The following is a 57671-nucleotide window of genomic DNA, read 5'->3' on the forward strand; positions in this document are numbered from 1 at the left end:
ATTAACTATTAACTATTAACTATTAACTCTAGTTTGCATTATGGGTATTTATTGTGCAAGTCTCTATTTTTTAATAAATATTTGACTAACCCTTTTACTGTTTTTGTAGTATTAAAATTTCCCCAGTATGATCTTCCATTATAACGGTGAGGCCTAACTTTGCTGTAATATCCAATAATATAGTTAACTACTGAGTTTTCAGCTTCAAAAAATGAGCGATAACCCGTTGTTGGTATTCATTGCTTTTTAAACGTCTAAAAACCCTTTCATTGAGCTATTATCGCAACAGTTTCCACGACGACTCATTTCTCATTTTATCAGTTCTCCATGAGTGTCAAATTAATATTCGCACTTCATTTCATTGCTTTAGTCAGTAATGATATTATTGATATAGTCATAGCAAGATAGGGTTAAAATTAAATACAGATGCTTAATAAACTAACGAGCCTACTCTAGACAATTAGCTTTAATAGATGATTTTTATGTTGCTCGCTTTCTATTTCTTTTTTTAGTAAATCTTCTTGGGGTATTGGATTGGGGCAAATCAGTAAATGCAATATCTTTAACTTCAAGGATGAGTTGTTGTAAGTTTTTTTCAACTCCTTTAATAAAGAATTGGTAGTTGAGTGTTTTATTACTTATTGATTCTAGCTGTGACTCCCATAGTGCTGTCATGTCAGGCTGGGAGATTTGAACGGGTAAAGAGGTAATGAGTTTTTTCCCAATCTCTGTTGCTCTTATATCCTTTCCTTTTCTCACTAAAAATTGACGCTTAAACAGGAGTTCTATAATACCAGCACGTGTTGCCTCCGTACCTAGTCCATCAGTATCTCTTAGTAACTTTTTTATTTCAGCATTCGTCACATAACGAGCTATGCCGGTAAGGGCACCTAATATCGTTGCATCAGTAAAGTATTTAGGTGGGCTAGTATTTTTTTCTACAAGCTCGCCATGTAAACAATGCACGCAATCACCCGCTATAACATTGGGTAACTTAATCGCAGAAAATTCGGAATTATCTTTACTTTTATTAGAGCTAGGAAATAAATCTTTCCAGCCATTTTTAATGATATCTTTTTGCTTACTGATAAATAAACCACCATCAATAATAGTGTCTATTTGCTTGTCCATATATTCAAAATTTGGATAAAATTGTGCAATATACTGCCGAGATATTATTTCATAAATTTTAGCTTCATCATTTGATAGTGCGCCAGTTGGGGTGTTTTTAGCTGTGGGTATAATAGCATGATGAGCACTGACTTTTTTATTGTTCCAAGCTCTACTTCTTATCTTTAAATCTGCATTTTTTAACATATCGGCTAATTTCTCAGATACGTTACTCATAGCGTTGGTTACGGCAGGTACATCATTGAGGTGTTCGGTCGGTAAGTATTGGCAATCAGATCTAGGGTAAGTTATTAATTTGTGCTTTTCATAAAGTTGCTGACAGATATCTAATACTTGCTTTGCACTCATACCAAAAGCTTTAGCGGCTGATATTTGTAAGCCAGATAAACTGAAAGGTAATGGTGCTACTTGCTGTTTTTTATCCTGTGTAACCTTTTCAATTTTTGCCGGTTTGTCATTAATACGATTGACTACATTTTCAGCTAGCTTTTTTGATAATATGCGTTTCTCTTCATCCATGAAAGGCTCACAAGCCTTACTTGGCTTCCACTTACCCTGATACTTTTCACCGTTTTTTGTCGTGATATGAGCAAGTACTTCATAAAAAGGCTTTGAGATGAAATTTTCTATTTCAATATCTCGGTTTACCACTAAACCTAATATCGGAGTCTGTACCCGACCAATTGATAATACGCCTTGATAGCCTGATTTCTGCCCTTGTAAAGTACAAAGACGAGTCATATTTAAGCCATAAAGCCAATCAGCTCTAGCTCTTGATAATGCTGAAACAGCAAGAGGGATATAATTTTTATTAGGTTTTAAGTTATCTACCGCTTTTTTAACCGCATTAAAATTCATATCGGTTATTAGACACCTCAAAGCATTATCTATTTTGGATTTAGATGCTCCGCTAAAGCTAATCGCTTCATCAACTAATATTTGACCTTCACGATCCACATCACCAGAATTTACGATGGTATCAGCTTGTTTTATTAGCCTTTTTATAACGGTCAGTTGTTTTCGAGTTTTTGGTTTTGGTTTTAACTTCCATTGCTCAGGAATTATGGGTAAATGTTCAACTACCCATTTTTTATATTTAATATCGTAATCTTCAGGTGGAGCTTGTTCTAATAAATGTCCTATGCACCAGGTAACGACATCGCCATTACCTGCTTCTATATAACCATCATTTTTTTTATGAGGTTTAGGTAGTACGTCTACAATTGCTCTTGCTAAGCTAGGTTTTTCTGCAATAAATAATTTCATAAATATTAAGCCTGGTCTAACAGTGGGTTGTGATTGTCAAACAGAGTCAAGAACAAGCTCTTTTTTTGTATGTATTTGTCAATAATAGTGAGGCTTTTTTTCAACGTTTTTAGCTTGGTAACTGCGTCAAGCTTATATCGTGATAATATGACCTTGTTTATTGAATTATATAATAAAAATATAGTGTCAAACTTATGGTTATTGATTGTTACATCATTGCCGTGCGCTATATAGCCTTGTTGACTTTTATGGGGATTGGGTAAAACTGCCGCAATGGCACGTCCTAAACTTGGCTTTTCGACAATATATAGTTTCAATAGAATTTCCAAGGGTTCAATACAGACCATTAGAATAAGCTTAGCACAATAACTGTTTTTATATACAGTGTTTATTCTCGGTTATAGTCAAATTGTTTCATCCGTAACCATATTTAGTTAGGAAGCGACCCACTCATTCACTATGTGGTGAGTAGGTCATTATCACAGCGGTAGGATAAAAGTGGTTTTACTTGTCTTTAGGTAAATATTTAAAGCCGTGGATCATTGAAGAAACAATAGAATGTTTTTCACGTCGTTCAGCAAAAAATACGGCTAAAATATGTAGTGGGATCAACAGCAACAAAAAGTAAAAGCTATAAACGTGAGCAGTTATAAAAGGCTTTCTTACATTGCGCATTTCTTTATAAGCATCTGCATCAACATTTTCTTTACTGTAGGGCTTAATCAAGGCTACTTGGCTTTTATCTTGAGCTATGCTGCTAGCAAAGTATTGCCCAAAAGGAGGATAATAAATGTCAGTACCCGCAATCACTAAACCTGAAATCATTTGAATAGAAAGACTTAACATTAAAGCGCCAACCATAAGTTTCCCCAGTGGACTATGACCTTTAAATGTCTTATTTTTATCTTTTTTGAAATCGGCTAGTTCTTGTTTAAAGACTTTATTAAAAGGCAGTGTTTGTCCCCAACGTTCATATCCTTTACCAATAAAACCAAGAATAATTCTAAAAATTAAATTTGCAGCAAAAACATAGCCCACACATACATGTATTGTTTTAAGCAGTATTTTACCTTCTGTTGAGAGACCTAGATCTTTACCAAAATAAATAACGCTACCAATAACAATAAGCAAAAGTACTGACAAGACATTCAACCAATGAAATAAACGAATGTTTCTACTCCAAACAAAAGTTTTTACTATAGTGGAAGTGATATTTACTGGGTTATATTGCATGATGATGACTCTTTTTATTTGTTAACATTTTGCCTGTTATTTTAATAATAACCGAAATATTTATCCGCTTCTAACACTAAGTGATCGTTATTTGGATTAATGGTTACAAGATATCTTAAAGTAGCTGTGTGTCTTTACAATTAAGCGGCGTTATTTTAGTTTACTGACGATTACCTAGCAGATAATTTAATTTAATTTTCCGCAAGTGTCAGCGTTTTTCAAGATAAGTTCCTGTAAACTAGCCAAACAGCCGTAAAATAATTCTGTGTATTATAGTGTGTATTATGGGCACCCATTTAACATTTATTTGTTGAAGATAATGCAGCGAATAAATAACCAAGGAAATTTAGCATGAAGAAAATTGTCTTATATAGTATGAGTAACTGCCCTCATTGTGATACGGCGAAAGCGTACTTAGATAAAAATAACATTGCTTATCGCTTATGTAATGTGAAAACAGCCGCGGGACAAAAAGAGTTTCGCAGAGCAAACTTTAGATCCGTACCGGTAATAAAGATTGGTGAAGAATATCTGCAAGGTTTTAAAGTGGCGGCTTTTAAAGCGCTTTACGAGGATTAATATTGGTTAATATATTGGTGATGATACAATTTTATGGCTTTAACTCGTTTTAAAAAAAGGTCTATGTTAAGGTTGAAATACTTACATGAATTAACAAGATCATTAATTACGGATGTGTAATGAAATTTGATTTTTATCGGTTTTTTTCGGTTGTTGTTATTATCTTTTTTTTTTCCTGTAGTCAATCACAGGCAAATAGTAGTGGCCAATTAGCGGTAGAACAAACCGATGAGCTAAATCGCTTATTGAACATGGATGAAGAAATACGCCAACAACCTCTGCAATCTTATCAACAATTATTAAACGCAGAAAAATCTTTTTCAACTATGCCAAAACTACAACAATCTTGGTGGTTGTTACGTAAAGCTCAAGCAGAAAATTTACTCTATTTTTATGAAGACTTTAATAAGACCATCGCACAAGCCGTAGCGCTTATCGACGACAAAACCCCATTAAAAATTCAAAGTCACCTTTATATTTATCAGGGGTTAATTTATCGTCGCCATGCTCAGTATGCAGATTCTGTACTTATTCTTCGAAAGGCTATGTCTATAGCAAAAAAAAATAATTTAACTTACCTTTTTATCCTTGCAAAACAAGAGCTTGCTTTTACAAAAAGTATCACTGAACTCTTCGAACTGTCATTGAATGAAATGCAAGAAGCTTACTTAGATGCTTATTCACTAAAAGAACACTTTCTAATTGCTGTTATCAATGAAACCTACGGTGCTATTTATGGCTATATGGACGATTATGAAAAATCGATAGAATATTACCAAAAAGCATTAAATACTTATGAACGTTTAAATTATCCAGCTCATGTTTCAGAGGCTATTTACGGCATTGCTATAACCTATCGATATTGGCAAAAATATGATTTGGCGATTCGCTACTTTGAGCTTTATCAAGAAAAAATTGCCTATACCCCTAACACTGAAATTTCTTTTTTTTCAGCGTACGGTTTAGGTATGACACTGGCCGAAAAAGGCGATTGTGTTAAAGCTATCGATGTTATTAATCATGCTCTAACGTTAAATGGCTTGATTGATTATAATGCCGAATTATATAAGCAACAGGTTCACTGTTTTATTATCTTGGGTGAGTTAGAACAAGCGCAGGCATCGTTGACTAAAGCTGAAAATATATTCATGTCTTTACCTGAATTAGTCGGCACTAAGTGGCAATTAGAAGTTATAAAGCTTGGCTCAGAGCTTGCTCACGCAAGAAATAATGACAGTGAAGCTTTTCAATTATCTCGACAGTATTATCAAAAATACAATGAGTTATTGGTCAAAAATTCCAGCACACGATTAACTACAGCGCGCGCTGCGATGGAAAATGAGCGAAAATATGTTGAACAAGCACTTACCCTGCAACGAAAAAAGGTCGCCGCTTTAGAAAATGATTCCTATCATCAACAAAAATTACAGAACCTTTATCTACTGATTTTTATGTTATGTGCCGGCGTGGTTGTCATTATCGTGATAACCATTCAGTATAAAAATAATAAGAAAATGTATGCACTGTCAATTAAAGACCCATTATCAAATTTATATAACCGCCGCTATATTTTTGAGTACTTATCGAACTACCTGAACGATGTCTTAGTCGAAAAAACTGAACTTTCGGTAATTTTATTTGATATTGATGACTTTAAAATGGTCAATGATAAGTTTGGTCATCCTGTTGGTGATAAAGTTATTAAAAAAATAGCTGATCTTTGTCATGATGTCTTTCGTAATGGAGATGTCATTGGCCGTGTTGGCGGAGAAGAATTCTTATGTATTTTACCTCGTACCGACGAAAAGCAATGTAAAGTAATTGCTGAACGTTTTTTAAAAAAAATAAGTCAGCAAGTTTTCCAAGTCGAGCCAAGTTTACAGTTAACCGTAAGTATCGGTATAGCAACCTTGTCTCAACTTAGCCCAACGAGTGAAATGTTATACCTACATGCCGATGCTGCCCTTTACCAGGCAAAGCATAACGGTAAAAATAATGTGGTTATATATCAATAGAAAGCCATTATCTCATATGAATAATACAACACCGTTCGCCGTTCAAGCTATTATATTATTACAGAATTATATAAAACAGCTTGGCTTTACTCCTGTAATTCACTTTGAATTAGAAGGTTGTTACCAGCTCGATAGTAAAATAAAAAGGTTTTCACTAGATTATCAAAGAATTAATCGTCAGTTAGCGCATGCAGGAATTGACGGAGAATTAGTGCCAGAGTATTGGTATAGTCAGTGGGAGTATGTTTCTTTGTTTAATGGCCAGTCGCCGTTAAAAGAGGCTAATAATTTAAGCCAAGCGTTACACCTTTTACCTCGTTTTTTTGCCGAACAAGGCATAAGTAAAACATTAATCAAACCGGTTGTTTGGTCTGGTGATAAAGGCAAGTTAGCCAGTGGTAGTGGTGATATTTTCACCACAGAAACACGGGCAGTGCATATCCCTAATGCTGTTCAAATGAATATTAGTGCGCTTGATAGTGAAGGTAAAAACATTATTATTGAACGCGGCTTTGGTGAATATTTACAGCAATGCTTTCTTGATACTAGTTTAAATTGTTGTTTGATTTATTTACCTGAAGAAGAAGCTTTTGAGCGACTAGCATTAAAAACTAAATACGGTTTAGCGGCTGAGTTATGTTCACCCGTTGATATTTCAGGCGGACACCAAGGCAGTATTGCCTTGTATAAAGAAGTGGGTAAACATAATCAAGCGATGGGCGAAGAGCCGGTACTTTATAATCACAAAAATGAAGTACTAGTTAAGCGACAAAATTGGCAAAAAACTGCTCGTATCGAGCACAGAATTGGTGCTTCAAGTATGCAATACAATGCTTATTTTAATATTATTTACTCTTTATTGAACTTAATTGACGCGCTTGAAGTATATAAGGTGGATAACTGTCGCAAATTGCTCCGTAAAGAAGTTCATCATCAAAATTTACCTTTTTCATTGTATGATAATACAGAGCAAGAAAAATTGGGCGCAATATCACTATTTGCAAATGATCACTGGTTAAGCGAAAGTTTAAATAAGCTATCGGGTGAATTTATAAATGGTGAGCAAATATCAGGGCAGTTGCAGTTAGGTGACAAATTAAAGCAAATGATTTTAGCGCCGTATCAACAAAAACTTATTCTCACTCATACATCATAATTAATTTAAAAAATAAAATATGACTCTTATTAATAATCAAAATATTACCCCGCAGCTTAATGGTTTATCTATAGATGATAAACGCGCCGAGCTAAAAAGCTACTTCCATAATACTTGGACGACTTACGAGTCGTTGTTTGCTTTAATCAACAAAGATGAAGCCTATTATTTACGGCCTGAGACTTTACGCCATCCACTTATTTTTTATTTTGGCCATACGGCTACCTTCTTTATTAATAAATTACTTTTGGGTAAGTACATTAATAAGCGTGTTAATACCAAGTTAGAAGCTGTTTGCGCTGTTGGTGTTGATGAAATGAGCTGGGATGATCTCAACAGTGAACATTACGACTGGCCTAATGTTGATGAAGTAAGAGAATACCGTCAACAAGTTTTCACTGTGGTTAATAACCTTATTGATACCATGGAAATTAGCTTACCTATCAAACAAGACTCGTTAGCTTGGGTGATATTGATGGGCTGTGAGCATGAACGCATCCATCTTGAGACTTCATCAGTTATTATGCGCATGTTACCGCTAGATTGCTTAACACAGCCATCTGAAGTAGCGGGACAATGGACAAGTTGTGCTCATTTTTCAACGGCTCCAACGAACGAATTACTACCTGTTACAGAACAATCTATTGTATTAGGGAAAAAGTTAACCGATGAAACTTACGGCTGGGACAACGAATATGGTGAGTTATCTGTTGAGGTTAGTGCCTTTTCAGCGTCAAAATATTTAGTCTCTAATCAAGAGTTTTTAGCTTTTATCGATGCAGGTGGTTACAAAAAACCACATTATTGGAGCGAAGAAGGGCAAAAGTGGCTAAGTTTCACTAAAGCTGAAATGCCGCGTTTTTGGCGAAAAAATAACGATGAATACGTACAGCGTAACTTACTTAATGAAATGCCTTTACCTTTGAATTGGCCTGCAGAAGTGAACTACTTAGAAGCGAAAGCTTTCTGTCATTGGAAAAGTGAACAAACTCAAAAAAATATTGCTATGCCTACTGAAGCACAGTGGCATTGTCTAATCAATAATGCCAGCGATAATGAACAACAAGTATTAGGTAATATAAACTTAGCCCGTTACGCTTCTTCATGCCCGATTGATGAATTTTCAACAGGGGATTTTTATGATGTTATTGGCAATGTATGGCAATGGAATGAGTCAGCAATAGATGGATATGAGGGATTTAAAGTTCATCCACTTTATGATGATTTTTCTACGCCAACCTTTGATGGTAAACATAACTTAATTAAAGGCGGTTCATGGATTTCTACCGGCAACGAAACCATTCCGTCATCTCGTTATGCTTTTCGTCGTCACTTTACTCAGCATGCTGGTTTTCGTTATGTTGAAAATATCGATGGCAAAATACCATTAACGCCGGTTAATCGATATGAAACTGATCGTGAAGTTTGTCAGCAACTCGAAAGTCATTATGGTGATCAACATTTAAGTGTTGAAAACTATTCACAACAAGTTAGCCAATTATTGCTTAATAAAGTACGAGCTCTGGGCATTAATACCGACAAGTTATTGAACTTAGGTTGTAGTGTTGGACGAACCGCTTTTGAGTTGTCAGAGCATTTTCAGCATATTGATGCGGTAGATTTTTCTGCGCGTTATATTCAATTTGGTGTGCAACTTCAACAACAGAAAACACTCCGTTACACCAACGTTATTTCTGGTGACATACAGAGTTTTCACGAGGTGTCTCTTAAGGCCTTAGCGCTAAACAACAACGCTGACCATATTGTTTTTAGTCAGGGTGATGCGAGCAATTTAAAACCCATTTTTAACGGTTATGATGCGATTTTAGTTGAGCATGCGCTAGAAAAGAGTTATCAACCTAAACAGTTGTTAGCCACACTGTCTAAGCGACTTAATAAACAAGGTTTACTTTTTGTATTAACCGACCATCAATACTCAGCGAAACACACTGAAAAAGAAAACTGGTTGGGTGGGCTTAAAGTCAATGGTGAAAATGTTATTGGCTTTGATGGTTTACAGGAAAAACTAGCAGAAGAGTTTACTTTTTTAGACGCACAGCCATTAACGCGTGTGATTAAGCAAAATCAATGCACTTTCACCGTAACCACCACCGAAATGTCGATTTGGCAGCGGAAAATATAGCAAGGATGAAAAATATTTTACCGGCACATATCGCCTTTGGCCAACAGCTTGCAGAAAATCAAAAGGTCACAATTAAGCACAATTTGAGTAACTCTTGCGGACAGTCGTTGTCCGCAGCACAATTGTGTCTACTCGGTGAAACGAGTCTTGATAATCTACTGGGTGACCAAGCGTTATCCTATGCGTCGATAAGTGGCAGCCATTATTTGCGATCACTTATTGCCGGTTTTCATCAAGACTATAATCATCATCAAGTTGAGTTAACTGCTGACAATGTTCTAACTTTTTGTGGCGCTCAAGAGGCGTTGTCAGCTATTTACCAAACAGTACTTAGCGAAAATGAACGAACGCAAGGTAATACAGTTGAGCAACAAGCAGCGATTGAAATTGTTGTTATTACACCTTGCTATCCCTCTCTAGTGACGATGGCAGAGCAGATGGGGATTAAAGTAAGGTGCCTTACGGTTGATTTTCAACAAAACTGGCAAATTAACCAAGCGGCACTTTTAGCCCTAGTAAACGAAAATACCCGACTAATTGTCTTGAATTCTCCCCATAATCCCAGTGGTAGCATAATAGACACTCAATTTTCGGAGCAAATATTAGCCATTGCAAAACAGTTCAATTGTTACCTTTTAGCCGATGATGTCTCTCAAGCAAGTAACTATAATGATCTTAAATTAGCTCATCGCTATTTAGATTATGAGCGCACGATTGTTGTCTCGGTATTATCGAAAAGTTTTGGTTTGGCGGGGCTACGTATTGGTTGGGCAGTGTCTAAGGATAAATCACTGCTAAAAAAATTATTAGCGGTAAAAGCTCAAGGCTCAATTTGTACTTCAATCGTTGATGAAAAGCTGGCAGAGCTTGCTTTAGAAAACCATGTTAAAATCATCAGTAAAAATAATCTTATTATCAAAGATAATATCGCTTTATTTCAGCAGTTTATCGACAAAAACCAGTTGCATTTTAGTTGGTGTCCTCCTCAGGCAGGCTTACTAACATTAGTGAAGTGCCATAGTGATTTACCTATGCTTGAATGGGCTGAGCAACTCGCTGAACAAGCGGGAATATTCGCTTACCCATCATGCCTATTTGGCCTTACTGGGCCATATTTTCGTTTAGGGCTGGGTGCAAAAAACTTTTCAATGATACTGGAATCATTACAAGGGTTTGTTGATAGTCGCTTATCGTTGACTGTGAATTGAAAGTTGGATTGAAAGCTTAATTAATTTATTTTTGCTATGAACCTATTAATTAGTAGCCGCATTCCAATTACTAAGAAAGTTGACGATAACTCGAGAATCAAGCCTAAAAGCCTGCAAAGGCCATAGCGTTTTAACGGCTGATCTAGGTATAAATTAATTTACCATCCTCACCAGCAACTATATCTCTGGTTATTTCTTTTGTCAGCCTTATCAGCGCTTATAAGTAGAAGTAAATCATAAAGAAGTGACATGCTGCGCCACCTAAAACAAATAAATGCCAAATAGCATGGTTGAAATGTATACGCTTTTGCACATAAAAAATAACCCCTAAACAATAAATAATACCGCCAAGAGCAAGTAGTGTTAAGGCTTGATTTGATAATTTGTCATTTAGCTGTTCAATAATGGTTATAGATATTAGTCCCATACCTAAGTAGGTGATCAGCGAGGTTTTTTTATAGCGGTGACCAAATTTCATTTTAAAAAACACCCCTAATATAGCCATACTCCAGATAATTGTCAGCATAATAGTACCGAGTTGGTCGTTTAAGGCAACCATCATTAAAGGGGTGTAAGTTCCTGCGATTAACAAGTAAATAGCACAATGGTCGAGTAATTTAAAAAGCTTTTTTTTGTCAGGATCTTGAAAGGCATGGTAAAAAGTTGAAGCGGTGAATAATAAAACCAAACTGGCACCGTAAACGGCATAACTCACTATTTTTACTAATGAGTTATCAGTAAAAGCTGCAGTGAGTAGCATGTAACAAGCCATAACAGACAATATTGCGCCAAGAGCATGAGTCAAGGTGTTGGCTATTTCTTCATTTTTGCTGTAACTAGCTTGGCTTGTCATTTGTTATCCTGTTATTTTTCATTGTTTCTTTAAATTTAATTTCAGTGTACACGTGTAAGCTGAGATTGAATGATAACAGAAAAAACAATTGAAACAAGAGGTCAGACCAATGAATTTAAGGTATAAAAAAAGAGCTTAGTTAAGCTCTTGATTAGATGAAAAATAGTAAAGTTACTTTCTCAACGAATAATTGGAGAAGGGTAAATTTTAATGAAAAACGCTACAAAGCTAACTCAATCACCATAGCTTTGAGTTCTTCTTTGGAAATTGAATTATTATGATTAACATCAAATTTATTAAAAATACTCTCACACATACGGATGCCTTTATCTTGCAAAAGACAGTCAATTAATTCAACAAATTCACTTCGACTAATCGCACCGTCTTTATCTTCATCAAAAAATTCAAATAGTTCATCAACCCACTGATTAATGTCCATCAGTTATCCTTATTAGTAGTATTGCATCTACTAAATACTTTATCTTTTATTGTGCTATTTGTGAATGATTAATTGCAACATTACGTTAATAAGCGTGATTTATTATCTACTAGCGTAAAGTTTCTCCACAGCACAAGTATCAAAGCTACAATTTCTAGTAAGTAGAGTATATACTTTAACATATTTAATCATGACTAAATAAAATGACTATTATTAGGCAAGAAACAAAAACACGAATGAGCCGCATCGTTAAGCACAATGGTGTTATTTATTTATGTGGGCAAGTTTGTAAAGATGCGAGCCAAGGCATTGAAGAACAAACACGTTCAATGTTAGATAAAGTTGATGAATTACTTGAACAAGCAGGTAGCGACAATAAGCATATTCTATCGGCAACTATTTATATTAAAGATATGAATGATTTTTCAAAAATGAATGAAATTTGGGATAATTGGATCCCTCAGGGATTCGCTCCTGCAAGAGCTTGTGTCAAAGCTTCAATGGCAAGAAACGAATTACTTATTGAAATATCGGTAATAGCGGCCGAAATATAGTTATTTTTTAAACTTGTTCTCTAACATTTTTAATATATTAATCTACACTTCATTAGCTTACCTGTAAACTAATCGATTTTAATAAAATATAAGCATGTAAAAATATAAACATGTAAAAACATAAGCACGTAAAAATACAAACTCTAAGGTGGATAATATGAAAAGTAAAATAGCGGTACTAGCGCTTGCTAGTAGCTTTATTTCCTATGCGGCTCAAGCAGATATCAATTTAAGTGGCTTTGCTTCGATAACAGGTGGTATCACTACATCGAGTGATGAAGAGTTGTATGGTTTTAACGATACATTTGACTTTAAAAATGGTTCTCTACTGGCTATTCAAGCATCAAGTAATATAGGTGAAGGCCTTGATATTACTGCACAAATTGTTTCTCGCGGTGAGAATGATTGGGATACTGAATTTGAGTGGGCCTACGTTAGCTATAACGTAAACGATAAATTTAGGGTTTTGGCTGGGCGTCAACGAGCACCTTTCTTTATGTATTCAGACTTTTTAGATGTTTCGTATGCCTACCCGTGGATAACACCACCAAAAGGTGTTTACGATTTAATTTTTAATACTTTTGACGGTCTTAGCGGCATATACAGCAGTACTCTTGGAGAATTTGATACGACTTACCACTTTATTGCGGGTAATAACTCCGATGAAATCGAAGTCTTTGATGAAAAATCATCACCTAACATGGATAATATCTTAGGTGGCGCAGCTACCTTTAATAGAGATTGGCTAACCTTGAGAGCTGCTTATTTTAATGCTGATGTAACAATACCTTCAACAGGGTTAGATGGACTTGCTAATAATTGGAACGCCTTTGGTTACCCTACATTTGCAGACAATACTAGTATTTTTGAAGACAAAGCAACGTTCACTGAACTTGGCTTTCAAATTGACTATGAAGGCATCTTAGTTGTCGGCGAATATACTACGCTTAAAATAGATAATACGTTATTAGGTGAAGAAGAGTCTTATTATGTGATGCTAGGTAAGCGCTTTGATAATTACTTAGTACACGTTACTTACGGTGTTGATGAAGACACTGCGGCGAACGATTTTACTAGCGTTATACCGTCTGGAACTCCTCTTGATGCTTTAAAAGTACCAACACAAGATGTTATAGCGAGTCAAAAAAATGATTCAAGCTATGTTACTGTTGGTTTACGTTGGGATTTTCATAGCTCTGCATCATTAAAGTTTGAATATACCGGTTTTAATGATGACCTTAATGGTGCTAATGATGCTGGTTTATTCCGCACTTCACTTGTTACTGTTTTTTAGGGGATTGATGATGAAATATATAAAAGTCACTGCGATCTTACTTTCAATAGGCTTTAGTTTAACGGCTTCTGCCGATATTGCTGTTATTGTGAATCCGGCTAATTCTAGTGAGCTTACCGACAGAGACATATCTCGGATTTTTTTAGGTAAAAATAAGAAATTTACTAACGGTGCTTCTGTCATGGCAGCCAATTTAAAAGATGAAAGTCCCGCTCGAGAAGAGTTTGAAAGCAAAGTGTTGCAAAAGACTAGCTACCAAGTTAAATCTTATTGGGCTAAGCTAATTTTCTCTGGTAAGGCGAAACCTTTAGCAGAATTTGATAATGATGCCGATGTGTTAAGTTTTGTTGCTGATAACCCTGATGCTATTGGCTATATCGATGCTGCTAATGTCAGTGATAAAGTTAAAGTGATTAAAACCTTTTAAGTAACTCTGTTATTATAAAACGAGTATCAACAGTGATTTTCAATTGACTGTTGGTACTCGTTTTTTTTTAATTCATTTATTTAATAGGTATTTCTTGTGTCATCTCTTGTTAACTCACTCAAGCAAATCTTTGGTTTTGATGCCTTTCGTGATGGACAGCAGCAAACGATTGAACAGCTCCTCAATAGCCAATCTTCTCTCGCTATATTTCCGACTGGCTCAGGTAAATCATTATGCTATCAATTAGCGGCTATAGAACTACCTCACTTAACTATTGTTGTTTCTCCCTTGCTGGCGCTAATGAAAGATCAATTAGCCTTTTTAGCGACGAAAAATATAGCAGCGGCAAGTATCGATTCAACATTAACCCCACAGCAAAATCAGCAAGTCATGGCGGATACGCGTTCAGGTAAAATAAAAATTCTTATGGTGTCGGTTGAGCGTTTTAAAAACGAGCGTTTTCGCCAATTTATTGAGTCAGTAAATGTATCTATGTTGGTTGTTGATGAGGCACATTGTATTTCTGAATGGGGGCATAACTTTCGACCCGATTATTTAAAACTCCCTAACTATCGCCAAGAACTCAACATTCCGCTGGTGCTTTTGTTGACCGCCACAGCGACCAAAAAAGTCAAGCAAGATATGGCCACTAAATTCGCTATCTTACCAGAGCACATCGTACAAACAGGCTTTTATCGTCAAAATTTAGATTTGTCGGTGTTAGCGGTTTCAACAAAAGATAAAAATCAACAATTGCTAACAAGTATCGCTGATCAAACCGGTTGTGGCATTGTATATGTGACTTTACAGCAAAGTGCTGAGTATGTGGCAAACTTTTTGACGCAACAAGGTTTGAATGCGCAACCTTATCACGCCGGATTTATAAGTGAAAAACGACAGAAAATTCAAGAAGATTTCATGTCGGGAAAAGTACAAATCATCGTGGCTACTATTGCTTTTGGCATGGGCATAGATAAAGCAGATATCCGCTTTGTTATTCATTATGACTTACCCAAGTCAATTGAAAATTACAGCCAGGAAATTGGCCGAGCAGGGCGTGATGGTTTAGCATCAAATTGCATTACCTTGGCAAATTTAGATGGGCTAAATACCGTTGAAAATTTTGTTTTTGGTGATACACCCGAACTGAGTGGTATTGAATGTGTTATAAAAAACATTCAACAAGAATGCCAAAATGATCGCTGGGAATTACAAGGTTTATCGCTGTCAAATGCCAGTAATATCCGCCAATTACCCATGAGAACCTTACTTGTTCAGTTAGAGCTGCAAGGTGTTATTAAACCACTATTTTCATATTTTGCCGATTTTAAATATAAATTCACCACCAATAAAGACGAGGTGTTAAATTTATTTGAAGGTGAGCGCAAAGATTTTCTTGCGACTATTTTTAAATACAGCGGTTTTAAAAAAGTATGGGGAGAGCCAGACTTTGATGCACTATTTCAGCATTATGGCTGTGACCGTGGCCGAGTGATTGTGGCTTTGGAATACCTTCAAGAGAAGCAACTGATCACCTTGGAAACAAAAAAAATCACTGAAGTTTTTAGTGTTAACAAAGCCTTGTTGTCAGCTAATATACTTGCTAAGTCACTACATGATTATTTTGTCGAAAAAGAAGAAAAAGAAATAAAACGTATTGCAACACTGGTGCGCTTCTTTGAATTATCCTCTTGCCTAAGTCGAAATTTATCCTTGTACTTTAATGATAAAAACACCCCTGAAAATTGTGGACATTGTTCAGTATGCCGTGGAAACGTTGCTAAGCTAAGTTACTTACAAGAAAGTATTCTGCCAGATGACACTGCGATAGTTGACATGCTAACGGCGCTTATTGAACATATGTCGACCAAGCACAAAGGTGTTTTATCTTTAGAAACGATGTGCCGATTTTTAACTGGATTAACCGTGCCGCTTTTTAGCCGTAATAAAATAAAACAGTTATCTGGTTTTGGCTGTTGTGAAAATATTCGCTATCAAGAAGTGCGTGAAAAAGTGATCAGTGTGATGAATATTTAGCGGCAAATAATTAATAAAAAAGCGAAATATAAGTACTTATATTTCGCTTTTTATTTTTCAAACTCAGTATATATGAGGATTAGTCGTGGTTGTGACCACAACCCCCTTCACCATGGACATGTCCATGTTTCAATTCATCTTCTGTGGCATCACGGACTTCTAAAATTTCTACATCAAACTTTAAATCAATGCCTGCCAAAGGGTGATTTCCGTCAACAGTTATTTCATCATCAGTGACATCTATAACAATAACTGTTTGCTCACCATCATCAGTCGTTGCACGTAATTGTGAACCAACCGCAAGATCTTCAACACTTTCGAACATACTTTTTGGTACGGTTTGTACAAACTCATCGTGGCGATCGCCATAAGCATTTTCAGCGCTAACTGCGACTTCGAATTTATCATCAACAACATGATCTGTTAAAGCATCTTCTAAGCCCGGAATGAGATAACCTGTACCGTGAATGATAGATAAAGGGCTGTGATCATAAGAGCTGTCGATGAGTGTGTCTTCGCTGTCGGATACGGCATAGTGTAAAACGACAACTTTGTTTTCTGAAATTTTCATGATATGTCCTAAATTTTAAATAAATGTAACTCGCGACTATTCCGCTAAGTTATAAGGCAATTCTACTAAGCTTAATGCTGAGTTTTCGTGGTTTTTAATCCGTAAGTTTGTGGTGCTATCGATATCGCTGGCTAAAACAGCCTGCAGATAATAAATGCCATCATCACTAATATAGCTCGCTAAGATGTCACCAGCTTTACGCCAGTTTGCACCTAACTGTTGCTCAATAATATCACCTGCTTGCAAGGTTATTAACTCATTATTTGCTGATTTACTCTTTAACGAAAATAAAGCGCGTTTGTTTTTTCCTAAATACTGCATTCGAGCAACAGTCTCTTGTCCTAAGTAACAGCCTTTAGTAAAGCTTATGCCGTGAATTGCTTGTAAATTCAACATTTGTGGCACATAAGAAGCAACTGTTTCTGGTGCTAGTAAAGGAAAACCTTCATTAATTTCGATTAAATTCCACAGCGCTTGAGAATAAGTGACTAAGGCAAAGTCATTAATAATTTTTTCAGCAGCCTTCGCCTCATCAATTATAAGATAACGTTTTAATTTTCCCGCGAGGTAGACAATAGTGGTACTACCGACTTGTAAAACCGGTGTTAAACTATTAGGTAATTCAACAAACTGTTGATGGAGTATTTCTGTTGCCTTTTTTCCTGCAACCGCATAAAAAGCTAAATCTGTGGCTTGTTCAATGGTTACTTTGGCAAATACGCCAAATTTCTTCAGTTCGGCTAATGATTGGCTAATACTGGTTTTAGGTTGTAAAAGTAAATGAATATTTTGACGATTTATCAATCTAAACACTGAAAAAACTTTACCTTTAGCGTCGCAATGACCACCCAATAATAAGTTATTATCTGTCAGTATATTTACATCGCAAGTCACTTGTCCTTGTAGGTATTTACTTTGTTCTGCTCCATGTACAGCAATTGCACCATATTCAGCTAAACTAATGATACAAGCATCAGGAAGGTTATCGTAACTAGGTAAAGTATTTTCAACAGAGATTGTCATAATTAAATTGGCATTTTTGTTTTATTGATAGGTTAAATAATGAGGACTTTCTTGTGAAATTCAAGGTGTATATGATATTCGTTAGTTTATTTTTCTAGATCTGATAAACAATATTGTAATGGCAAATGACTTTGTTAGAATAAGCCTAAATTTTATTTTACTGGGTGTTACATGTCTTTAACTGATAATAAACCGCGTTTAAGATGGGCTTGCCGTCGTGGAATGCTCGAATTAGATATACTTTTTATGCCTTTCGTTGAAGAGGCTTATGATTTGCTCTCAGAAAAAGAGAAGCTAGTTTTTGAACGTTTACTGGAAGAGCAAGATCCGGAATTATTTGCTTGGTTTATGGGGCATCAAGTTTGTGAAGACAAAGAACTCAACGCCATGGTGCAACTTATCCTTAAACGAGTTAAAGTTTAATATAGTTGTTGAGCATACGCATAATAAATTTAATTTTATGCGAATGTTCTATACTGAACCTAACAGTTTTACTCTTGATATAATGGGTGAATGCCAGTTTTCGGCTAAAGGTAAAAGACAGTTAAGCGCGTCTAGTCGTATTGGTTTTTGGGGGTGTTGGTTGGTCTTTGAAGATAATTTACCAGCACAAGTTACCTGGCTGAAAAATAATTTTTTAAAAAACTGTCTCGCGCAACTGAATTTACCCAGCTACTTTATTTTAAAAACGAGTTTGTCTGCTAAACATTATTCAAGGTTATGCCGTGTTATCGTCAAGTTAAATAACCCAACTTAGGGTGATTAAACCTTTGATAACTCAGCATAACACTTATTATTAAGGACGTAGAATAGTTGGGGTTGCTACCTGACTTAATTCAGGATAATCAAGCGTGTAGTGCAAACCACGGCTTTCTTTACGTTCCATCGCACATCTAATAATTAATTCAGCTACTTGTACTAAGTTTCTTAATTCTAGTAAATTATTACTGACTCGAAAATTTTGATAGTAATCTTCTATTTCTCTTTGCAACAATTCAACACGGTGCAGCGCTCTTTCTAAACGTTTTGTTGTTCTGACAATACCGACATAGTCCCACATAAATAATCGCAGTTCATGCCAGTTATGTTGTATAACAACTTCTTCATCAGAATTTGTAACGCGACTTTCATCCCAAGCGGGTAACGCAACAATACTCTGTTGACGGTCAATTTTTTGTTCTATGTCTAATGCCGCTGCGCGAGCAAACACTAGGCATTCTAATAACGAATTACTCGCCATACGATTAGCGCCATGTAAACCGGTATAAGCGACTTCGCCAATAGCATACAAGCTCTCGATATCTGTTTTACCTTGCTTATTAATCATGACACCACCACAAGTGTAATGGGCAGCAGGTACAACGGGCATAGGTTGTTTGGTAATATCGATGCCTAAAGATTGAGTTTTTTCATAGATATTAGGGAAGTGTTGCTTAATAAAATCAGCAGGTTTGTGGCTGATATCTAAATACATACAATCAGCGCCGAGGCGTTTCATTTCAAAATCAATAGCGCGGGCAACAATATCTCGAGGTGCAAGTTCGGCGCGTTCATCGAAGCTTGGCATAAATCGACTGCCGTCAGGGCGACGTAAAATAGCCCCTTCGCCGCGTAATGCTTCCGTTAACAAAAAATTTCCTGCATCAGGATGGAATAAACATGTCGGATGAAATTGGTTAAACTCCATATTAGCGACACGGCATCCTGCTCGCCACGCCATTGCTATACCATCACCGCTGGCAACATCAGGATTTGAAGTATATTGGTAGACCTTACTTGCACCACCCGTCGCTAAAATGGTTTTACGGGCAAATATACGTTCAACGCATTCGCTATTTCGGTTCCAGATGTAGGCGCCAATGCAGCGCTTTTGCTGGTTATTGGTATCGTTTGGTTGTTCACAGACTAAATCAACCGCATTGTAGCGTTCAAAGATTCGAATACGGGGATGATTTTTAACTTGGTCGACTAACGTGGTTTGAATGGCTTGACCTGTGGCGTCAGCAGAATGAAGAATTCTGCGATGGCTATGACCACCTTCACGGGTTAGATGGTAACGTAACTCACCTTTTTCATCTTCTTCTTGATCAAAGTCAACACCTTGGCCAATTAGCCATTCCAAACATGCTCGCGCATTTTCAGCGGTAAATTGCACTATTTCTTGGTCACACAAGCCTGCACCAGCAATTAAAGTGTCATTTACATGAGCAGCAACACTGTCATTCTCATCAAAAACAGCAGCGACACCCCCTTGGGCGTAAAAGGTTGAACCTTCATTAACCAAGGATTTGCTGAGTACAACGATATCGGCATTATTTGCTAAATGTAAAGCAAGCGTTAAACCCGCGGCACCGCTACCAATAATTAATACGTCACAGTTGTGTTGTTTGTTCATAAAGTTATGATTTTAATGTATTCTACATATAGCAGGAATCTTAACGGTTATTCACCTGTGGTAACAGATAAAATGGGCTGTATTTAGAAATAAACACGAAATTTGGATAGTTTTATGATTTATTTTAATTTTTTTCGAACTTTTTCAAACTAGTGTAGTCCTACTTGATGTGTTTACCATGAGCCAAATGTTGAACCGGATTTTAGAAGTAAGTAATAATTAGGAGTATTGGCTCAGATGAGCGAAATAAACGTTGACCAAAAATTGGTTGAACGAGTACAACGCGGAGATAAAAATGCTTTTAACCTTCTGGTGACAAAGTATCAGCATAAAGTAGCAAATTTAGTGTCGCGTTATGTAAAAAATCACAGTGATGTACCCGATATAGTTCAAGAAGCATTTATTAAGGCATACAGAGCTTTACCTAATTTTAGAGGGGATAGTGCTTTTTATACTTGGCTTTATCGTATAGCCGTTAATTGCGCAAAGAACCATATGGTGGCGAGTAATCGAAAACCACCGGGCTCTGATATAGAAGTAGAAGATGCTGAAATTTATGATTCAGGTGAAGCTTTGCGAGAAAATGCTTCTCCTGAAAAGTTATTATTAACCAATGAAATCAAAAAAGTTATTTTTGATACCATTGAACAACTACCCAATGATTTGCGAACGGCAATTAACCTTCGAGAGTTAGAAGGGTTAAGTTACGAAGAAATAGCACATATTATGGATTGTCCTGTTGGGACTGTCCGTTCGAGAATATTTAGAGCTCGAGACGCGGTAGATAAAAAAATTAGGCCATTATTACAAAACTAGCTATTAAGAGTAGATTTTTGGTATAGAAGATAAAATTAATTTAATTCACACGAATGTAAGTGTTAATTTTTAAGGTGTATATATGAGTGAAGGTAAGTTTGAAACAGTGTCATCTTGTGTTGATAATTTTCAACATAATGATAAAACGTTTGATGATATTATCAACGATGAACATTTGTCGACTACTTGGGATCGTTATCATTTAATTGGAGATGTTTTACGTAATGACACTCCTGATGTTTTACAACTTGATTTATCTGCTGAAATAGCAAAAGCGATTGCCGCTGAGCCGACCGTTTTGGCACCGAAAACGACTAATGTTTTCATGCTTAAGTTAAAAAATAAAGTGGTCGAGTTTGCTAAACCCTTTGGCCAATTAGCGATTGCTGCTTCAGCCGCAGGTTTAATGGTTTTAGGTGTACAAAGTAATGTTGCACAAAATAATGAAACTATTTTACCTAGCCAAATAGTAAAAACTATTCCTATGGCAGGTTTCGCTGAACCGGTAAGCTTGAACTTTCAAGAACCAGACAGAGCTTCACAAAAGCAAGCTTTTATTGATCAACAACGTCGTTTTCATGCTTTGCTGTCTGATCACCAACAACAAATTAAATTAGGTTCACTGACGGTTGATACCACAAATACAGACAATGAAAGTGAAACAACTAGCATTGACAACAAAAAGGCAAATAAAAGTAATTAATGAAATTCTTAAGTTATGTTTTACTGCTGTTAAGCATCAGCTTTTCCGCGGTTGGTGAAGAAAGTGAGTCAGCAAAAGTTTGGCTCGAACGTTTATCTAGCGCATTAAATAAACTTAATTTTAGTACGTCTTTTGTTGTTGTAAAAAATAATCAAGCTCAGCCATATCACTGGTTTCATGGTGTCGATGAAAGTGGTAAAGAACTTGAGATACTTTCTTTACTCAATGGACCGCGTCGCGATATTTTGCGCAAAGGCAACGTAGTTAGCTATATCGAACCTGAACTGCCTCCTTATTCAGTAACTTCTCAACAAATTAGTGGTCCTATTCCTGCTATTTTAGCGGGAGATATTTCTCGATTAGAAAATATTTATGATTTTATTTCTGTTGGCCGAAGTCGTGTATTAGGCCGACCTGCACAATTGATCAGAATAGAAGCAAAAAATACCCACCGTTATGCCTATTGGCTTTGGTTAGACCAACAATCAAGTATGCTATTAAAGTTGTCTATTGTGACGAAACAAGGCCAACAATTAGAACAGATTCAGTTTACGCATCTTGAAATCACAGAAAAACCTTCAGAAAGTGTCTTACAGTTAAATGAGACTGAACTTCCTGTGCTAGTTGATATTCCTGAAGAATACCAACAGCAAGAACTGCAATGGGATGTTAACTGGTTGCCAGAGGGCTTTACGCAAATTAACGCTAATCGACATAAAATATCACTAACAAAACAACCGGTCGAATTTATGCTGTTGAGTGATGGCTTAGTCGATATTTCAATTTATGTTAATGGTAGTCAAGAAAAACAACGCAATGCGGACTTTGTTATGGATGGAGCTACTTTGGTGTTAAACCAAGTGAGTGATGGTATTGAAGTGAGCATTGTCGGAAAAATACCGTTTAAAACAGCGAAAGCTATTGCCGACGCTATCACGATAAAGCCACCTCAAAAACCATGATTGAAGAAAACGCTACGGTTGTTGCCATAGAATTAACGGCGGATAAAAATGCCGGTCTAACCGCTATGCATAAAGTGACCGTGGAAAGCCAAATCAAATCAAGCTGCAGTGGCTGTAAACAGGTTGATAACTGTGGCAGTGGTCAAGTGGCTAAAGCTTTTCCACAAGCCAAACTTAGCTTAGAATTAGAAACTGAATTAGCGGTAAAAGTTGGTGACACTGTGGTCTTGGGTTTATCAGACAAGCATTTATTATTAACCGCTTGGCAAGTTTATCTATGGCCATTGTTGGGGCTAGTCATCGCGTCAGTATTTGGCCAATGGTTGGTTGAAAATAGCATATTTAGCCACGAGTTATTTGCGATAGCGTTAGGTGTATTGGGCGGATACATAGGTTTTTCGCTCGCGAGGCACCAACAAAAACGTGGTAAATATTGTAATTTGTTAATCCCAAAAATTCTCCGTATACATAACTCGATGATCAATATTGTCGAAATTACCGATTAAAATTTTTGCGACTGACTCTGTGTCCAGTACAAGCCTTTAAAGTAGACGCTTCTGCGTAATAGATATGAGCCATTAAAGAACTATTATGTGCTACTAATGCCTAGTAATTTACCTATTTTAGACTTGCTTAAACCTCTATCTCGAAGTAGAACGGCTATATACACAAGTTAACACAACATAAAGATAGCCCCAGCGCGCTAAATTCGCTAAAATCTCACCCTATTGAATTAACCACAGCATTATTTGAACTTCCATTTATGAAAAATATACGTAACTTTTCAATTATCGCCCATATCGATCATGGTAAATCTACACTTTCTGATCGCTTGATCCAACATTGTGGTGGCTTACAAGAACGTGAAATGGAAGCACAAGTCCTAGATTCTATGGACATTGAGCGCGAGCGCGGCATCACGATCAAAGCGCAAAGTGTTACGCTTGATTACCTAGCCAAAGATGGTGAGACGTATCAGCTTAACTTTATCGATACGCCAGGTCATGTTGATTTTTCTTATGAAGTTTCGCGTTCACTTGCTTCTTGTGAAGGTGCCTTGCTTGTTGTGGATGCCGGACAAGGGGTTGAAGCACAAACCGTTGCTAACTGTTATACCGCCCTTGAAATGGATCTAGAAGTTATCCCAATTTTAAATAAAATTGATTTACCTCAAGCCGATCCGGATCGCGTCAGCGAAGAAATTGAAGATATCATTGGTATTGATGCGACAGGCGCAGTGCAGTGTTCTGCAAAAACTGGCTTAGGTATCGAAGATGTTTTAGAAACTATCGTTGCCAATATCCCGGCACCAACTGGCGATCCTACGGGTAACTTACAAGCCTTGATCATTGATTCTTGGTTTGATAATTACCAAGGCGTTGTTTCATTAGTGCGTGTGATGAATGGCGAAGTGAAAAAAGGCGATAAAATGGTGGTCATGTCGACAGGACAAGTTCACCAAATTGATAAAGTCGGAATATTCACACCAAAACAAAAAGAAACGGGTATTTTAAGAACCGGTGAAGTTGGTTTTATTATTGCTGGTATTAAAGAAATACATGGCGCGCCAGTGGGCGACACTATTACCATTCATAAAAAAGAAGCTGCAAAAGCGCTTGCCGGTTTCAAAAAAGTTCAACCGCAAGTTTATGCTGGGATTTTCCCAATAAGTTCTGATGACTACGAAAATTTCCGTGATGCGTTGAACAAATTAAGCTTAAACGATGCTTCTTTGTTTTTTGAGCCAGAAAACTCATCTGCGCTTGGCTTTGGCTTTCGTATTGGTTTCCTTGGTATGTTGCATATGGAGATTGTTCAAGAGCGTTTAGCACGTGAATATGACCTTGACCTTATTACAACAGCTCCTACGGTTAACTATGAAATTGCTTGTACCAACGGTGACGTTATATCTATTGATAACCCTGGCGATTTACCGGCTATCAACAGTATTGACGAAATTCGTGAACCTATCGTTGAAGCCAATATCTTAGTACCCCAAGAACACTTAGGTAATGTTATTACTTTATGTATTGAAAAACGTGGTGTGCAAAAAGATATTATTTATCACGGAAAACAAGTAGCGGTAAGATATGAGCTACCTATGGCTGAAGTGGTCATGGACTTTTTTGATAAGTTAAAGTCAACGAGTCGTGGTTATGCTTCACTAGATTATAACTTTATCCGCTTCGAAGCTGCCGACATGGTGCGCGTTGATGTGATGATTAATGGCGATCGCGTTGATGCTTTAGCAATGATCACCCACAGAGGTAACTCGGTTGCACGTGGCCGTATGCTCGTCGATAAATTAAAAGAACTTATTCATCGTCAAATGTTTGATATTGCGATTCAAGCGGCGATTGGTAATAACGTTATTGCCCGTACTACCGTTAAACAACTACGAAAAAATGTTACGGCAAAATGTTATGGTGGTGATATTTCTCGTAAGAAAAAACTACTGCAAAAACAAAAAGATGGTAAAAAACGTATGAAGCAAGTTGGTAACGTTGAAGTACCGCAAGAAGCGTTTTTAGCTGTACTTAAATTAGAAAGTTAGTAGGGAAGTTATGGCTGTTTATTTTTCAATATTTCTCGTTATTATTACTAGTATCACTGGCATTGTTTGGTTAGCTGATAAGTTTTATTTAGCGCCGCAACGTAAATTAAAATTAGCTGACGCTCAAGCCCAATGTCAAGAAGTATTGCCAGCTGAGGTTATCGCTAAATTAGCAGAGCCTTCAGCAATTGTTGATACGTCGGTACAAATATTTCCGGTTATCGCTTTTGTTTTGATTTTACGTTCTTTTTTATGGGAACCGTTTCAAATACCTTCGGGCTCTATGATGCCGACATTACTTGATGGAGATTTTATTTTAGTCAATAAATTTGTTTATGGATTACGCGATCCAGTTGCACGTAATAAATTTATTGAGATCGGGCTACCAGAACGTGGCGATGTGGTGGTATTTAAATATCCACAAGACCCAAAGATTGATTATATTAAGCGTGTTATTGGTTTGCCTGGCGATAGAATTATTTATCGTAACAAATCCATATATATCAAGCCTGCTTGTCAAGAAAGTGACGTTAAATGTCCAGACTTTGAGCAAGTAATCAACACCTTTAAAAAAGAAGATGAGTCACCTGACGGTTCATATGGCCTGAGTCGTTACACAGCTGATATGCCAAACAAGACACATGATATTTTAATGGATAATCAAATACTGCCACGCACGCAGCATTTTTATCAACAGAAAAATACCCAACGCGATGAGTTCTTTGTACCTGAAGGTCATTATTATGTGATGGGTGATAACCGTGACAATAGTCTTGATGGACGCTTTTGGGGATTCGTACCCGAAGAAAATCTTGTTGGCGAAGCCGTAGCAATTTGGATGAGTTTTGATTTTGATCGTGACGAAGATAGTTTTTTACCAAAGTGGATACCGACTAATGTCAGGTTTTCACGTTTGGGTGGAATAAACTAATCGTGAAAAGCTCAGCAGTCGCACTAACTAGACTCAGTAAAAAGTTAGGATACACCTTTAATGATAATGACTTATTGCTTCAAGCATTAACACACCGAAGTGCTAAAGGAACTCATAACGAACGTTTAGAGTTTCTTGGCGACTCCATTCTTGGTTTTGTCATTGCTGAAGTACTTTATCAGCAATTTCCTTCTCATGACGAAGGAGATTTAACACGCATGCGTTCGAGCCTTGTGCGAGGTGTTACCTTAGCTGAAATTGGCCGAGGCTTTAATTTAGGCGATTACTTAATTTTAGGCCCAGGTGAATTAAAAAGTGGGGGACATCGTCGAGATTCAATTTTAGAAGATGCCGTTGAAGCGATTATCGGTGCTGTTTATTTAGATTCAGATAACGACACGACTAAAGCATTAGTGCTTAGCTGGTTTGCTGAACGACTAGACATTATTAAACCCGGTAACGAACAAAAAGATCCTAAAACACGTTTACAAGAATATTTACAAGCACGTAAAATTGCTTTACCACTTTATGAAGTCATTCACACCAGTGGTCAGTCTCATAATCAACAGTTTACTGTGCGATGTACAACCAAGGTGATAAACACCGAAGTGGTCACTAAAGGCACTAGCCGTCGTAAAGCCGAACAAGCCGCAGCGCAACAAGTACTCGCGCTCATTTTTGATAAAAAATAACTCAGCGAAATATTATCATGACAAGTGAAAATAAACATTGTGGCTTAATTGCTATTGTCGGTCGTCCTAATGTTGGTAAATCAACATTGCTTAACAGCTTGTTAGGTCAAAAAATTAGTATCACCTCACGCAAGCCACAAACGACACGCCATCGTATTTTAGGAATTTTAACAGAAGAAAATAAACAAGCGGTATTAGTTGATACTCCTGGTTTGCATTCTGATGAGAAACGCGCGATTAATCGCTTAATGAATCGTGCTGCAAGTAGTTCAATAGCAGAAGTTGAATTAGTGGTTTTCTTGGTTGAAGGAACACATTGGACAACTGATGATGAACTTGTGCTTAGCAAGATAAAAAAATCTGGCGCACGTTGTATCTTAGTGATTAATAAAATCGATAATGTCCAAGATAAGGAATCATTATTACCTCACTTGCAGAAATTAGGCGAGAAGCACAACTTTAGTGATATCGTACCTATCTCTGCAGCGAAAGGCGATAACGTTGATACCATTCGTCAACTTTGTCTTAGTTCACTGCCTGAAGGTGATTTCTGGTTCCCAGATGATTATGTTACTGACCGTTCAAGTCGTTTTATGGCTTCTGAAATTATTCGTGAAAAACTTATTCGTTTCACCGGTGATGAATTGCCTTATTCAACAACGGTTGAAGTTGAACAATTTAAAATGGACGAAAAGGGTATCATCCATATTAATGCGCTAATTTTAGTTGAACGAAAAAGTCAAAAGCGTATGGTTATAGGTAATGGTGGAGAGCGACTTAAAACAATTGGTCAAGAAGCTCGTCGTGATATGGAAGCGCTTTTTGAACAGAAAGTGTTTCTTGAAACTTGGGTGAAAGTGAAATCTGGCTGGGCTGATGATGAACGTGCACTGCGTAGTTTAGGCTATGGGGATGAATATTCAGGTTAGACTTCGAACCGTCTACTGGACTAAAAATAATGGAAGAATTTGAGCAAAGTGCTTTTTTATTGCATTCACGACCCTATCGTGAAAATCAAATATTGCTTGAATTCTTAACCGCTCAACAAGGAAAAGTGTCTGCTATTTCTTATTTAGGTAAGTCCTTAAAATCTAATAAAAAAGCTTTATTACAACCTTTCTCTCCACTAAAAATTGTTTTGAAAGGTCAAGGCAGCCTCAAGTATTTACAACGTGTCGAACCCGAAAGAAAATCCTACCAGCTCAGTGGTAATTACCTCTACAGTGGCTTTTACCTTAATGAGTTACAAGTGCGTCTACTGGGTGAACATATCCCTTATGACGAACTTTTTTGTCAATATCAACAAAGCATTGAACAATTATCGGAACAACGTTCAATTGAATTTATATTGAGAAATTTTGAAAATAGATTACTAGAAGAATTAGGGTTAACTATTGATTATTCGCCGATATTTTCAGAAAATAATAATCGTTATCATTATTTCCCTGAACAAGGTTTTGTCCCGATAATAAGCAAGCAGGTACAGACTGGTTATAATGCTGAGCATTTAAAAGCGATAGCCGAAGAAGATTTATCATCTAAAGACGTAATGCAAACGTATAAAGTGCTGATGCGGCAAATTATTAATCATTTACTTGATGGTAAACCACTAAATAGCCGGAAATTATTTACAAAAAATTCATAAATTTAAGAGATATAAAAATGAGCGAACTATTATTAGGCGTTAATGTTGACCATATTGCTACCTTACGAGAAGCAAGGGGCACAAATTATCCTGATCCAGTCTATGCTGCATCAGTAGCAGAGCACGCTGGAGCCGATGGCATTACCGTCCATTTACGTGAAGACCGCCGTCATATTCAAGACCGTGATATCTATGTACTAAAGCAAACATTGCATACCCGAATGAATTTTGAAATGGCGGTTACTGATGAAATGTTGGCCATAGCCTGTGAGGTTAAACCGGTATTTTGTTGTCTAGTCCCTGAAAAACGTGAAGAATTGACGACTGAAGGCGGCTTAGACGTTGTTGGTAATTTTGATAAAATTAGCCGTGCAGTTTCACAACTAACTGCAGCAGGTATAGAAACAAGTTTATTTATTGATGCTGATAAAAGCCAAATTGATGCTGCTATTGCAAGTAAAGCTCCTTATATTGAAATTCATACCGGCCATTACGCTGATGCAAAAAATGAACAAGATCAAAAAATTGAATTGATCCGTTTAATTGAAGGCATTAAATATGCGCATGCCAATGGTTTGAAAGTTAATGCTGGGCACGGCTTAAATTACTTTAATGTTAAACCTATTGCGGCAATTGAAGAGATAATCGAACTCAACATTGGTCATGCTATTATTGCTCGAGCGGTGATTGACGGATTAGACAAGGCTATTCGCGATATGAAACAGCTAATGAGAGAAGCGCGTAGTTAACTTTTAGAGCACAGCGCTTAGACCCTACCCGGCAGAGCTAATAAAGTTCTGCCTTATTTAACGAAGTGAAGCTAAATTAAATGTTAAGACAACATTTATCTAGCGCTTAAAAAAGTGATTCATTATGTCTGTAGTTGGCATCGGTACTGATATTATTGAAATAAGCCGTATAGAAAAAATGGCGATTAAGGTGCGAGACCGATTAGCGCTTCGTGTGTTAACGCCAATAGAATATGAAAAATACCAATCGTTAAAAACCCCTGCATTATATTTAGCCAAGCGCTGGGCAGGAAAAGAAGCCGCATCTAAAGCGCTTGGTACCGGCATAGCCAACGGGGTTTCATTTCAAAATTTTGAAATAAAATCATTAGCTTCTGGTCAGCCACAACTACTACTAAGTGGTCGTGCAGCAGAGCTAGCAACTGAATTAGGGGCTGAAAACTGGCACATTTCGCTCTCTGACGAAGCATTATATGCTACCGCGTTCGTAGTACTTTCTCGCTAGTTAACGCAATAATAAAATCTTTGTTGGTAAAATCTGTTCTATACTTACGTTAGGCACCGCTGTTTATCTGGGCTATATTGATACAATGACGTTAGTATTTATTTAACGGGTGGGTAAGTTATGCAACAACAAAAGCAACCTTTCAATGAGAGAAGGCACGAATCTCCTGAGCATTCAGTTTGGTGGGAGAAGCTGACACTCGCTCAAAAATTTTCAGCAGGTAGTCTTGGTAAGTTTGGCTATGAATTGCTTTTTATACGTAATAATAATGGACGTAGCATTGCTGTATTATCAAATAATAGTGGTACTGTTATCATTACCGAAGATGGTGAAATTGACGGTTCACCCGATATCACTATTCGTTAACGTATCTATTTAAAGGCTCCTTAGTCCGCCAATAGCAATTTATTTTGCTTTTTTTTAACTTGAAAATGACAGCGTTGTCATTGTTGGGTTTCAATGTTAATCTTATTAGTAGACAATTATCTTTTTTCATTTTAATGGAAATTTAATAAGGCGTATTCGACTTTAGTTGAGTAGTCGCACTAATTAACTTCCTATATGATGTTGTCACTGTTTTAAAAATAACCTCAAAATCTATTAGTGCTTAGATGAATATCAATAGCATTTAAGCAATAATCAACTTGATATAATATCAAGTCAGCAATGAAGGACTCAACATGAAAGAATTGAAAAGCTGTTATCCAGTTTTAGAACAAGCTAAAGCACACACTCATATTGATAGTGCAACATACGATGCGATGTACAAGCAATCGATTGAACAACCTGATGTATTTTGGGGTGAGCAAGCTGAAAAATTTCTTGATTGGTATAAACCTTGGGACAGTGTCAGTGATGTTGACTTGAAAACGGCTGATATTAAATGGTTTTCTGGTGGTAAATTAAATGTAAGTTATAACTGTATTGATCGTCACTTAGCTACTAAAGCCAATGATACAGCTATCATTTGGGAAGGCGATGATCCCAGCGACGACAAAAAAATTACTTATCAAGAATTACATGATCATGTTTGTCGTTTAGCGAACTTATTAAAAGCACGTGGTGTTAAAAAAGGTGATCGGGTTTGTATCTATATGCCGATGATCCCTGAAGTGGGTTATGCCATGTTAGCCTGTGCTCGGATTGGCGCGGTACATTCTGTTGTCTTTGGTGGTTTCTCAACTGAAGCTATACGCTCACGAGTTGCTGATGCTGATTGCCAAGTTGTTATCACTTCTGATGAAAGCTTACGTGGCGGTCGTGTTATTCCACTGAAAGTGAATGTTGATGAAGCTGTTGCCGAATGCCCCAATGTACATACGGTTATTGTTGTTGCTCGTACCGGTGGTGATGTCGCATGGAATGACAAAATAGACATCAGTTATGAAGAAGAAGTTGCCAAGCAATCAGCCGTTTGTGAACCAGAGGTCATGGATGCAGAAGATCCATTGTTCATTCTTTATACATCAGGTTCAACAGGCACACCAAAAGGTGTTTTACATACCTGTGGTGGTTATTCGCTCTATGCCGCGATGACTCATAAATATGTTTTTGACTATAAAGATGGCGAAATTTATTGGTGTACAGCAGATGCAGGTTGGATCACTGGTCACTCTTATATTTTCTATGGCCCGTTAGCTAACGGTGCAACTACACTAGTATTTGAAGGGGTACCTACTTACCCCGATGCTGGACGTTTCTGGCAAATATGTGAAAAACATAAAGTTAATATTTTTTATACTGCACCTACTGCGATAAGAGCCTTGATGAGTATTGGCGACGATTTAGTCCATCAATCAGATCTTTCATCGTTGCGTTTACTCGGTACGGTTGGCGAGCCTATTAATCCTGAAGCTTGGCATTGGTATTATGAAGTGGTTGGCAAGTCTAACTGTCCTATTGTTGATACTTGGTGGCAAACAGAAACTGGGGGTATTTTAATTACTTCATTACCCGGTGCTGTTGATATGAAACCAGGTGCAGCAGGTAAACCCTTTTTTGGTGTTCAGCCAGCATTGTTTGATAAAGAAGGTAATACACTTGCAGGTGCTGACCAAGGTTTGTTAATGATAACGGGTAGTTGGCCTGGGCAGTTACGCACAGTTTATGGCGATCATGATCGTTTTTATCAAACCTATTTAAGCCAATATCCTGGTAATTATTTTACTGGAGATGGTGCACGTCGTGATGAAGACGGATTTTATTGGATCACCGGGCGTGTTGATGATGTCCTTAATGTTTCGGGCCATCGTTTAGGTACTGCTGAAATCGAAAGTGCTTTAGTGCTTCATCCTGCTGTAGCTGAAGCTGCTGTTGTTGGTTATCCGCATGAAATTAAAGGCCAAGGTGTTTATGCTTATGTGACTTTAATGGCTAGTGCCAGTGAATCACCAGAGTTACTGAAAGAATTAACTGAGTTTGTTGCTAAAGAGTTAGGCCGTTTTGCAAAACCTGATTATATTCAGTATGCACCTGGCTTGCCAAAAACACGTTCTGGTAAAATAATGCGTCGCATCTTACGTAAAATTGCTGAAAACGATATTGATACCTTAGGGGATACATCGACCTTGGCAGATCCTAGCGTTGTAGAAAACTTAATAAGTAATCGAATTGTTCACGCTAGTTAGTCACTAACAAGCACTTAATTAAAAGCGCCTTAGGGCGCTTTTAATGTTTTTATTGGCGGGAAAGTGGCTTGAATACGTGCACTGATCTCGTCATTAGAACATGCTGCGAAAGGCCATGCTTGATTCACCCTTGGACGCTTCGCTCTGTATTCTAAATAGCCAAAGTTGTGAACAGTTACCTTCTTTACCGTCTCGGTAAATGCTCCTACGTTACTCTACTTCCTATGTCCATTTAGTCACGGCACCACGTTATACCGTTCACCCTCAACATAACCTAGAATAAAAACACTAAAACTACTGTACCTTCAAAAAAAACCCCTGTAAGATATTGTGTACAAACAGAGTAAATAATTCTTTACGATATGGCGATTAGCGGAACTATTATGAAAAACCAACAACATCGATATTATTACTAGCCCTTCTTTTGCTAAGTCACACTTAGTTCTTTTGTTCTATATTTACTTTAATAAACAATATTGCGATAAATGGAAAATACAATGTCTAACTCATTACCGAACGTTCAACCTAGTAAAGGTCCTCACATAAAAACCCTTAACGATATTCATGTCAATTCAGAAGATGTATTAATAACGCCTGATCAATTAAGAGATGAACTCCCCTTGTCAGAAAGTGGACGTAATTTCGTTAAAGCTGCCCGCAAGGTGATCGCTGACATTATTCATAAAAAAGATCATCGCTTACTCGTTATTTCAGGTCCTTGTTCTGTACATGATCTCGAGGCCGCTAAAGAATATGCCCAAAAGTTAAAAGCCTTACATGATAAGCATCAAGACAGCCTTTATATTGTTATGCGTGTTTACTTTGAAAAGCCTCGCACCACCGTTGGATGGAAAGGTTTAATAAACGATCCTCATATGGATGGTACCTTTGATGTTGAAACCGGTTTGCGTAAAGCTCGAGAATTATTGATTTACTTAACTGATTTAGGTTTGCCATTAGCCACCGAAGCGCTTGACCCCATTAGCCCGCAATACTTGGCTGAACTTTTTAGCTGGTCGGCGATTGGCGCCAGAACAACTGAGTCGCAAACACATAGAGAAATGGCGTCAGGTCTTTCTATGCCTATTGGTTTTAAAAATGGCACCAATGGTAGCCTAGATGTAGCTATTAATGCTTTGCAGTCAGCAGCGTCTTCACATCGCTTTATGGGAATAAACCGTCAAGGACAAGTATCATTGATTAAAACTTCTGGAAACCCTGATGGTCATGTTATTTTACGTGGTGGTAAGAAACCTAATTATGATGCTGCTAATGTTGCGTTATGTGAGAAAGAATTGAGTGTACAAGGTTTAGAGCCTGGTATTGTTATCGATTGTTCGCACGGTAATTCAAATAAAGATTACCGTCGCCAGCCATTGGTGGCAGAAAATGTATTTGACCAAATAATTGAAGGTAATAAATCAATTATTGGTATAATGTTAGAAAGTCATATAAATGCAGGTAACCAAAGCACTAATGGCCCGAAAGAGTCATTAAAGTATGGTGTTTCAGTCACTGATGCGTGTATTGATTTTAATGATACGGCACTTTTATTAGCAAATGCGACCGATAAACTTAATGGTGTTTTAAAGAAGCGTTTATCTTAAATCAGTATGAAGGCGAGTACGCGAAACGTAAATGAGTAAATTAATGGATAAGAAAAGTATTGCTCCTCAGTTAACCGCATTGAGAAATGAGATTGATGAGATAGATACTCAATTAGTCGAGCTATTAGCCAAGCGCCGCAGAGTTACCACTAAAGTGGGAGAGCTAAAAAGCCGAGTTGGTATGCCAATTTATGCGCCTGACCGAGAAGCTCAATTACTGACTATGCGACGTCAACAGGCGATGGAGGCAGGCGTGTCTCCAGAATTAATTGAAGATATTTTAAGACGGCTAATGAGTGACTCTTACATCAGTCAAGATGCGAGTGGCTATCAATGTGTCAATACAGAGAGTGGTAAAATAGTTGTTATCGGTGGTAACGGACAGTTAGGTAAAGTGTTTGTTGATTTATTTGAGCGCTCTGGTTATCAGGTAGCCGTTCTTGAACAAGATGACTGGCCAAATAGTGACAATATCCTTGCCCAAGCCGGTGTCGTTATTGTTGCTGTACCTATTCGCTTAACATCAATGATCATTCAAAAGCTTTCTTGTTTACCCAAAACATGCATTTTAGCTGATGTGACTAGCGTAAAAGAAATGCCACTTTATGAAATGATGAAAGTTCATCAAGGACCGGTTGTTGGTTTACACCCAATGTTTGGACCTGATGTGTCAGGGTTAATCAAACAAACAATTATTACTTGCGAAGGGCGTTTACCCGAGCAATATAATTGGTTGCTGAAACAATTTCAGGTTTGGGGAGCAAAGATTTATCCCGTCGATGCGTCGGCGCACGATCAAGCAATGTCTATGGTTCAAGTTATGAGACATTTTTCAACAATTGCTTACGGTTATCACTTAATGACTGAAGGGGCTGACATTTCTCAACTTGTTGAAATGAGTTCGCCTATTTATCGTTTAGAGTTAATTATGGTTGGTCGTTTATTTGCTCAAGATCCTGTGCTTTATACTGATATCATTTTTTCAAATCAAGATAATGTCGCGATGATGAAACGTTTCGCTTATCGGTTTCTAGAGTTGTTAGAAGATGTTGAAATGGGTGATAAAGATGCTTTTGTTACCATGTTTAGCCAAGTCTCCGATTGGTTTGGTGATTATGCTGATATCTTTTTACAAGAAAGCAAAGTCATGTTATTAAAAGCTAACGAATTAAAAAAACATTAAACATTACCGTGCTACTAAAAAATTGCTAAACAGCTAGGTTGCAGTCGCACGGATATAACATAAGCAGAGTCGCAATGATAAAAGTCCTACTCACAGTATTCACTATAGCTTTTTGCCATCTATTGTCATTATCAGTTCACGCGGAGGATAATAATGGCTTTGCCTTAGGTGTGATCAGTGAAGCTAGATTGTTGAGTGACTTTAGTGCTTTTAATAAAAACTTCAATGAGTCTTTAATTACTGAGCAAGAAAAAGAAATTGTTGCGCAGTGGCCTGAATCGTTAAAAATAGACATTTATTTTGCGACTTGGTGTCATGACAGTGAACGTGAAGTGCCTAAACTACTTAAATTACTGCAAGGCAATAAGCAAATTAGTGCGACACTTATTGCACTCGATTACCAAAAAGAAGACCCACAGCAATTAGCCAAAGAAAATAATGTCAAATACACGCCAACTATCGTTGTTTATCGAGATGAAAGTAAAACCGAAGAGCTGGGGCGAATTATTGAAAGGCCCAATACTAGTTTAGTTGCCGATATTAATCAGCTGTTACTTGATTAGCCTTTGAATATTCATAGCCTTTCAGGTCCTGCTATCAGCTTTAACCTGGTCACCTTTACCGAAGCGCTAACGCCTATATTTAACCTTAAGTAAGTCATTGAGCCAATAACCCTAGCGGTGTCACTTTTTTTTTAAAGCTAAAGTATTATCAAATAATTATTAGTGCTCAATGTTAGGCTTTTTATTAAAAACTTCTGGTGCTTGATTAATGACATTATCAATGTGTTCAAAGAATTCAAAAAATTCAGGTTCTAAGTCATCGATAGTGACACCACTTTTCAGTTCTGTTTCTATCTGATGAACAACACGTCCTAGGCTGGGTACACCCGAGTAACAGCAAGCACCGTTAAGCTTATGAATAAGTACTTTTAATTGCTCAACATCTTGCGAGGTCAATGCTTCAGAAATATTCAGTTTTGTTTCAGGCAGGCTTTGCACTAAACCTTTAAACATCTCTTTGGCAAGTTCTTCTTTATTGCCTGCTCGTTTTAATGCTAAAGGCCAGTCAATTACTTGATGGTTTCGTCGGTGCATAATCGTTGCGTTGTTAGTATCAAAAGCTTGTTGATTTAAATCTGTGTTATCGATATTTTTATTTTTCATTGTTTTAATATTTTGTGGCTGTGTTAAATCACAATATTCATAAATACAGTGACGTAACATAGCTTCGTCAATAGGCTTAGTCATATAAGAGTCAAAGCCCAGTTTCAACAGTTTATCTTTTTCTTCTTTAAGGGCATGGGCGGTTACTGCGATCACGGGAGTATTGTCATTAAAAGTGATTGCTTTAATGCTTTTTAGCGCGGAGATGCCATCCATTATCGGCATTTGAATATCCATGAATATCATTGCAAATTTTTCATGTTTACAAATATCTACCGCTTCTTGGCCATTGACGACAGTAGTAACCTCATTGACTTGTTCGAGTAAAAGTTCATTAATAAGCTTTAAATTGGCTTCATTATCGTCAACCGCCAAAATTTTAACTGGAATTTTATTGTCTTCTGACGTTGATCTCACGATATCTAGCAGGTGATTTCTCGGTAACAGTACCTTATTTAATCGCTCTGGCGTAATGGGTTTACTTAAACAGCTTTTCGCTCCACAAGCGATCAATGCTTCCTGTAAATTTGGCGAGTTACTGTTAATCGCTAAATGAATTTGAGTCACGTTTTTTGAGAGTGTGACGATAAGCTCTTTTAGCTCAACTAACGCTGTCGGCGTTATATCATGACTTATTAGAGCAAAATCAAAATGTACCTTTTCATTCAATAAATCGTTAACTTGTACTAAGTTTTGGACCGGATGAACAGCCAAGTTCCAATCGGTAAGAATTTCGCTGGTCGCAATACGGCTATGCGTATGAGGTTCAAAATAAAGAACACTTTTACCTGCTAACTCATGATTATCAAAAATATTATCAATAGAGATAGGATTTACTTCACAACGAAAAGTAAACCAAAATGTTGAACCTTGACCTTGCTCGGTAGAAAAACCCATATTGCCGTTCATTTCAGTGACTAAGCGTTGAGAAATAACTAAGCCTAATCCTGTGCCACCATAAAGCCGCGTAACACTTTTATCAGCTTGACCAAAAGCCTCAAAAATAGTTTTCTGTTGCTCATGGTTCATACCAATACCAGTATCTTTAATTGTTACTTTTAAAACCGCAATATTATTTTCAATGCGTTCGCTGTCGACATCAATATCAACAGAACCTTTGTCAGTGAATTTCATGGCGTTGCTGGTCAGGTTGATCAATACCTGCTTAATTCGCATAGCATCACCAATGAGAGCATCAGGTAATTGCGGATTAACACGTAAAGATAACTCAATATTTTTCTTATGAGATGTTGGCGCAAGCAATGTTAATGTTTCCTCGACCGCTGCTCGCATCGAGAAAGGAATGTTTTCGATAACCATTTTTCCAGCGTCTAATTTCGAAAAATCTAAAATATCATTAATAATGGCTAACAAGTTAGCTGAGGATCGCTCTATGGTTTGTAAATAATCGCGCTGGGTAATAGTCAGCGGTGTCTTTAATACCTGGCGAGTAAAACCAATAACACCATTAAGTGGTGTGCGCAGTTCGTGACTCATATTGGCTAAAAATTCTGATTTAACTTTATTCGCTTCTTGTGCTTTTCGTTTAGCGATATCAAGTTCAACGTTTTGTATTTCAAATTGCTCTAAACTTTCTCGTAAATCGGTCGTGGCTTGATCTATGCTGCCTTGCATTTCTTCTTGGTAATCACCTAATGATTGTGCCATCGCATTGACACCGTTTTTCAAAAAGTTTAATTCACCAATTAATTGTCCTGTGACTCGACTCTCTAGTTTTCCTTCTCTAATACGATCAACGGCAAGTACCATAGCGTCTATTGGACGCGTAAAGTTTTTAATCAATCGATAAGAGAAAAATGCACTAAAAACACTGCCAAGCAAGACAATAAGAAAAGAAAATAGCATCTGGTCTTGTTGTTTTAAACGTATATTACTGCTGTCAATCTGCATAGCAATATAGCCAATATTATCTTGAGACATTGAGCGAGTTGCCTCATTTATCAAAGTTTCATTAATAATAGGACTATGAAAAATAAAATCATCACCATTTTTAGAGAAAATAGTGCTGTTGGGAATAACTTGCCCTGCTTTTAGACGTAATAAATTGGCGTCACCGTGGTAAGAGCTGGTGACAAAAACTTGGTTATCTTTAGTAAAAACAGCAATACTTTTGATAATTGATGATTGACTGCGATGGGTGAAATTCATCAGATTACGCAGTTGAACACGATCTTTGTTTAACATACCTAAAGAGCTAGCAATTGCTAGGGGTTCAATAATACTTTGAGAGCGCTGCGTTAAAAACGTATTTAATTCGTCATAACGGCTATATGAAAAATAGCTAGCTATCGAGAAAGCGATCAAAGTGGTTGGCACTATGGTAAGTAAAATTACCCAATCTTTCAGACTTATTTTATGCATTATCTGCTGAACTTTAGTGTAAAATCATGACATTGAATAACCTTATCATGGCATATCGTCATATAAATTTATAGCACTTAACAGGTATATTTCGTTATGGCGAATTTTTTTAAAGCAACAGCTAAAAAACAAGAACTAGGTCAAGAAGTTAGTATCAAGGTTACTCGTCTTGATATTAACGGCTGTGGCGTAGGTTTACACAATAAAAAGCCTATATTTATTGATGGTGCTTTACCTGATGAAGTTGTAAAAGTGAAGGTTATTGAACAAAAAAACAAATATAGTCGTGGCAAGTTAATTGACGTATCCGTTGCTAATAAACGGCGTGTTGCCGCTAAGTGCCAGCACTTTCTCAGTTGTGGCGGCTGTGATTTACAGCATTTAGCCATTAGTACTCAGCTTGATTTTAAGCAGCAGAAGGTCAGTGATTTATTTTCGCGAAGCAACCACGAGCAGTCACTTCCTTGGCAAGCGCCTATCGTCAGCCAGCCTTGGCATTATCGCCGCAAGGCGCGTATTGGTGTGCAGTATAATAAAGCAGGCCAAGCCATTATTGGTTTTAGACAACGGGGCAGCAATCAGCTGATTAATATTAAAAGTTGCCCTGTACTTATCGAGCCGGTAAATAATATCTTTTTACCCTTAAGAACATTACTAAAAAAATTATCAGGTAAAAATGCTATCGGTCATATTGAAGTTATTGCCACAGAAAAAGTGACGGTAGTCGTGCGCCAGTTAGAGCCGCTGACCAAGCAAGATAAAAGTCACTGGCAAGCATTCAGTGATGATTTTTCTTGTGATGTTCTCTTTGACTTAGGTAAAGAGGTAGTAACGCTCGATAAAGCGACTTTAACTAGTTTGCACTATAGTTTAGCTGACAATATTGTTATTTCTTTTAGTAGCGACAACTTTATTCAGGTTAACCACCAAGTTAATAAAAGCATGATAAATCAAGCCATTCAATGGTTAAACTTGACCGAGCAAGATATTGTTTTAGATTTATTTTGTGGTTTAGGTAATTTTAGCTTACCAATAGCTAAAAAAGTTGCGCAAGTTGTAGGTATTGAAGGTGTTGAACTTATGGTCAGCAACGCGCATAAAAACGCTTTGCAAAATGGTTTAAGTAATTGTGAGTTTTATCAAGCTGACTTAAATAGTCATTGGAAAGAGGAAGCTTGGGCAAATAAAAAATATACTAAGCTGCTATTAGATCCCGCGCGTGCTGGCGCTTATCAAGCGTTACAACAATTAGTACATTTAAATATTAATAGCGTGCTATATGTCAGTTGTGATCCGGCAACCTTAGCCAAAGATAGTGAATTATTGCTAGCACAGGGTTATCGCATTGAAAAAATATCCTTAATGGATATGTTTTCTCAAACAAAGCATATTGAGACTATGGTATTGTTTGTGAAGTAGACATTCATTTTTTTTCTAAAATTTAGTAGGTTATTTTTATGGTTTCGGTACGTAAATCTCATCAAATATCGGAAATAAATTTTGAGCAATGGTTAAGTTCATTGGAGCTTAGTGAACAAAAAAATCAAGCACTTGAAAAGCTTTGGCAGCAAGTCAGTGATTTTTATGTTGACCAGCAAGAATGCCAGACTAAGTCTTTAGAGATGGTTGAGATCCTCGCCAGTTTGAATTTAGATCGCGATTCTTTATGTGCTGCATTTTTACTGCCGTTATATGAATACCAATGCATATCATTAGAATATATAGAAGAAAACTTTTCTAAGAAAATTCTAAATTTATGTAATGGCGTTAGCCAAATGCAAGCGATAAAGACATTACAGCAAGGCCAGTCTAATCAAGTGTCGGCCAATCAAGTTGATAATATTCGTAAGATGTTAGTTGCCATGGTTGACGATGTTCGTGCTGTTGTTATTAAACTTGCCGAGCGAGTCTGTTACTTAAGGCTGGTAAAAAATGCCGATGAAGAAACGCGAGTTTTAGCTGCCAAAGAAACCGCCAATATTTATGCACCTCTCGCTAATAGACTAGGCATTGGTCAATTAAAATGGGAGCTTGAAGATATTTCCTTTCGCTACCTTCATCCCAAGGTGTACAAAAATATAGCCCAACAATTAGATGAAAAACGCTTAGACCGTGAACAATATATGGCTAATTTTGTGAGTAATCTTAGTGGGCAATTACAAGATTTAAATATTGCCGGTGAAGTGTATGGTCGGCCCAAGCATATTTTTAGCATTTGGAAAAAAATGCAGCAAAAATCGCTTGGTTTTGAACAACTTTTTGATGTTAGAGCCGTGAGGGTTGTTGTTGATAAACTTCAAGATTGTTATGGCGCATTAGGTATAGTTCATACCAGTTGGCAGCATTTACCTAACGAATTTGATGATTATGTCGCCACACCAAAACCTAATGGTTATCAATCGATTCATACGGTTGTATTAGGTCCAGAAGGCAAATCAGTAGAAGTACAAATAAGAACTCAGCAAATGCACGATGATGCAGAAATGGGTGTTGCGGCTCATTGGCGTTATAAAGAAGGCAGCACTGGCAGTAAGAACACGGATAAAAAAACTGGTTTTGATGAAAAAGTTAGCTGGCTAAGAAAAATTTTACAATGGCAAGATGACGTCAGCGAAAGTGGCGATTTACTCGATGAATTACGTAGTCAGGTCTTTGAAGACCGTATTTATGTATTTACACCTAACGGCGATGTTATTGATTTACCTGCTGGCTCTACACCTTTAGATTTTGCTTACTATATTCATTCAAATGTAGGTCATTGTTGCATCGGCGCGAAAGTCTCTGGACGGATTGTACCTTTTACTTACCGCTTAAAAACAGGCGATCAAGTCGAAGTGTTAACCAGTAAAACACCTAATCCAAGTCGTGATTGGTTAAACCCTAATCTGCATTATACCCATGCACCTAGAACACGGTCAAAAATTCAACATTTTTTTAGATTACTCGACCGTGATAAACATATTGCCATAGGTAAAGAACAGTTAGAGACAGAATTATCTAAAATCGATTTGACCGAGACTGATTTAATGTCAGCGAGTAGGCGCTTTAATATAAAATCGATTGATGATTTATATGCAGCTATTGGCTCAGGTAATGCCCGTTTAATGCAAGTGATTAATCATTTGCAATATCATGACGAGAAAAACAAACCACCGGTAGATCTTGACCCACAAAGTTTGGTCAAACCTCAACAGGCACAACAAAAATCTCAAACCGATGCTAATGGCATTACGGTATCGGGTGTCGGTAATTTATTAACGCATATGGCAAAATGTTGTCATCCGGTGCCAGGCGATGATATTGCTGGCTTTATTACTCAGGGACGGGGTATCTCGGTGCATCGCAATGATTGTGACCAATTAGCGAATTCGTTAGTTCAGCAACCTGAACGAGAAGTAGAAGTACAATGGGGTGAGCAGAATCAACAGAGCTATCTAGCAACAGTGAAAGTTATAGCGAGTGACCGTCAAGGTTTAGTGCGTGATATTTCTACGATTGTTTCCAATGAACGGGTCAGTATTGTTGGCATGGAAAGCCGTTCTGATCCAAGCAAGCAAACAGTCGCTATGTTGTTAAATATTGAAATTCCAAATAATGAAATATTAGGACGTTTAATTGGCAAATTACTTCAACTTGATGATGTATTAGAAGTTAAGCGACTCTAGTTGTATTTTATCTACCTTATGGAAAATGTATAAATATGTTAACTGAACAAGCCTCAATGAATAAGCTACGTTGGATCATGACCGAGTTACGCGACCCTAAAACAGGGTGCCCGTGGGATATCAAGCAAGACTTTGCTTCGATAGTACCGCATACCATTGAAGAAGCCTACGAAGTTGCTGATGCGGTCATTGACGCTGTTGAACAGCAAGACTTCTCAGAATTAGAAAAAGAATTAGGTGACTTGTTATTTCAGATTGTTTTCTATAGTCAGCTCGGGCAAGAACAAAAACAATTTGATTTTGACAGTGTCGTCGCGGCCATTTGTGAGAAACTCATTCGTCGACACCCTCATGTCTTTGGCGATAAAAATCTAACATCTGATGCAGAGATTAATGCCAATTGGGAAAATGAAAAAGCGCAAGAAAGACAACAAAAAAACCTCAACGAACACATCAGTATTTTAGCCGATATTCCGCGAAATTTACCCGCACTTTCTCAAGCCGCTAAAATTCAAAAACGCTGCGCACATGCTGGTTTTGACTGGCATAACATTGAAGATGTCTTTGCTAAGGTTGTCGAAGAAGTCGAAGAAGTTCATCTTGAAATTGAGCAAAATAATCCGCAAGCGCTCGCTGAAGAATTAGGTGACTTAATGTTTGCCGTTGTCAATCTTTGTCGCCATGCCAAACAAGACCCTGAGCAGTTATTACGCCAAGCAAATCAGAAATTTACAAAACGGTTTCATGGTGTTGAAAAACAAGTGGCAAGCTCTGGCGTAGAATTTGAACAACATTCGCTAGAAAAACTTGAAGAATATTGGCAACAAGTCAAACTTGATGAGAAACAACGATGAAAGAAAATCTTCCCCAATTAGCCGACTGTCTACTCGCACTAGATAATAATATTGCTACGCTAACCTTTAATCGCCATGACGTACGTAATGCGCTAACAAGTACCGCAATTGCTGATGATATTGTTACCACCGTCGAGTGGGTTAATAAAACGGCTGATGTGGCTGTGCTGATTATTACCGGTGCCGGCTCTGCGTTTTCATCGGGGGGAAATATTAAAGATATGGCTGAACGTGGTGGTGATTTTGCTGGTGATGTACAAGAACTTGAAGCTCGTTATCGTCAAGGAATTCAGCGCATTCCACTAGCATTACATAAATGTGAAGTCCCTATTATTGCTGCTGTTAATGGTGCAGCAATCGGTGCCGGTTTCGATGTTGCTAATATGTGTGATATCCGAATAGCCTCAACAAAAGCTAAGTTTGGCGAAACATTTGCTAATTTAGGTCTTATTCCAGGGGATGGTGGTGCATGGTTTATGCAGCGAGTTATTGGTTATCAAAAAGCCGCGGAGTTAACTTTTACAGGCAGAATAATTAATGCCGATGAAGCGAAAGAAATGGGGGTGGTGTTAAATGTTGTTGATGCTGAGTGTTTAATGGATAACGTTATGGCTTTAGCAAATGAAATTGCCAGTAAACCAACGGCGGCAATGCGTTTAACTAAGCGGTTAATGAAAATGGCACAACGTACCGACTTACCAGACTTTCTTGATATTTGTGCGGTATTTCAAGGAATGTGTCATAACAACCCTGAGCATTTAGACGCGGTAAACGTGATGATGGAAAAGCTGGCTAAATAAAGGAGCGTTCCCCTTTAACACCGATGTGAACAGCATATAAGGTTGATACATATTGATATAGTAGAAAACAGGATGTCTGATAACAGACATCCTGGACTTAATACTGTTGCAAATTACGACTCTGCAATATCGGCATTATGATAAACGTTTTGTACATCATCACAATCATCTAACATAGCGATAAATTTCTCGAAATTTGCTGTGTCATCTTCACCGGTAATTTCAGTGTAGGTTTGCGGTACCCAAGTGATTTCTTCAACTTCTAAATCAAACTCTGGCATTGAATTAGCAAATTCAGTTTTTATTTTGAAAAACTCAGTATGTGGTGCATAAACAGTAATGATACCGTCTTCAAGTTCAACATCTGTTACATCAATGTCAGCCATCATTAAGGTTTCTAATACAGTTTCATCATCTTCGCCTTGAAAAGCAAAGACAGCTTGATGATTAAACATATGAGAAACGGTGCCCGATGAACCAATTTTAGAATAGGTCTTGGTAAAACATTGGCGAACATCTTTAATCGTTCTATTACCGTTATCCGTTAAACAATCAATAATAACCATACAGTTACCTGGACCAAAACCTTCATACCTTGCGGCAACAAAATCTTCGCCTCCAGCGCCTGATGCTTTCTTTATTGCATTTTCAATGACGTGAGTAGGTACTTGATCTTTTTTAGCTCTATCGATTAAGCCACGTAGTGTTAGGTTACCATCTGGGTCAACACCGCCTTCTTTGGCACTTACATAAATTGCTTTACCGTATTTTGAATAAACTTTAGTTTTTGCGCCTGCTGTTTTCGCCATTGATAATTTGCGATTTTGGTATGCTCTGCCCATCTGAATGCATCTCGTCGTTCTTAATAAATTGATGGGCTAGATTCTACCCGCTGAAGTCAATTTTGACTAGCCTGTAGTGAATTAATCATCGATATTTTTATTTTGAACGCCATTAAATCATAGCTAAGGGACTTGAACTCTTGGTTAATTAGTGGAGCAAAATATTGCTAAAGATAAACTGACATGATTTTAGTAAAACCTTAAATAACTTCTGTCAGTAATAACAGTGAATATTGTCAGCCATTTAAATGAAATAGACACTAAGGTAATCTTTTTTTATTATCTTCATTGGAAAGTGTTATTTTTTTAGTAGTGTTTCTGCTTTTGCGCCAAGGTAAACATATAGGCCTAAACCAACAAGTAGGCCAACTGAAGTAGCCATCATAGCAACAGCATTAACTAAATATTCAGGGGAGCCAAGTACTGACTTAAACATTAGCAATAAAGCTTCTATTGAAACGGCAATTAAGATAGTGGCAATAAATCGAGTTATTGTTCGTCTTGTTGAACTATGGCGTAATATATCTTTTTGCATTAACACTTCTTCTTCTATCGTTGTTTTGCCTAAGTCGAAAATGGCCAGTGCTAAGGTCAGAAAAATAATAATACCAAAAGGTTTTATTTGTAGATCTTCAGGGGTTGGTGAGAGTAATAAATTAACTATTTCGCTACCGGCAGAATATAAAAGAATACCGACAATAAAGAATAGTCCAACGACAATACATGAATAGACACTGACGAAAAAAGGATGGAATTTTTTTCTTTTTACATCCCCCATTAAAAATTCAATGGCTTGAGCTAAGTTAATATCAATCACCAATACACCAATAACATCACCATTTTTATTAGCATATTTCATTGATGTAGAAATACATAGATTATGGCTAGAGGTTGATAAATAAGGCTCAGTAACAATGATGGTATTATTTTTATCTGCCTTTATATAATAGGGGCGATAAGAGCGGTCTATCCCAAGGCCTTCGGCAATACTTTTATTTATATTATTCTTCTTAGAAATATTTTTACTACTTTGAACGCCATCGCTATCTAAAGTGAACATCAACTCAATAAAAGGGTAATGTTTAGTTAGCCAGAGCATTGAAGTTTGTAGCAGGGTTTCGTCTTTAAAAAAGTTTTCATCAAAGGCTCCTGCGACGATTGACGCCATAAGTTCATGAATAGCATTGTGATATTCATGATATCTATCTATTACACTTATATAATTCATTAAACTCTACTTTGATGATAAATATTATTTAGGGGGGAGTAGCAAGTTGAATAGGGTTAACCTACAGGTGTTTATATTATGAATAAGCTGGGTGGGAAAGTAGCAACGCCATTGATATCCTGAAATATTTAGCGATTTCTGCTTGCGCTGCTACCGTTTATTAAATAAGCCATTCATTTACCTTGGTTGTCGAATTTCGTTAAAATTTTGGCTATTCTCTGTTTCTTCAATATCCCACTGACTCACAGATAAGTGCTTGATGTTAATGAGTAAACTGGTAAAAGATGAAATACTATTTAGCATGCGTTTGATCATGATATATCTCCTGAAATCTAGTGTTAAGTTATTGATTAATCTGCAATCAGTGGTGAGGTTTCTGAAAGTGATGCCAATCGATATGCTTTTTGCTTGATAATTTTTAAGTTACCTAACGTAATTGTGTTTTCATCAATTAATATCGCTTGGTTTAAATCAGCTAGGGCACCGCTAATATCATTGTTTTTGTACCTTGAAATACCACGATTACTGTAACTTAATGACTTAAGGTAAAGTCCAATGGTGTTATTTAAGTTCATGGCCTCAATACTGTCGATTGCCGCAGTACATGCTAACTCTGACTGTTCTGCATTATCAGCTTGCAAATAGGCAACACATAAACTCATATGGCTGTTATACGAACTTTCATCTTGATGGCGTTTGGTGAGTTTCTTAATGCTTTTATTAAAATTGCCTTTAACAATATCTTGAGTACCTCTGGCATCTTTAACTACCGCAACTTTTAATGCGGTGTCACTTTCAAAAGCTGATACAGGGTTACTTACTAGTAAAGTTATCAATAATGGGGTTAATAAAGCTAATGTAGTTTTCATTTTTTTTCTCTCTATTTAAAAGCGCATCCGGTTGATGCAGGTCTACTATAGAAATTTTCATTTCGCGAGACAAACGATTAAAATCGACGTATTGAGTGAATAAATTTCATCTATCATTGGCATCGTTATTCGTTGTTATTGGCGAAGGTTTCTTTAACCCAGTCAGCAAATAAAGTTAGCTCAGTTTTATTTTCCATATTTTCATGTTGGATCAAATAGTATTTGTCATTGGTATTGAGTTCTTCATCGAAGAGTTTTACTAATAACTGTTCAGTAAACCATGTTTTACTGATTGGAAGAGGCACTAATGCTATGCCCATTCCTTGTTGAGCCGCTCGTGCAACGCCAAACATACTGTCAAACTGTATAATTTGTTTTGGATCAAAATCATTAATATTGACGTTGTCGGCCCATTGATGCCATGACCAAGGACGAGAGCGGTGTAAAATCAGTGGGGTATTTCTTAATGCCGAAGTCCCCATGCTTTTAAGTTTTTTATAAAGTTTTTTATTACAAGCTGGGGTATAACGCACAGGGAATAATTCATGAACAATACTCGCATTTGGCTTGCCATTCGCCAATACTATCGATAAATCAGCAATTTGTGAGGGTTCACTGCCTGATTTTATCGTTTCTAATTGTAAGTTTATTTCTGGATTTTTTTCAGACCATGTACTTAACTGAGGAATAAATAACTCACTGGCAAAAAACTCAGGCAAACTAATGACAATAGTTTTATTTTGTTGATTATGAGTGAACTCCGAAATTGTTGATTCAAGCTGATGAATTATCGGTTGAATAGATTGATAAAACTGTTTCCCTGAACTGGTTAGCTCTATTGAACGTGTTCCTCTTTTAAAGAGGTCAAAACCTAATTGTTCCTCTAGCTGTTTTATTTGATGGCTAACCGCTGAAGGTGTTAAAAACAATTGTGCGGCAGCATGTTTGAAGCTTAAACATTTTGAAGCCACGCAGAATGACCGTAAACCACGGATGGGTGTTTGAATAGGCATGTGAGTAAAATAAATTGATGAAGACAAATAGTAATAGCAATAGTTATACCGAAATGTAACTCATTGATATTATTGTTAATACGATTTTTATAAAACGGCCGTTTTTTTCGGTTTGCACCATGTTGGTTCATTTGCACTATAAGAACAATCTGTTTATAGAATTATAAGCAGAAAAAAAGGACATCAATGATGTCCTTAAATGTAGCAGTTTAGCAATACAAACAGGTGTTTTTAAAGAATCTATAAATTATTATTAGAGCGACTCAACAAACAACTGCATCGTAAATTGATTTATTAGGCACAGCAAACGAGATAAATTCATTCGATGGATCAATATTTTTCACCTATAAAATTAAATGGGAATAAATCATGCTATTAAAAAGGTATTTTTTACCCATCAACATAGTGTAATCAAGGGCGTTGTAAAATTATTAGCAAGTGTCAGTATTCAGTATAATTGAGATCAATAATGCTCATTCATTAGAAATTTATTCGCTAGGCACAGTAAGTAAGATCCATCTTATAAAAGTCAGCTTATTTAATCGCCTAGCTAAAAAAAAGCTAAAAAAAAAGGACATCAAATGATGTCCTTAAAATGAAACAATTTAACAATATAAGCAGTACTATTAAAGAATCGGGGAAGATTCAAAATACAAATGCATCGTAAATTGATTCGTCAGTCACAGCAAACGAGATAAATTCATCTGATAGGTTAACTTTTTTCATCTATCAATTTTTATACAATTAATAAGTGTTTTCGGGCTTATAGCCCTTATGGTATTCGCAACTTACGCGCTTTATTTACATTATAGATTGTTGCAGGTTATGTTCAGTTAATGACGCTATGACTACTGATAAATTAAACGTTAATATAAAATTTTTATATATTGATGATCAATATTTTGATTGGTACGTATTTTACTATGGTGTTAAAAAATTAAAAAAATGATTTAAAGGTCGAGGTAATAATGAAAAGTTTCGAAGTGAATTTTGATGGTTTAGTGGGGCCAACCCATAATTATGCGGGGCTTTCTGAGGGGAATGTTGCCTCATTATCAAATACTAATAACAGCTCAAACCCTAAAGAAGCAGCCTTGCAAGGTTTGAAAAAAATGAAAGCGTTGCACGATATGGGGTTAAAACAAGGCGTATTTGCTCCTCAAGAACGTCCTGACCTCTATACGCTTAAAAGATTGGGCTTTCACGGCAGCGATGCGCAAATATTGTCAGCAGCTTATAAAGCTTCGCCAACACTACTCGCCGCTTGTTGTTCTGCATCAACGATGTGGACAGCCAATGCAGCAACCGTTTCACCATCAGCGGATACGGTTGATAAAAAGGTCCATTTTACCTCAGCTAATTTAGCGAATAAGTTTCATCGTTCACTCGAACCTGAAACGACCAGTAAAATCCTTAAAGCTATGTTCAACGATGATAAGTATTTTCAGCATCATCAGCACCTTAACGATAATGAACACTTTGGTGATGAAGGGGCTGCTAACCATACGCGATTATGTGAAGGCTATGGAGATACTGGTGTAGAGATCTTTACTTATGGTCGCTATGCTTTTAATCGAAATAAACCAGCACCCGTTAAGTTTCCTGCTCGTCAAACGTTGGAGGCGAGTCAGGCGATCGCAAGATTACATGGCCTTTCTGAAGATAAAGCTGTTTTTGTTCAACAAAACCCCGATATTATCGATCAAGGTGTTTTTCATAATGACGTGATTGCCGTCGGTAACCAGAATGTTTTTCTTTACCATGAGCAAGCATATTTAAATACGGCAGAATTCAAAGCCGAAGTCACTCGAAAGTATAACGGCGATAAACTGCACTTTCTTGAAGTTTCAACCGAGCAAGTGTCGATTGAAGCAGCGGTTAATACGTATTTATTTAATACTCAAATTGTCACATTAGCTGATAATTCTATGGCTATTATTGCCCCGATGCATTGTCGGGAAAATAGTCAGGTTAATCATTACCTACAAACATTAATTGCTGGTGATAACCCAATAAATCATGTTGAGTTTTTTGATGTCAATGAAAGTATGAAAAATGGTGGTGGTCCGGCATGTTTACGCCTAAGAGTTGCGCTCACCGAGCAAGAGTTACTTGGGGTTAATCCTGACTGCTTGCTAACACCAGCATTATATAACCGATTAGTGACTTGGGTTAATCGTCATTATCGCGACAAATTAGTCATAGATGATTTACGAGACCCACAATTAATTATTGAGTCACGCACGGCATTAGATGAACTTTCACAAATCTTATCTTTAGGTGCAGTTTATCGTTTTCAACAATAATTATATACTTGCACAATAAGTGACTTTGAGCAGCCGTTTTTAACTAGAAACGTGCTGCTTTTAGTTAACCTAGGTATTTAAGACACAAATAGCTGATGCCAGCGATTAATGGTAAATAGACAAGCCTAATTCTTCTGCAATACCTTCTACTAACTTCATACCAACAACAGAATTACCAAAACTGTTTAACGGTGGGCTCCATGTACAGATCACGCCATAATTTGGCACGATAGCAATTAAACCACCACCCACACCACTTTTAGCTGGTAAACCGACAGAAAAAGCGAACTCACCAGATTGATCATACATACCACTGGTTGACAATATTGCATTAACGCGATGTGCATCTTTTGGACTACAAATAACCCGTTTCGTTAATGGGTCGACACCTTTGTTGGCTAAAAATAGTAAGCTTTGCGCGAGCTGCTCGCAACTCATGCTAATTGAACACTGAGTAAAATAATGGCTGAGTACATCTGGAATTTCGGCTTCAATATTACCAAAGCTTTTCATTAAGTAGGCTAGGGCGGCATTACGATTACCATGGGTGAATTCAGATTGATAAACTTCAAGGTCAACGCGAATGTCTTCATTATTTGCTAGCTTCCTAACAAAGCCTAAAAAAGCCAACTTACTTGCTGAGTAATGACTGGTTAATACGTCAGCCACTAATAAAGCACCCGCATTTATTACCGGATTTCTGGGGATACCTTTTTCCCACTCCAACTGAATAATAGAATTGAAAGGTTGACCTGAGGGCTCCATTCTTACGCGTTGCCACAAAGAATCACCTAGGCGATTCATCGCCATTACTAAACCAAATATTTTTGAAATACTTTGAATAGAAAAAGCGTGCTGATAATCACCGGCGCCAACTATTTTTCCGTCAATGGTCGCGACTGCTATGCCGGCAAAGTCGGCTTTTACACTAGCAAGAGCAGGAATATAATCGGCTACAGCACCCTCGACAAAGCTATCACGGTAAGAAAGCAGTAATGCGTTTAGCTTACCTTGTAAGTCAACTATGTTGTTTTTCATATAATGGCTCGATGTTAAAAGTGCAGAGGCGCTATTATGCACAAAATAAATGCGAGATGTTGCCTTAAAGAGACTTATTTAACGCTTTGATCTTAAATAAGTACTCAACAATTAATGAGCTAATCATGCACTTTAGCTTTTTCTTGAGTTTATAAAATATCAATAATCATTGATTATGGGCACAAGATTATTCATCTGTGCAATTTGAAAAAAATTTCATAATGCAACGTAAATTTAAAGATAAATAAGTGGTGTGAAAATAATAGAAAAATTATTTTTTATAATTTATTGGTTTTAATGGCCTTAGTGATATTACCCGCATTGAAATATCCTTTGCCGTTACTAAGCCAATAGCCACGGGGTAACTGAACCGTCAACATGGGGTATTTTGCTTTAGGCCTTGTCGTCCTAGTCACACGCCGATTTAACTTTTAGTATTGATGATTTTTATCGCATCATTAATACTAAAAGCCCTATTTTTATGATGTTTTATTATTTTTATTCATCCAAAACGTAAGTTTTTGGTGGAGTTTATTGATATCAATGGGTTTAGCCAGGTAGTCGTTCATACCGGCACTTAAACACCTTTCTTTATCTCCTTTCATCGCATTGGCAGTCATAGCGATAATCGCAATATCTTGGTGCGCTTTCCCTGCCTCTCCGGCTCGGATAGCTTTAGTTGTTTGATAGCCATCCATTTCAGGCATCTGACAGTCCATCAAAATTAAATCGTAACTAGACGAGTTTAGTTTTTCTAGCGCGTGAATACCATTTACGGCTATGTCGGCGCTTAACGTTAATTTGGTTAGAATTTTAGTGGCAACAATTTGATTTATTCTGTTGTCTTCCACCAAAAGTATTTTTTTAAAGGATAAGTTAACCGGGTTAATTGCGATGTCTGGCTCAGCACTGTCAGTAATATCATTTTCTGGTTTTTGATAAACTAAATAAAAGGAAAAGCAGCTACCTTTATTTAAGGTGCTTTTTATATCTATATCTCCGGACATAAGTTCACATAACTGTTTTACAATCGTTAAACCTAAACCTGTACCGCCATATTTTCGAGTGGTTGAATTATCAGCTTGAGAAAATGGAGTGAAAATATTCTGCTGCTGTTCTTCTGAAAGGCCTATACCTGTGTCACTGACTTTACACGAGAAGTTAAGTTGTTCTTTATTTATTTCTGTCAGTTCAACTTCAAGGTCAATAGTGCCTTGTTCAGTAAACTTAATGGCATTACTTAGCAGATTAATCAGTATTTGTTTAAGTCTTGTAGGATCGCCAATAACGGTCTTTTGTGAAAGTGACATCGACCTAATGTTAAGTACTAATGATTTTTTTTCAGCAAGTGCATTCATTATTATGACGACTTCGTTAATAATATCAGTGACATTAAAATGAATACTTTCTATTGCTAGTTTTCCTGATTCAATTTTAGAGTAGTCTAAAATACTATTAATTAAGGTCAACAATGATTCAGAGCTCGAATTTACCAAATTAATATATTCTTTTTGTTCATCGTTTAGTGGCGTGTTAGATAATAAACTCAGCATACCCACCACACCATTCATCGGTGTTCTAATTTCGTGACTCATATTTGCTAAAAACATGCTTTTTGCTTTAGTTGCCTGTTCAGCCCTTTTTTGTGATAGAACCAGCTGTTGATTTAATTGTTGTGACTGTAGTAATAAATCATTGGTTTGTTTGTTTTTTAATTGAAATATAGTCGCCGATTTCATTAGATGACCTATCTCATCTTTGCGATTAACGTTAAGTTCAAGCTTTTCATTAATTATTTTATTTTCAGCAAGTGCATTAAATACTTGAGTTACTTTTTCTATTGGAAATATAAGTCTTTTCAAAATATAGACAGTAATAAGACTGGTCAGGAAAATACCAAGAATAAACATAATATTGCCACGAATAACAGACTCTTCAACTAGGGTGTTCAGCTGAGCGTTACTTGAATCAAGATGGGTTAAAGCAACTTCACTTAAATTTTTTGCTAAATATAAAAATTCGTTAGCAGAGCCAGACATAACCACATTGACTAAGTAATTATAATTTCGGGTTACTTGCGTCAACAAATTAAAGTCACTAGATAAAGCGGTTAATGTTGAAGTAAAGCCATCGATATTGAGTGGCGCTGCGGTACTTTCTACTTGGCTAAAAATAGACTGAAAGTTGGTAATATTCTCAGTATTAGGTCGTATAAAATATTGATAAGCCGAAAGTTGTAAGGCCGAAGTCAGATCTGCAAGTTTCTTGGTTGTTACATGAGTCGTTTGAATAGATTGGTTAAGATGAATACCATTAGAGACCTCATCGGTGATGGTATTTAGATGGCTTAGGTGAGTTACTATGGTTTTATTAAATAATTCACTTTTTTTATCGATGAGTAAGACAACCGAATCAAAGTTTTCTCGATAAGCTTTTAAGTGATCACGCATACTCTCTATCGCGACTTGCTGATCGGTGCCAATGTTATTTTTTTCGATAAAGAGCGAGGTTATAGCTAATTTCCCTGTTACCGAACTCATCATGTCATTTAATCGTTTTAATACTGAAGAAGCTTGATTTTCTTTATAAATAAGCACATTGCGCTGTAAATCTAAAACATCTTTCTCTAATGCTTTAACCTGAACGACTCCATCAACTATTTCTTGATTAGAGGCTAAGCCCGTTACTAATCGTTTTTGGTTCTGATACGAAACAGTCTCTTGGCCGATAAAAAGTAAAATAATGAGGGCGAGCGAAAGCATCAATTGTGTTTTTAAACTTCGAAACATTACTGGCACCCTTGAGTTTGAATGCTTATTATATTGGCATAAAAATTTGATTGTTTAAGCATTAATAAATTCATACCACTTTTGCAGGCTATAGTCATAGGTTGGCATAACAGTATTCCAAACAGCAACATTGCTAAATCGTTTTTCATAACTGCCCCCGCGACGAATATTTCCTTTATAAACAGATACTTTATTATCAGTACCTTTTAAGTCGATCGCGGCGGGTTTTCCGTCATACCAGTAATCCCACTCTTGCGGAGAAAGGTAGCGAGCAGTACGCTCAGGGTTTGAAATATAATAGCCTTGTCTGGCAATGTAAGCACCTGGCCAACCAGACAGCCACCAATTCATATAATCATAGGCTGCGTCTTTTACCTTGCCAGTTGTCGCCTTAGATAAACACATGACTCCGTGCCAACCGCGATAACCCTCTTTAGGTGCTGCGTAAGTTACCGGTACATTCATGCCGTTTAGTGAGGCTACAGCAGGAGAAAACATGCTTTCTATCACCACACGACCCGATTTCATAAATTGAATCGACTCAGGCACCGAAGTCCATAAACCACTGAAGTGACCTGCTTGTTTCAAGCCTATTAATATACCAAAAAGTTTGTCTAATTCTGGCTTGGTCATGGCGCCAATATTATTAAATGACATTAGATTCTTAGCTTGTGCGGCGAGAGCTAAGTCAAAAAGACCTATGGTCGGCGCATTGATAATACCGACACGGCCACTGTATTTTTCATCTAATAGCCAGCCCCAACTTTCAGTCTCGTAAGGTATGCCTTTTTTAATAAAGTCAGTGTTGTAGCCAAAAGAGTCAACATTATGCACATAGGGTAAGAAACTTAAATCGTTGGTATGGTTTTCGCCTAATTGATTGTTTTTTTGTACGTGTAATATTTTATAAGGTGCATCGCCGTCACCGAGTTTCGCCGACTGCGTTATTTTTCCTGTTTTACTTAGGTTATTAATTTCATCCCAATGGGTTATTCTTCTTTTGTCTATCGATTGAATAGCACCAGAGCGCCAAAGCACATTAATACTGTTTGACCATTGCTCATAGAGATCAAATGACTGAGGAAACATTGACGCTTTTTGTAAAACTGCAGCGCTACCTTTAGGCTCAAATATCAAATTTATCCCTAGGTCTTCCATCGCTTTTTGTCGTAATTCTTCTTGTAATGTTACATGCGTACCCAAAATGCGTAAGGTCACCTTATTGCGCGCAAATACATAGGGCGCTTTGGCAATGGCTATGGTTGCCGCGCCGCCTAAGGCTATTTTCTTAATCACGCTTCTACGAGACTTATCCATTTGATTTTTCGCATATAATTTATTTGATATATCGAGTATAGATAATTAATCAAAATAATCTATTACGAATAGCACAATATTTACTTTTTAGTTAAAAATTTAAGCTACGCTCGTTAAGTGATTTTTTACCGCTGTAATAAAGCTATTAATATCTGCTTTACTAATATCTAAGTGAGTTACCAAACGCATGTTTTCACTGGGGGATATTAGAATTTTTTTTGTTTTTAGCGCGTTAGCCATGGTATTAATATCGATAGAACTGTCGACTTTTACAAAGACCATATTAGTGGTGACTTGCTCTACATTAACAGTAAACCCGCTTATTTTATTAAGTTGCTCTGCCAAGTAATAAGCATTTTCGTGGTCAACTTTAAGTTTTTCAACATTTTCGGTTAACGCTATTTTAGCTGCTGCACAGAGAATACCGGCTTGACGCATTCCGCCACCCAGTACTTTTCGCCATCTTCTTGCCTGCTTTATGATTTGCGTTGAACCTAGTAGTAATGAGCCAATTGGTGCGCCTAAGCCTTTAGATAAACAAATCGACATGCTATCAAAATATTGGGCTATCTCAGTGATATCTACGTCTAATGCGGTCGCAGCGTTATATACGCGCGCGCCATCTAAATGCAAACTTAATTGATGCTTATTAACAAACTCGCGCAGTTCTGCTAAATAGTGTAGCGGCAGTACTTTACCATTTATGGTATTTTCAATGCTAACCAGTTTTGTGTGAGCAAAATGTGAATCATCGGGTTTAATCGCTTGGGCAAGCTTAATTAAGCAAAGGGTGCCATCTTTCTCATTTTCTATCGGTTGCGGTTGAATTGAACCTAGTACTGCCGCGCCACCACCTTCAAATTTGTAGTTGTGGGCTTGTTGGCCACACAAATACTCGTCGCCTCGCTGACAGTGTGCCATTAAGGCGAGTAGATTTGCTTGTGTCCCTGAGCTACAAAAGAGTGCAGCATCAAAGCCATGACGTTTGGCAGACCATTGCTCTAATTCATTTACTGTTGGGTCGTCACCATAAACATCATCACCAACCTCTGCCTGCGACATTGCATTGCGCATTTTCAAGGAGGGTCTTGTTACGGTGTCAGAGCGAAAATCAATCATGTTAAATCCAAGTAAAATATTAATAGCAAGAAAGTATAAACGGTTATGCCGCCCTAAATATAGGTAATTAACACCATTTTAAAAAAGACATACATTGATAATTTTTTTTATTAAATACCAGATAAAAATCAATCATATTAATCTTTAATTGATCGCTATAAAATCCTATTTTATATGAATATTTTCCTTGGAATAGTCATTGAACTAATATGACTTTATTGTCGTATATCTTAATATTATTCTTATTATCCATTAAATAGAGGTTTTTATGTTGTTAAAACGTACCACCATCTCAGTTGTTTTAGGCGCTATGCTTGCTAGCACAACGGTATTGGCAGAAACAATAACTTTTGCAGATTCTGTTTCAACGGTTGCAGATACCTTAGTTATCTTTCACACAAAAGAGGGGAAAAATAGTGATTTCTCTGCATTCGATAAGGAAAGTCAAGGTCACTTAAGTAGAGCTGTGAAAGCAGAAGATTTCAGCAGTGAGTACGGTAGCTTTTTACAAGTTGTTGCACCTTATGGTTTACATTATGAGCGTGTGTTAATTGTTGGAACAGGCCCACAAGCACAACTGAGTAAAGATAAGTTGACCGCTTTGGGCGGTAACTTATTGGCTAAGTTAGACACTAAATTAACTCAGGTTATTAAAGTATCAACTGATGATTTAGTGTCTAGCAATACTGCCGCATCTTTATTGGCACATGGTGTAAGTTTACGTGCTCATCGTTTTGAGCAGTATCACAATGAAAAGCGTAGTGAAAAAACGTTTATGTTTGATGTTGAAAATGGCAAGCAAGCTCAAGCAGCGTATGCCCCATTAGCTAATATCGAGCAAGGTGTCTTTTTAGCGCGAGATTTAACCAGTGAAGTTCCCACTGAGATGACACCTGTTGCTTTTGCTAATGCGGCAAAAGAGTTAAAAAAACTCGGTGTTGAAATAAAAGTGTTAACGCCTAAACAGATTAAAAAATTAGGTATG

The 57671-nt window shown here is 37.0% G+C and carries 50 protein-coding genes and 1 pseudogene (1 of these 51 running past the window's edge); 33 read left to right on the plus strand and 18 right to left on the minus strand.

Features of this window, described 5'->3' with window-relative positions:
* Nucleotides 1-137: 137 nt before the first annotated feature.
* From H4J62_RS20710 to H4J62_RS00010, 3 genes and pseudogenes are all read right to left on the minus strand, one after another.
* Nucleotides 138-306, minus strand: a pseudogene (locus H4J62_RS20710) (IS3 family transposase); the annotation flags it as partial.
* Between the two features lie 174 nt (nucleotides 307-480).
* Nucleotides 481-2397 (minus strand): DNA topoisomerase III, encoded by a 1917-nt coding sequence (locus H4J62_RS00005; RefSeq protein ID WP_182213343.1) that lies wholly within the window; start codon nucleotides 2395-2397, stop codon nucleotides 481-483.
* 504 nt (nucleotides 2398-2901) lie between these two features.
* The gene (locus H4J62_RS00010) at nucleotides 2902-3630 is read right to left on the minus strand and encodes a cytochrome b/b6 domain-containing protein (protein ID WP_182213345.1); all 729 of its coding nucleotides are present in this window, start codon (nucleotides 3628-3630) and stop codon (nucleotides 2902-2904) included.
* A 351-nt stretch (nucleotides 3631-3981) separates the two neighbouring features.
* Between H4J62_RS00010 and H4J62_RS00015 the strand changes: the two genes are divergently transcribed.
* From H4J62_RS00015 to H4J62_RS00035, 5 genes are all read left to right on the plus strand, one after another.
* Nucleotides 3982-4209, plus strand: coding sequence for a glutaredoxin family protein (locus H4J62_RS00015; protein WP_070374757.1), 228 nt, complete (start codon nucleotides 3982-3984; stop codon nucleotides 4207-4209).
* Between the two features lie 119 nt (nucleotides 4210-4328).
* Nucleotides 4329-6224 carry a tetratricopeptide repeat-containing diguanylate cyclase gene (locus tag H4J62_RS00020; RefSeq protein WP_182213346.1) on the plus strand — a complete coding sequence of 632 codons (1896 nt, stop codon included), beginning with the start codon at nucleotides 4329-4331 and terminating at the stop codon, nucleotides 6222-6224.
* Nucleotides 6225-6240: 16 nt separating this feature from the next.
* Nucleotides 6241-7380, plus strand: a complete 1140-nt coding sequence (locus H4J62_RS00025) for a hypothetical protein (protein WP_182213348.1) — start codon at nucleotides 6241-6243, stop codon at nucleotides 7378-7380.
* 19 nt (nucleotides 7381-7399) lie between these two features.
* Entirely contained in the window at nucleotides 7400-9523 is a 2124-nt protein-coding gene (ovoA, locus tag H4J62_RS00030; protein WP_182213350.1) for a 5-histidylcysteine sulfoxide synthase, read from the plus strand.
* 5 nt (nucleotides 9524-9528) lie between these two features.
* Nucleotides 9529-10731, plus strand: a complete 1203-nt coding sequence (locus H4J62_RS00035; RefSeq protein ID WP_182213351.1) for a pyridoxal phosphate-dependent aminotransferase — start codon at nucleotides 9529-9531, stop codon at nucleotides 10729-10731.
* A gap of 217 nt (nucleotides 10732-10948) precedes the next feature.
* On the opposite strand, the gene H4J62_RS00040 is transcribed toward H4J62_RS00035, so the two are convergent.
* Nucleotides 10949-11584: a hemolysin III family protein gene (locus tag H4J62_RS00040; protein WP_182213353.1), complete on the minus strand. Its 636-nt coding sequence runs from the start codon at nucleotides 11582-11584 to the stop codon at nucleotides 10949-10951.
* A gap of 220 nt (nucleotides 11585-11804) precedes the next feature.
* Nucleotides 11805-12023, minus strand: coding sequence for an EF-hand domain-containing protein (locus H4J62_RS00045; protein WP_070374752.1), 219 nt, complete (start codon nucleotides 12021-12023; stop codon nucleotides 11805-11807).
* Nucleotides 12024-12226: 203 nt separating this feature from the next.
* Here H4J62_RS00045 and H4J62_RS00050 point away from each other — a divergent pair, with 203 nt between their 5' ends.
* The 4 genes from H4J62_RS00050 (at nucleotide 12227) to H4J62_RS00065 (ending at nucleotide 16335) form a co-directional block, all read left to right on the plus strand.
* The gene (locus H4J62_RS00050; RefSeq protein WP_182213355.1) at nucleotides 12227-12577 is read left to right on the plus strand and encodes a RidA family protein; all 351 of its coding nucleotides are present in this window, start codon (nucleotides 12227-12229) and stop codon (nucleotides 12575-12577) included.
* Nucleotides 12578-12734: 157 nt separating this feature from the next.
* Nucleotides 12735-13871 carry a hypothetical protein gene (locus H4J62_RS00055; protein ID WP_182213357.1) on the plus strand — a complete coding sequence of 379 codons (1137 nt, stop codon included), beginning with the start codon at nucleotides 12735-12737 and terminating at the stop codon, nucleotides 13869-13871.
* 10 nt (nucleotides 13872-13881) lie between these two features.
* The gene (locus tag H4J62_RS00060) at nucleotides 13882-14298 is read left to right on the plus strand and encodes a phosphate ABC transporter substrate-binding protein (protein WP_259364804.1); all 417 of its coding nucleotides are present in this window, start codon (nucleotides 13882-13884) and stop codon (nucleotides 14296-14298) included.
* Between the two features lie 96 nt (nucleotides 14299-14394).
* Nucleotides 14395-16335, plus strand: a complete 1941-nt coding sequence (locus H4J62_RS00065; protein WP_182213360.1) for an ATP-dependent DNA helicase RecQ — start codon at nucleotides 14395-14397, stop codon at nucleotides 16333-16335.
* 79 nt (nucleotides 16336-16414) lie between these two features.
* Here H4J62_RS00065 and H4J62_RS00070 read toward each other — a convergent pair whose 3' ends face one another.
* Nucleotides 16415-16906 carry a peptidylprolyl isomerase gene (locus H4J62_RS00070; RefSeq protein WP_070374747.1) on the minus strand — a complete coding sequence of 164 codons (492 nt, stop codon included), beginning with the start codon at nucleotides 16904-16906 and terminating at the stop codon, nucleotides 16415-16417.
* 36 nt (nucleotides 16907-16942) lie between these two features.
* Nucleotides 16943-17929 carry a tRNA-modifying protein YgfZ gene (gene ygfZ, locus H4J62_RS00075; RefSeq protein WP_182213361.1) on the minus strand — a complete coding sequence of 329 codons (987 nt, stop codon included), beginning with the start codon at nucleotides 17927-17929 and terminating at the stop codon, nucleotides 16943-16945.
* Nucleotides 17930-18100: 171 nt separating this feature from the next.
* Here ygfZ and H4J62_RS00080 point away from each other — a divergent pair, with 171 nt between their 5' ends.
* Both H4J62_RS00080 and H4J62_RS00085 read left to right on the plus strand, forming a co-directional pair.
* On the plus strand, nucleotides 18101-18352 hold the full coding sequence (locus H4J62_RS00080; RefSeq protein ID WP_070374745.1) for a succinate dehydrogenase assembly factor 2: 252 nt from the start codon (nucleotides 18101-18103) through the stop codon (nucleotides 18350-18352).
* A 37-nt stretch (nucleotides 18353-18389) separates the two neighbouring features.
* Entirely contained in the window at nucleotides 18390-18686 is a 297-nt protein-coding gene (locus tag H4J62_RS00085) for a hypothetical protein (RefSeq protein WP_182213363.1), read from the plus strand.
* A gap of 39 nt (nucleotides 18687-18725) precedes the next feature.
* Here H4J62_RS00085 and nadB read toward each other — a convergent pair whose 3' ends face one another.
* Nucleotides 18726-20324: an L-aspartate oxidase gene (gene nadB, locus H4J62_RS00090; RefSeq protein WP_182213364.1), complete on the minus strand. Its 1599-nt coding sequence runs from the start codon at nucleotides 20322-20324 to the stop codon at nucleotides 18726-18728.
* A gap of 237 nt (nucleotides 20325-20561) precedes the next feature.
* On the opposite strand from nadB, the gene rpoE reads away from it, so the two are divergent.
* The 16 genes from rpoE (at nucleotide 20562) to H4J62_RS00170 (ending at nucleotide 35861) form a co-directional block, all read left to right on the plus strand.
* Nucleotides 20562-21140 (plus strand): RNA polymerase sigma factor RpoE, encoded by a 579-nt coding sequence (gene rpoE, locus H4J62_RS00095; protein ID WP_182213366.1) that lies wholly within the window; start codon nucleotides 20562-20564, stop codon nucleotides 21138-21140.
* 82 nt (nucleotides 21141-21222) lie between these two features.
* Nucleotides 21223-21843: a sigma-E factor negative regulatory protein gene (locus H4J62_RS00100; RefSeq protein ID WP_182213368.1), complete on the plus strand. Its 621-nt coding sequence runs from the start codon at nucleotides 21223-21225 to the stop codon at nucleotides 21841-21843.
* The gene (locus H4J62_RS00105) at nucleotides 21843-22805 is read left to right on the plus strand and encodes a MucB/RseB C-terminal domain-containing protein (protein ID WP_182213370.1); all 963 of its coding nucleotides are present in this window, start codon (nucleotides 21843-21845) and stop codon (nucleotides 22803-22805) included. Before H4J62_RS00100 ends, H4J62_RS00105 begins: the two co-directional genes overlap by 1 nt.
* A complete protein-coding gene (locus H4J62_RS00110) occupies nucleotides 22802-23311 on the plus strand; it encodes a SoxR reducing system RseC family protein (RefSeq protein WP_182213372.1) in 510 nt (169 codons plus the stop codon). Before H4J62_RS00105 ends, H4J62_RS00110 begins: the two co-directional genes overlap by 4 nt.
* A 257-nt stretch (nucleotides 23312-23568) precedes the next feature.
* A complete protein-coding gene (gene lepA, locus H4J62_RS00115; RefSeq protein WP_182213373.1) occupies nucleotides 23569-25359 on the plus strand; it encodes a translation elongation factor 4 in 1791 nt (596 codons plus the stop codon).
* A 10-nt stretch (nucleotides 25360-25369) separates the two neighbouring features.
* A complete protein-coding gene (gene lepB / locus H4J62_RS00120; protein WP_182213375.1) occupies nucleotides 25370-26290 on the plus strand; it encodes a signal peptidase I in 921 nt (306 codons plus the stop codon).
* Nucleotides 26291-26292: 2 nt separating this feature from the next.
* Nucleotides 26293-26982: a ribonuclease III gene (gene rnc / locus H4J62_RS00125; protein WP_182213377.1), complete on the plus strand. Its 690-nt coding sequence runs from the start codon at nucleotides 26293-26295 to the stop codon at nucleotides 26980-26982.
* 17 nt (nucleotides 26983-26999) lie between these two features.
* Nucleotides 27000-27911, plus strand: a complete 912-nt coding sequence (gene era / locus H4J62_RS00130; protein WP_070374735.1) for a GTPase Era — start codon at nucleotides 27000-27002, stop codon at nucleotides 27909-27911.
* Nucleotides 27912-27940: 29 nt separating this feature from the next.
* Nucleotides 27941-28627 (plus strand): DNA repair protein RecO, encoded by a 687-nt coding sequence (recO, locus tag H4J62_RS00135; protein WP_182213379.1) that lies wholly within the window; start codon nucleotides 27941-27943, stop codon nucleotides 28625-28627.
* Nucleotides 28628-28644: 17 nt separating this feature from the next.
* Nucleotides 28645-29376, plus strand: a complete 732-nt coding sequence (pdxJ, locus tag H4J62_RS00140; protein WP_182213381.1) for a pyridoxine 5'-phosphate synthase — start codon at nucleotides 28645-28647, stop codon at nucleotides 29374-29376.
* A 124-nt stretch (nucleotides 29377-29500) separates the two neighbouring features.
* Complete coding sequence (gene acpS, locus H4J62_RS00145; RefSeq protein WP_070374732.1) at nucleotides 29501-29881, plus strand: holo-ACP synthase; 381 nt, start codon at nucleotides 29501-29503, stop codon at nucleotides 29879-29881.
* Between the two features lie 120 nt (nucleotides 29882-30001).
* Nucleotides 30002-30247 carry a hypothetical protein gene (locus H4J62_RS00150; RefSeq protein ID WP_182213382.1) on the plus strand — a complete coding sequence of 82 codons (246 nt, stop codon included), beginning with the start codon at nucleotides 30002-30004 and terminating at the stop codon, nucleotides 30245-30247.
* 314 nt (nucleotides 30248-30561) lie between these two features.
* Complete coding sequence (gene acs / locus H4J62_RS00155) at nucleotides 30562-32508, plus strand: acetate--CoA ligase (RefSeq protein WP_182213384.1); 1947 nt, start codon at nucleotides 30562-30564, stop codon at nucleotides 32506-32508.
* 497 nt (nucleotides 32509-33005) lie between these two features.
* Nucleotides 33006-34115, plus strand: coding sequence for a 3-deoxy-7-phosphoheptulonate synthase (locus H4J62_RS00160; protein ID WP_182213385.1), 1110 nt, complete (start codon nucleotides 33006-33008; stop codon nucleotides 34113-34115).
* A 31-nt stretch (nucleotides 34116-34146) separates the two neighbouring features.
* Nucleotides 34147-35298 carry a bifunctional chorismate mutase/prephenate dehydrogenase gene (gene tyrA / locus H4J62_RS00165; RefSeq protein WP_259364806.1) on the plus strand — a complete coding sequence of 384 codons (1152 nt, stop codon included), beginning with the start codon at nucleotides 34147-34149 and terminating at the stop codon, nucleotides 35296-35298.
* Nucleotides 35299-35372: 74 nt separating this feature from the next.
* On the plus strand, nucleotides 35373-35861 hold the full coding sequence (locus H4J62_RS00170) for a thioredoxin family protein (protein ID WP_182213387.1): 489 nt from the start codon (nucleotides 35373-35375) through the stop codon (nucleotides 35859-35861).
* 159 nt (nucleotides 35862-36020) lie between these two features.
* On the opposite strand, the gene barA is transcribed toward H4J62_RS00170, so the two are convergent.
* Entirely contained in the window at nucleotides 36021-38846 is a 2826-nt protein-coding gene (gene barA / locus H4J62_RS00175; protein ID WP_182213389.1) for a two-component sensor histidine kinase BarA, read from the minus strand.
* 96 nt (nucleotides 38847-38942) lie between these two features.
* Here barA and rlmD point away from each other — a divergent pair, with 96 nt between their 5' ends.
* Genes rlmD through H4J62_RS00195 form a run of 4 tightly spaced genes read left to right on the plus strand, consistent with a single transcriptional unit; the run spans nucleotide 38943 to nucleotide 44165 of the window.
* Nucleotides 38943-40265: a 23S rRNA (uracil(1939)-C(5))-methyltransferase RlmD gene (gene rlmD, locus H4J62_RS00180; protein WP_182213391.1), complete on the plus strand. Its 1323-nt coding sequence runs from the start codon at nucleotides 38943-38945 to the stop codon at nucleotides 40263-40265.
* A gap of 38 nt (nucleotides 40266-40303) precedes the next feature.
* Nucleotides 40304-42511 (plus strand): GTP diphosphokinase, encoded by a 2208-nt coding sequence (relA, locus tag H4J62_RS00185; RefSeq protein WP_182213392.1) that lies wholly within the window; start codon nucleotides 40304-40306, stop codon nucleotides 42509-42511.
* 35 nt (nucleotides 42512-42546) lie between these two features.
* Nucleotides 42547-43365 carry a nucleoside triphosphate pyrophosphohydrolase gene (mazG, locus tag H4J62_RS00190; protein WP_182213394.1) on the plus strand — a complete coding sequence of 273 codons (819 nt, stop codon included), beginning with the start codon at nucleotides 42547-42549 and terminating at the stop codon, nucleotides 43363-43365.
* Nucleotides 43362-44165 (plus strand): enoyl-CoA hydratase-related protein, encoded by an 804-nt coding sequence (locus H4J62_RS00195; protein WP_182213395.1) that lies wholly within the window; start codon nucleotides 43362-43364, stop codon nucleotides 44163-44165. The genes mazG and H4J62_RS00195 overlap by 4 nt, the downstream gene beginning before the upstream one ends.
* Before the next feature lie 113 nt (nucleotides 44166-44278).
* Here H4J62_RS00195 and H4J62_RS00200 read toward each other — a convergent pair whose 3' ends face one another.
* The 5 genes from H4J62_RS00200 to H4J62_RS00220 form a co-directional block, all read right to left on the minus strand.
* Nucleotides 44279-45007 carry a YebC/PmpR family DNA-binding transcriptional regulator gene (locus tag H4J62_RS00200; protein ID WP_070374723.1) on the minus strand — a complete coding sequence of 243 codons (729 nt, stop codon included), beginning with the start codon at nucleotides 45005-45007 and terminating at the stop codon, nucleotides 44279-44281.
* A 298-nt stretch (nucleotides 45008-45305) separates the two neighbouring features.
* Nucleotides 45306-46235, minus strand: coding sequence for a PDC sensor domain-containing protein (locus H4J62_RS00205; RefSeq protein WP_182213396.1), 930 nt, complete (start codon nucleotides 46233-46235; stop codon nucleotides 45306-45308).
* A 177-nt stretch (nucleotides 46236-46412) separates the two neighbouring features.
* Nucleotides 46413-46550 (minus strand): hypothetical protein, encoded by a 138-nt coding sequence (locus H4J62_RS00210; RefSeq protein ID WP_157470871.1) that lies wholly within the window; start codon nucleotides 46548-46550, stop codon nucleotides 46413-46415.
* Between the two features lie 35 nt (nucleotides 46551-46585).
* On the minus strand, nucleotides 46586-47104 hold the full coding sequence (locus H4J62_RS00215; protein ID WP_070374721.1) for a hypothetical protein: 519 nt from the start codon (nucleotides 47102-47104) through the stop codon (nucleotides 46586-46588).
* 125 nt (nucleotides 47105-47229) lie between these two features.
* A complete protein-coding gene (locus H4J62_RS00220) occupies nucleotides 47230-48111 on the minus strand; it encodes a LysR family transcriptional regulator (RefSeq protein WP_231907471.1) in 882 nt (293 codons plus the stop codon).
* A gap of 974 nt (nucleotides 48112-49085) precedes the next feature.
* Here H4J62_RS00220 and astB point away from each other — a divergent pair.
* Nucleotides 49086-50423 (plus strand): N-succinylarginine dihydrolase, encoded by a 1338-nt coding sequence (gene astB, locus H4J62_RS00225; protein ID WP_182213397.1) that lies wholly within the window; start codon nucleotides 49086-49088, stop codon nucleotides 50421-50423.
* 105 nt (nucleotides 50424-50528) lie between these two features.
* On the opposite strand, the gene glsB is transcribed toward astB, so the two are convergent.
* The 4 genes from glsB to ltaE all read right to left on the minus strand — a co-directional run bounded on the left by glsB (nucleotide 50529) and on the right by ltaE (nucleotide 56686).
* Nucleotides 50529-51461, minus strand: a complete 933-nt coding sequence (glsB, locus tag H4J62_RS00230; RefSeq protein WP_182213398.1) for a glutaminase B — start codon at nucleotides 51459-51461, stop codon at nucleotides 50529-50531.
* Nucleotides 51462-51940: 479 nt separating this feature from the next.
* The gene (locus tag H4J62_RS00235) at nucleotides 51941-54250 is read right to left on the minus strand and encodes an ATP-binding protein (RefSeq protein ID WP_182213399.1); all 2310 of its coding nucleotides are present in this window, start codon (nucleotides 54248-54250) and stop codon (nucleotides 51941-51943) included.
* Between the two features lie 54 nt (nucleotides 54251-54304).
* Nucleotides 54305-55567, minus strand: a complete 1263-nt coding sequence (locus H4J62_RS00240) for a PotD/PotF family extracellular solute-binding protein (RefSeq protein ID WP_182213400.1) — start codon at nucleotides 55565-55567, stop codon at nucleotides 54305-54307.
* Nucleotides 55568-55666: 99 nt separating this feature from the next.
* Complete coding sequence (gene ltaE / locus H4J62_RS00245; RefSeq protein WP_182213401.1) at nucleotides 55667-56686, minus strand: low-specificity L-threonine aldolase; 1020 nt, start codon at nucleotides 56684-56686, stop codon at nucleotides 55667-55669.
* A 268-nt stretch (nucleotides 56687-56954) separates the two neighbouring features.
* On the opposite strand from ltaE, the gene H4J62_RS00250 reads away from it, so the two are divergent.
* Nucleotides 56955-57671: the 5' end (the start) of a leucyl aminopeptidase gene (locus H4J62_RS00250; protein ID WP_404842389.1), read on the plus strand. 798 nt of this gene lie beyond the right edge of the window; the window shows 717 of its 1515 coding nt (coding positions 1-717); the start codon lies at nucleotides 56955-56957; the stop codon falls past the right edge of the window.

Source organism: Colwellia sp. BRX8-5 (genome assembly GCF_014077325.1).
Lineage (GTDB): Bacteria > Pseudomonadota > Gammaproteobacteria > Enterobacterales > Alteromonadaceae > Colwellia_A.

Excerpts from the sequence above, each read along its gene's own strand:
- H4J62_RS00100 (WP_182213368.1), top strand. The coding sequence starts at position 21,223 with ATGAGTGAAGGTAAGTTTGAAACAGTGTCATCTTGTGTTGATAATTTT.
- H4J62_RS00215 (WP_070374721.1), bottom strand. The coding sequence starts at position 47,104 with ATGAAAACTACATTAGCTTTATTAACCCCATTATTGATAACTTTACTA.
- H4J62_RS00015 (WP_070374757.1), top strand. The coding sequence starts at position 3,982 with ATGAAGAAAATTGTCTTATATAGTATGAGTAACTGCCCTCATTGTGAT.
- nadB (WP_182213364.1), bottom strand. The coding sequence starts at position 20,324 with ATGAACAAACAACACAACTGTGACGTATTAATTATTGGTAGCGGTGCC.
- H4J62_RS00160 (WP_182213385.1), top strand. The coding sequence starts at position 33,006 with ATGTCTAACTCATTACCGAACGTTCAACCTAGTAAAGGTCCTCACATA.
- era (WP_070374735.1), top strand. The coding sequence starts at position 27,000 with ATGACAAGTGAAAATAAACATTGTGGCTTAATTGCTATTGTCGGTCGT.
- astB (WP_182213397.1), top strand. The coding sequence starts at position 49,086 with ATGAAAAGTTTCGAAGTGAATTTTGATGGTTTAGTGGGGCCAACCCAT.
- ltaE (WP_182213401.1), bottom strand. The coding sequence starts at position 56,686 with ATGATTGATTTTCGCTCTGACACCGTAACAAGACCCTCCTTGAAAATG.
- H4J62_RS00150 (WP_182213382.1), top strand. The coding sequence starts at position 30,002 with ATGCAACAACAAAAGCAACCTTTCAATGAGAGAAGGCACGAATCTCCT.
- lepB (WP_182213375.1), top strand. The coding sequence starts at position 25,370 with ATGGCTGTTTATTTTTCAATATTTCTCGTTATTATTACTAGTATCACT.
- H4J62_RS00080 (WP_070374745.1), top strand. The coding sequence starts at position 18,101 with ATGTCTTTAACTGATAATAAACCGCGTTTAAGATGGGCTTGCCGTCGT.
- recO (WP_182213379.1), top strand. The coding sequence starts at position 27,941 with ATGGAAGAATTTGAGCAAAGTGCTTTTTTATTGCATTCACGACCCTAT.
- H4J62_RS00105 (WP_182213370.1), top strand. The coding sequence starts at position 21,843 with ATGAAATTCTTAAGTTATGTTTTACTGCTGTTAAGCATCAGCTTTTCC.
- H4J62_RS00195 (WP_182213395.1), top strand. The coding sequence starts at position 43,362 with ATGAAAGAAAATCTTCCCCAATTAGCCGACTGTCTACTCGCACTAGAT.
- H4J62_RS00200 (WP_070374723.1), bottom strand. The coding sequence starts at position 45,007 with ATGGGCAGAGCATACCAAAATCGCAAATTATCAATGGCGAAAACAGCA.
- acs (WP_182213384.1), top strand. The coding sequence starts at position 30,562 with ATGAAAGAATTGAAAAGCTGTTATCCAGTTTTAGAACAAGCTAAAGCA.
- H4J62_RS00055 (WP_182213357.1), top strand. The coding sequence starts at position 12,735 with ATGAAAAGTAAAATAGCGGTACTAGCGCTTGCTAGTAGCTTTATTTCC.
- H4J62_RS00070 (WP_070374747.1), bottom strand. The coding sequence starts at position 16,906 with ATGAAAATTTCAGAAAACAAAGTTGTCGTTTTACACTATGCCGTATCC.
- tyrA (WP_259364806.1), top strand. The coding sequence starts at position 34,147 with ATGAGTAAATTAATGGATAAGAAAAGTATTGCTCCTCAGTTAACCGCA.
- H4J62_RS00045 (WP_070374752.1), bottom strand. The coding sequence starts at position 12,023 with ATGGACATTAATCAGTGGGTTGATGAACTATTTGAATTTTTTGATGAA.
- barA (WP_182213389.1), bottom strand. The coding sequence starts at position 38,846 with ATGCATAAAATAAGTCTGAAAGATTGGGTAATTTTACTTACCATAGTG.
- H4J62_RS00205 (WP_182213396.1), bottom strand. The coding sequence starts at position 46,235 with ATGAATTATATAAGTGTAATAGATAGATATCATGAATATCACAATGCT.
- H4J62_RS00010 (WP_182213345.1), bottom strand. The coding sequence starts at position 3,630 with ATGCAATATAACCCAGTAAATATCACTTCCACTATAGTAAAAACTTTT.
- H4J62_RS00210 (WP_157470871.1), bottom strand. The coding sequence starts at position 46,550 with ATGATCAAACGCATGCTAAATAGTATTTCATCTTTTACCAGTTTACTC.
- H4J62_RS00235 (WP_182213399.1), bottom strand. The coding sequence starts at position 54,250 with ATGTTTCGAAGTTTAAAAACACAATTGATGCTTTCGCTCGCCCTCATT.
- H4J62_RS00240 (WP_182213400.1), bottom strand. The coding sequence starts at position 55,567 with ATGGATAAGTCTCGTAGAAGCGTGATTAAGAAAATAGCCTTAGGCGGC.
- H4J62_RS00170 (WP_182213387.1), top strand. The coding sequence starts at position 35,373 with ATGATAAAAGTCCTACTCACAGTATTCACTATAGCTTTTTGCCATCTA.
- relA (WP_182213392.1), top strand. The coding sequence starts at position 40,304 with ATGGTTTCGGTACGTAAATCTCATCAAATATCGGAAATAAATTTTGAG.
- H4J62_RS00110 (WP_182213372.1), top strand. The coding sequence starts at position 22,802 with ATGATTGAAGAAAACGCTACGGTTGTTGCCATAGAATTAACGGCGGAT.
- H4J62_RS00005 (WP_182213343.1), bottom strand. The coding sequence starts at position 2,397 with ATGAAATTATTTATTGCAGAAAAACCTAGCTTAGCAAGAGCAATTGTA.
- H4J62_RS00040 (WP_182213353.1), bottom strand. The coding sequence starts at position 11,584 with ATGACAAGCCAAGCTAGTTACAGCAAAAATGAAGAAATAGCCAACACC.
- H4J62_RS00060 (WP_259364804.1), top strand. The coding sequence starts at position 13,882 with ATGAAATATATAAAAGTCACTGCGATCTTACTTTCAATAGGCTTTAGT.
- rlmD (WP_182213391.1), top strand. The coding sequence starts at position 38,943 with ATGGCGAATTTTTTTAAAGCAACAGCTAAAAAACAAGAACTAGGTCAA.
- acpS (WP_070374732.1), top strand. The coding sequence starts at position 29,501 with ATGTCTGTAGTTGGCATCGGTACTGATATTATTGAAATAAGCCGTATA.
- H4J62_RS00035 (WP_182213351.1), top strand. The coding sequence starts at position 9,529 with ATGAAAAATATTTTACCGGCACATATCGCCTTTGGCCAACAGCTTGCA.
- glsB (WP_182213398.1), bottom strand. The coding sequence starts at position 51,461 with ATGAAAAACAACATAGTTGACTTACAAGGTAAGCTAAACGCATTACTG.
- H4J62_RS00020 (WP_182213346.1), top strand. The coding sequence starts at position 4,329 with ATGAAATTTGATTTTTATCGGTTTTTTTCGGTTGTTGTTATTATCTTT.
- mazG (WP_182213394.1), top strand. The coding sequence starts at position 42,547 with ATGTTAACTGAACAAGCCTCAATGAATAAGCTACGTTGGATCATGACC.
- pdxJ (WP_182213381.1), top strand. The coding sequence starts at position 28,645 with ATGAGCGAACTATTATTAGGCGTTAATGTTGACCATATTGCTACCTTA.
- rpoE (WP_182213366.1), top strand. The coding sequence starts at position 20,562 with ATGAGCGAAATAAACGTTGACCAAAAATTGGTTGAACGAGTACAACGC.
- H4J62_RS00025 (WP_182213348.1), top strand. The coding sequence starts at position 6,241 with ATGAATAATACAACACCGTTCGCCGTTCAAGCTATTATATTATTACAG.
- H4J62_RS00050 (WP_182213355.1), top strand. The coding sequence starts at position 12,227 with ATGACTATTATTAGGCAAGAAACAAAAACACGAATGAGCCGCATCGTT.
- ovoA (WP_182213350.1), top strand. The coding sequence starts at position 7,400 with ATGACTCTTATTAATAATCAAAATATTACCCCGCAGCTTAATGGTTTA.
- ygfZ (WP_182213361.1), bottom strand. The coding sequence starts at position 17,929 with ATGACAATCTCTGTTGAAAATACTTTACCTAGTTACGATAACCTTCCT.
- lepA (WP_182213373.1), top strand. The coding sequence starts at position 23,569 with ATGAAAAATATACGTAACTTTTCAATTATCGCCCATATCGATCATGGT.
- H4J62_RS00085 (WP_182213363.1), top strand. The coding sequence starts at position 18,390 with ATGCGAATGTTCTATACTGAACCTAACAGTTTTACTCTTGATATAATG.